The sequence below is a fragment of the Nostoc sp. C117 genome (assembly GCF_043099735.1).
Classification (GTDB): Bacteria; Cyanobacteriota; Cyanobacteriia; order Cyanobacteriales; family Nostocaceae; genus Nostoc.
Window position 1 is genome coordinate 1,075,241 of the sequence record NZ_CP170991.1, and the last position, 57,671, is coordinate 1,132,911.

The following is a 57,671-nucleotide window of genomic DNA, read 5'->3' on the forward strand; positions in this document are numbered from 1 at the left end:
TTTGCGCGAGGCAATCTTCAACGAATCTGCCGATGCCATCTTTCTGGTCGATCCAGAAACCCTCCTGACCCTGGATTGTAATCGGCAAGCGGTGGAACTATTTGAGGCGGCTGATAAAGCTGAATTGATTGGTATTAATGGGCAGACCCTCCAATACCGTCAATTCACTGCCAGCGAAACAGATGGGATTGTCGCAGAAATGCAGGTCAGAGGTGTCTGGAGTCGGGAAATTGAATATGTTACTCGTCAGGGAAAAATTTTCTGGGGAAACATTGCAGCCAAGCCGATTAATATAGCCAGACGCACCATACATCTAGTGCGGCTGACTGATATCAGCGATCGCAAACAGGCACAAGAGGCACTAGCTAAATATGCCTATGAAGTTGAAGATCTGTACAATAATGCCCCCTGTGGCTACCATTCCCTGGATAGCGAAAGCCGATTTATTAAGGTAAACGAAACGGAATTGCAATGGTTGGGCTATACCCGTGAAGAAATGATTGGCAAATCCGTGCTGAATTTTTTTACTGAAGCTAGTTGCTTGGCCTTCTTACTTAACCATACCCGCTTCCAAGAACAGGGCTGGATGAAAGATTTGGAGTGTGAAATGGTCTGTAAAGATGGCACGGTTTTGCCTGTACTGATCAATGCTACTGCCGTGAAAGATGCAGATGGAAAATATATATACAACCGCACTACCCTATTTGATATCCGCGATCGCAAACAGACCGAGCAAGAACTGGAAGAATCACGTAAAATGTTGCAAACGGTACTAGATACATTTCCCCAACGTGTCTTCTGGAAAGATCGCCAGTCGCGCTTTCTGGGCTGCAATCCGGCATTTCTCCGCGATTCTCAACTGACAACCGAGCAAGTCATCGGTAAAACTGACTTTGAATTACCTTGGGCAAAGTGGGCACACCTTTACTGTGCAGATGATGCCAAAGTCATGAATACCCGAACGCCTAAACTAGGCTACGAAGAGCCATTAGAAGGTGCCAACGGCGAAGAACTCTGGATACGAACAAATAAAGTTCCGTTAACCAATAGTGGAGGCGACGTGATTGGCGTACTAGTGTCTCACGAAGACATTACCGATCGCAAAAAAGCTGAAGCCCAGCTGCGGCAAACGAATGAGCAACTGGCCAACACCAACGTTGAACTAGCTCGCGCCACTCGTCTCAAAGACGAATTTCTCGCCAACATGAGCCACGAACTGCGAACGCCACTCAATGCCATTTTAGGCATGTCAGAAGGCTTATTAGAAAGCGTATTCGGTATGATTAACCAACGGCAAGCAAAAGCGATCGCCACAATTGAGCGTAGTGGCAAGCATTTACTAGAACTAATCAATGACATCCTAGACTTATCTAAAATCGAATCGGGCAAGCTGGAATTAGAACTAAGTGACGTTTCAGTTAGAAGCCTGTGTGATGCCAGCCTTGCCTTCGTGAGACACATAGCACTGAAAAAGAATATTCACTTGGGCACTCACATCGCTACCAACCTCAGTACCATTCAGGTGGACGATCGCCGCTTGCGTCAGGTACTGATCAACCTCCTCAGCAACGCCATTAAATTCACACCAGAAAAAGGATCTGTATCGTTAAAAGTCTGGCTGGAGGAAGGGCACGGGGGCAGAGGGGCAGAGGGAGCAGGGGGAGCAAATTCTTCCTCATCCCCCTCATCTCCCTCATCCCCCCTCCTCTGCTTCTCTGTCACTGATACTGGCATCGGCATTGCTCCTGAGAACATTGACAAGCTGTTTCAGCCTTTTATCCAGCTCGACAGCAGCCTCAACCGCCAATATGACGGTACTGGTTTAGGACTGGCACTAGTGCGGCGGATTGCTGTTCTGCATGGAGGAACAGTTTCCCTTACCAGTGAAGTTGGAGTGGGTAGTTGTTTTACTGTATGTATTCCCTACCGTACCAACGATGGTGTTTTAACAACTTTGGTCAAGGCTCCCTTACCTAGTCATCAGTTCCCGCCTGAGAATGCTCAGGTTTTGGTGATCGAAGATTCAGTTCCTGCGTCTGACCAAATTACTCGCTACCTCAGGGAAGTAAAAATGGAACCCGTTGTCTATTCCAAAGGTGAAGGAGCTGTAGATGAAGTCTTACGCCTTCAGCCATCTCTAATCGTGCTGGATCTGCAATTACCCGATCTATCGGGTTGGGATGTACTTGCTCAACTCAAGACAAACCCACAAACCCAAGAAATTCCCATTATCATCACTTCCGTGGTGGACGAACATAGTAACGGATTTGCCCAAGGAGCTGCTGAATATCTAGTTAAACCAATTACTCGTCCTCAGTTTCGGGCAACTTTAGACAAATTGCAACATCCTAACTCTGCTGATTCAGCTGCTTTGATTGTAGAACCGTCACCGACTCTGGAAGCTCCAGTAATTTTACTGGCAGAAGATAATCAGGCAAACATTGATACGATGTCTGGCTATCTTGAAAGTAGAGGATATGGTTTGATTTTAGCAAAAAATGGACAACAGGCCATTGAGTTTGCCGTAACTCAACACCCTAACTTGATTGTGATGGACATTCAAATGCCGGAAATGGACGGACTAGAAGCCATACGCTCTATTCGTAGCGATCGCCACTTAACTGATGTGCCAATTATTGCGCTGACAGCTCTGGCTATGCCTGGCGATCGCGAAATTTGTTTAGCCACAGGAGCTAACGAATATTTGACCAAACCCGTAAAACTGAAACAGCTTGCTGTAATAATCCAACAACTTTTAGGAAAATAGGGGAAATTTTTGATGGAAACTCAACCCTCTATTTTAGTTATTGACGATCAACCAGATAATTTCGATGTTGTTGAAACTTTACTCGATGGAGAAGGATATCAACTATACTATGCTCCCAGTGGCAAACAAGCCCTAGCTCGCCTCAATAGTTTTCAACCTGATGTGATTTTGCTAGATGTAATGATGCCCGATCTCGATGGGATCGAAGTATGTAGGTGTATCAAAGCCAATCCCCAATGGCAAACAGTTCCGATTATTATGGTCACGGCGTTAACAGATAAAGAAGATCTAGCTCGGTGTTTAGGAGCGGGTGCAGATGACTTCATTAGTAAGCCCATCAACAGTTTAGAGTTACGAGCTAGGGTGAATTCCATGTTGCGGATTAAGCAACAGTACGATAATCTGCAAGCTTTACTAAAACTGCGAGAGGATATGGTCAACATGATCGTCCATGACCTGCGAAATCCCCTTGCTAGTATTGTCCTATCAACTGAGATTCTTCGATTTACAAACTTGTCTTTGGAAAAACAGCAGCAAAAAGTCGAACAAATTGCGATCGCTAGTCACCACTTGCAATCGTTGATTAATAGTTTGCTGATTATGGCAAAATTAGAATCAGGTAAAATGGTTCTCAACTATACAGAAGTAGACCTTTCTACCCTCTGTATTTCCGCCTTAGCAGATATTGAAGCGATCGCTGCTCAAAAAAATCTGACTCTCATTAGTGAATTACCAGAACCTGGTGGCATTATCAAAGTAGATGCAGCGATCTTTCGCCGAGTCCTAGATAATTTGCTCTCCAATGCCATTAAGTTCTCACCATCTAACTCTCAAGTGATCTTGCGGGCAGAATATCTGGCAGCAGGAGGTGCTAAATTACAAATTGCTGATTCTGGTTTGGGAATTCCTGAAAACTTACGGCAAAGCATTTTTGAGAAATATGAGACTGGAACCCTTAACCCAGAAGTTTCCCAAATCGGATTAGGATTGGCTTTTTGCAAAATGGCGCTTGATGCACATCATGGAACTATCACTGCCGAAGATAATTATCCAAAGGGTACTACATTTACAGTCTTACTGAAAGTCGCATAAGAAGGCAAGGTAACAATTACTTTGGCTTTCCCAGCATTATAGTCTCAACTCAAGACCGCCACAAGCCATCGGGAAGAATAGCGTGGATGAGAAAAAACTCACCATAAGGAGAATAACGCAATCTTTCAGAGCGATCGTTTGCTAACCTATAAATTATCTGTCCAATACTAAACTTACTGGTCTAAAGCAGGAATCTAAAAACATTTGAATAAAGATTGCGATAGACGGAACACCCAAAACAATTACTCATTGCCCAGCAGATCCAAAACTAAACTCTGAGTTAATATTCCATCGCTTACCGTCATGAAGCAATAGAGTTAATTTATCAGCCGTAAATTCAAAATATAACTGACGCTTTGCAAATTCTGACCAAGCAACTCTAAAATTCTCCTTTGTTAAATCCCGAAATGCAACTGTCATGTGGGGCGCAAAAGGTCGGCTTTTAGAAACTGCGTCAACAATTCCCAACTTGCTTTCTACATCAGCCATTAAATCAGCTTGCAAGGTCAAAAGTTCTTGACTTCTTACCACATCAATATATATGACGCGGGGTGGAAAAGCAGCAAATTTGCTAAGTGTAATCGGTACTGACTTTTGCTCCCTAGCAAATTCCCTCAAAGATGCTTCTAGCAGTGATACGTTAGCATCTGGCCATTCAAAGGGCGGTTGCAAAGTAATATGAGGCGGAGACTTTTGTGCCGCACTACTGGCATAATTATCAGCAAAATACTGCTTAATCTGGTTGGCGTAGTCCTGAATGTCTTGTGGTGGTAAAAGGGCAATGAAAAAACGACTGATTTTTATCATTTGTCAATACGTAATTTCTGATAAAAATACTACAGCAATATTTACATACAGTTCTCTATGAATTATCGTTCACAACGGAGCATGAAAATCTTGTTTCAATGCCCCATCCCCAATCCCCAATAATTTAAAAGGCCGCAAAGATGCCAACATTTGTAAAAATTGAAGAAGGGAAAGTCGATAAACCTACCTTTGACCAATATATACCTGCCCATAAAGCCTACATTCAGGAGTTGATTGCTAAAGGACACAAAGCTCGAACAGGATATTGGGCAGAAGCACGAGGCGGTATGTTGCTATTTGAGGCAGCCTCAAGGGCGGAGGCAGAAGCCATTATAGCTAGAGATCCATTAGTGCAGCACGGTTGTGTCAACTATCAACTTTATGAATGGCGAATTGTTATGGAATAAGACACACTTACTGACTTTTGATGTTATGCTTTTATAAGACCTGGATCTATGCGACTTCAACACCCAAACCTTGTCAGAACCGGAAGGTGGCAGCAACACGGGAGGCTTGTGGTAGGCGTAGTCTCCGGGTCGCCCCATTTTTAGGAGCGTTCAGGAACAATGCCTGGTTTTGGAGATATTGTTCAAAAAGCTTTTTACCTTGGTGTAGGACTAGCTTCTTACGCAGGTGAAAAAGCAGGGGGAAAATTAGCCGAACTGCGATCGCAAGTCCAAAAATTGGCAGATGAAATGGTGGCTAAGGGCGAAATGAACACAGAAGAAGCCCGCCGCTTCGTTGAAGATATGATGAAGCAAGCCCAACAACCACAAGCATCTGGTGAAACACCTGAAAAAACGCCTTCTTCTGAACCTCGCCGCATCGAAATTTTAGAGGAAGATGAAGAGCTAACGGTGAAAGAACCATCAGGTGAGAATGTGGATAAATTACGCCAGCAAGTGCTAGATCTGCAAGATGAGTTAAAACGATTGCAACGCGATTAGTAATAAAGCATTATTTTAGCAATTCTTTTAGCAAAAAATCAGTCATAACTGGCATTTTGACATGGCGGTACATATACAAACTTGATATGATAAATTGCCCAGTGTGTACTTTAGTGCTTTAACTCGGACAGCACCAAACATCCTGTTTATAGCCTGTAAAGGCGTCAAGTTTATGGAACAGTGGCAAAAAGATTTAATAGAAATCGTAGAAACAGTAGCAGATGAAGTAGAGCGTTTCTTCCTGGGAATGACTGAAATGGTAGATACCTTTTTTGAGCTAACCGAAGAAATCACCGAGCAAGTACACAGTAATATTGCCACTGAAGTCGATCAGTATCTACAAGATTTAACTGAACCGATGATGGAAGCTTACTGGGAGTTGGAAGACATTGCGGCAGATGTAGATCCCGGTTTTCCTTATTCAGTTGAACCCACATCCGAAAAAAATCCAGCTTGTGTAGGTTGTACTCACTACCACGGTCAGGTTTATGGTGGTAATTTGTTAGTCTGTGCCATGCATCCCCACGGTTGTGAAGATGAGAATTGTCCAGACTGGGAAAAGGAGCAGGATTAAGTGGAGTGGGGAATGGGGAAACGCAAGGACGCGGGGAATAATAAATGACAAATGACAAAGACAAATGACAAATAACAATTTACCTGAAAATATATCTCAACAAAGCCAACAAATGAAGTATGGCGAACGCGATATTGCCGAAGGCAAACTAATTACCTTTCCGAATCCGCGTGTAGGAAGACGATATGACATTAACATTACTTTGCCGGAATTTACCTGTAAATGTCCGTTTTCTGGATATCCAGATTTTGCTACTATTCACATTACTTATGTGCCTGATGAACGAGTAGTTGAGTTAAAGGCACTCAAGCTTTACATTAATAGTTACCGCGATCGCTATATTTCTCACGAAGAATCTGCTAATCAAATTTTGGATGATTTTGTTGCAGCTTGTGACCCGTTAGAAGTTACTGTAAAAGCAGATTTCACGCCTCGCGGTAATGTTCATACCGTAGTTGAAGTCCGACACCAAAAGAGTCATTAGTCATTGGTCATTAGTCACTAAACCTCTTAACAAAAGTCGTTCTTTGGGCTTTTGGATGAAACAAAAAATTATACGATAGGTCTATCAGTCAAAGGACAAATGACAAATGACAGCTGACATTAGCAGCTAGGATGTGTAAAGTAGTTAGAAGATTAGTCACACAATTTAATCTTTGACGCATCCATCTATGGATAGAAAAACCCGACGCCTTTTGCTGCTAGTTATTTCCTGTAGTATAACTGGTGTAATTTTAGGAGGTACTGCCAGTTGGGCAGAAAGCAACCTGTGTTTGGAAGATAACAAAGTTACAAGTGATTGCTTAACCCAAGATCCAATACAAAAAACTATTGAAGGGATGAGTACAGGATTGTTAGCTGGAGTTGGGGCTGCTTGCGGTGCAGCGTGGCAGTTACGCCATGAAGATTAAGCTAATATCTGTTCAAGTTGGATGGAAGATCGTTAGTCATTAGTCTTTTGTCATTTATAAATACAAAGAACTAATGACTAATGAAAGTAGAAAGGACAAAGAGAGAAGTCCGATCGCCGATAGCCGACGCTCAGAACTTCGGAGACAAATCTTGCGAGTAGACATGCAAGTTGATTTACGTAAGAACTTAAAAGCGATAGTTGCGATCGCGTACCCACATACTAATCGGCACAGCTTTTCCTTGAGGATCGACTTTCGCCTTCACTACAATGGGAGGGACTTGTCCTCTTCTAGCGCGTTGAGCTTGTAAATCATTGGTAATTTGCTGCCGTTGGTTTTCTGGGATGTAATATGTTTCTAACCCATAATTGACGGAACCATCTTGATAGACGCCTCTTAAGGCTACCTGATTAGCTCTAAGAGTTGTGGGGCGATCGCTACTTACTCGTAATGGTCGCCAAGCTCTAGGAACGCCACGACCAGAGGATATTTGTTCTTGTAAAGTTACGTACACGTTGGTTCCATCAGGTAATCGTCTGCCACTTCCACGACCTTTACTGACTAACGTCTGCCAACCAGGTAGTCTACTCAAATTTGCGGTACGGGAGATGTTATAGTCTAACGCTAGGTTGTTTCCTTCTAGCATATCATTAGGATTTACAGGCACGGTTTGCAAAATCACCGTCTTACCTGTCATGTCTGTGTAAAGCGCTTGGGCTGGTACTGCCATGATTAACCCTGTTTGCACAGCCAATGGTGCTAGTAACCGCCAAAAAGGTAAAGGCTTATTCGATTTTTGTTCAGTAGCAATCAGGTAATCCCGAAAAGTCACCTTATTGGAGAATTCAGCTTCGGGAGACAAGGTTTTATTTTTAGACTCAGAAGAATTACTTGTCATGAGCGTAGTCCTAAAAAGCAGAGGGTATTGAGGAGGTCAAAAGTAACGAGATTAGGACTGACGCAGAGAAACTTTAAAAATGCTAACGCACAGAGATTTTGATCGTAGACAATTCAACAAAGTTAGGGGTCATTCAACTTTGGATTTTAGATTTTAGATTTTTCCTTCAATGCAAAATTCAAAATTCAAAATCTAAAATTGGCATGGCTTCTTTCATCTTTTAGACTACTTCTGGCTTGTAGACTTAGATGTACCAACTTGGCGGCGTTCAAACCAAAGTCCAGCGCTAATTAAACCAGAACCGCATAAGACAAAGACTAGGGACTTGAAAAGTAGGTCAGTGTCGTACTCCTGCACCCGACTAATAATTTGCAGTGTTAATAACAGCATACCGCCCCAAAAGGAATTTCTGTTGTTTAATTTCAATCCTTCTTGAATTAGTCCCCATGCTAATGTTGCTAGAAGTACATTGAAAATAAAAATTCCCAGTTCATCAATCCGGCTGATAGTTTGATGCCAAAAAGGTACTAAGGCGATAAAGACAAGAAAAGTAGTAATGACAGCAGTCGTAAAAATCACTTCGCGGCGGGGAGGATTATTTCTTTGACGCAGGAGAAACAACCATTGCAACACCGCTAAGCCACTGAGAATCCCCAAATCAATTATCGGCAGAGACTCGAACAAGTTTGTCAAAGTCGTTGGCTGATTATAGCTATAATCTGGAGAGTTCCAGACCCAACGAAAAGACAGGATGTAAAAGATAACACCAAAGCTTACCAATGCTAAATTACGAGCTAGAGATTGAAACAATCTGTAATTTATGGTTGGAAAGAGCAGGTCATCATAACTCCAGAATAATGCAGGTGGGAGTGCAAAAGCAAAAGATGCCACCCAAGGGGCTATGTCAGCATAATTTAGCAGTGGCAGAGGATTGAGGTTGGCTTGTAAAGAACTAGCAAAGACAAAGGCTGCTAGGGCAAAAATCCAACGCGATCGACAGAAGTAAGCAAGGGGTACAAATACTAGCCATGCCAACAAAGGCAGATGCTGCACTACTAGTCGTGACCAAGTTACTTCACTTGAAGAGTACCACAAATCTTCTAGTCCCGTCCAATAGCCAATTTCTACAAGGACAATTGACAGAATGCCTAAGGAATTTAAGAATAGACTATAGGCTAAGACTAGAACACCAAACCCCCAAGCGAGAAATAGTTGGGAAATTGAACCGCTAATATTAAACATCTGGGCCATTAGCAGTAAATTACCACCTAAAATAAAAGCACTTAAAATTAGCAAACCCTCTCCCAGTAAGCGTTTGCTTTGTTGTTGCTTGTTGCCTTTAGCTTGTCTCCAACTGTAAAAACCAGTGATAGCTGTGGCAAAAAACAAACTCATTAGCAGAATAAATTTGACTTCTCGCGATCCGGCCTGCCAGTTTGCTGCTACAAAGGTAATTATGCCTAAGCATAACAGGATGCTACCTATAGCAATGGCGATCGCTTTATTGCGATCGCGTGCAGCAACTTCCAGGTTTTTAAATTGGTAACGTTCTGCTATTTGTTCATACTGCGAAGAACTAATTAACCCTTCATCCCTCCATAGCTGTGCTTCTTTGCGTAATTTTTGCTGAAAACTATCTAAAATCATGACCTTCTCCGGTGCAGTGGGGTAGCTTGGCCATTGCGTTCTGAATGGCGGTCATTATATTTTGAGTATGAAGCTAAAAGTCTTAATTACACTGTTCTTGTGTAACAATTTCATTTTGATTTTGATACAACGCAGTAATTCGTAATTCGTAATTAAGAATATCAGGCTAAAAATGATTGAAAATTTGTATTATATATATTTACATGGAAAAGCATTCTAACTTATTACTTAAAGTTTCGCGGCGGTTGTTTACTAATCTAGATGAACAAGAAAAATTTATTGAGGCGTTAATAAATCCTCAGCCTTTTCCATCTACTATTCTTTGGTGTCAGGAAAAGCCAGAAATTTCGCCTTTTGCAGTGGAAAAACCAACCTATTGGCAACCACAATTTATTGACCGTTTACAATTGGGAGAAAAACCTGGTCAGCATTCCCTACATGAAAAAGGATATTTTTATTGTTTAGATTTTTCTTCAGTGTTTGCCGCTACTACCTTGTTAGTAATTCCTCAGTCAGTGGATTTAGTTTTTGATATGTGCGCTGCACCTGGAGGTAAAAGTATCTTCGCTTGGAAAGCTTTGCAACCTGATTTACTCATTAGTAATGAAGTGATTGGTAAACGTCTGGGAATGCTAATTTCTAATTTGAAGCGTTGCCATATTACCCCTAGCGCTGTAGTTAATAGAGATTCAAGTATATTTGCCGAAATAATCCCATCTTCTTGCAACCTCGTAATAGTAGATGCGCCTTGTACTGGACAATCACTACTTGCTAAAGGTGAAAAAGCACCCGGTTGTTTTCATCCAACAGCTATTAATAAAAGTGCAAATCGACAAAAACGTATTATAGCTAACTCTGCTAAAATCGTTTCACCACAAGGATATCTTTCTTATATGACTTGCACCTACTCATATGAAGAAAACGAACAGGTTTGTGAATGGTTTATAGAACGTTTTCCCAATTTTAAAGCGGTCGAAATTAGTAATTTAGAAAAATATCAATCCCATTTAACTACCATGCCTTGTTATCGAATGTTTCCTCAAGATAGATTAGGGGCTGGTGCATTTACAGCATTATTTAAAAATACTAATGAAGATGAGAGTAATGAAGTCAATTTACAGCCAATATCTTCAATGTACATCTACCAAAATCAGAAAAATTCAAGTTAACGTTATCAGCAAAAATTTATAGAAATCGTAATTTTTTTTGCAAAAATCTCAGCACCACAATCTTGTGATGGTGCGTTACACTATGACTAACACAGATTAGGTATATTGGAAAAATAAAGTAGTATTGTTATGTATGCAACAATATCAGTACAACATCAATTGTAGCAATAATTTAAATCACTGGTAAAACAAATTTTTGGAACACTCTATGCTTCCAAATAAAGTGCAACCTTGAATAATTAAAAAGTTTTAATCATTAACTATTATCAATAAAACAAGGTTTATTTAACCTTTATATAACTTTAAATTAATCAAAAATTATCCGGTATCAGTTACCGACTTTTTGAAATAAACATTGTACAAAAAATTGAAACGTTACAGGATGTAAGTTGCATGAGTCGAAAAGTCAGCAAAGTCCTTAAACAGTCTGGAGTAATTCCTTATAGAGTTAATAATGGTAAAGTTGAAATCTTGTTGATTACAACCCGTAACCATCAGCATTGGGTAATTCCCAAAGGAGATATTCCCAATGGAATGAGTTCGCCTGATTCAGCAGCTAAAGAAGCGTGGGAAGAAGCAGGGGTAATTGGGCAGGTAGACACGAATAAACTCGGTACATACAAATACAGGAAAGGAGGCAAAGCTTACCGAGTCAATATGTATTTATTATCAGTAGATATCCTGAGCGAAGATTATCCAGAAGCAACTAAAAGAAAACGGCAGTGGGTAGAAGTGAATCAAGCTATCAGGTGCGTTAAGTTTAGTTCACTAAAGCGAGTTCTTAAAGGTTTTTTCCAGGTAAAATCCCAATTTTGTCAATTGCGATGTTAGTTCAGATATCTCAATATTGCAAAGCCTTCTGAGCAAAATTAGGGCTTTTTTAGAAGTGGCTATATTCCAATACGGTTCATTTAAAGATAATACTAGGTTGGATGGAAGGAAGCGAAACCCAAAAATGCCAGAACATATTTTGTTAGTCAATAGAAACAATGCACTCTAGGGTTTTTAGGACTAACTGAACCGGATTGTGGTCTATTGATTTTTAATTCTGGCTTGAGAATTTAGAATCAATTTAAATCCACAGTAAGGTTACCCAAGTTTTTATACCAACAATTCCATCAGCTTGCAATCCTTTAGATGTTTGAAAACTAACAATTGCATTTTTAACTGACTCAGAAAAATGCCCATCAATAGCATTAGTATATAATCCAATATCTTTTAATTGCTGTTGTAATTGTTTGACTCTTAGTCCAGAATCTCCTAGCTGTAATGGATTAAATCTATTCAAATCGGCTCGACCACTAACACCAACTACACCAGAGATATCACCTGCATATTGATGGATTATGTATTGCCCCTGCCAAGCCCCAGGAATGCTTGGGGCGGGAGTGTTGTAGTGGGCAATCCATAAAGGATAATCAGCAAAATCAGATGGATTGCCAAGTTCTTGCCAGAAACCGGGGTAGGTATAAATAATCGGTTTGATTGCTTTTTTTGTTTGTTGTAAAAGACCTTTTTCCACCTCTGCTAACCACTGTTTGGCTGCATTAATTACACCTTGGCTATTTCCTTTGTCAGTTACCTCTACATCTAGAACTGGTGGTAGGTCTCCTGGTTGTAATTGCCCCACCGTTTTTAAGAATTCCTTTGCTTGCAGAACCGGGTCAGATGTATGGGGGTGAAAGAAATGATAAGCGCCCCGAATAATACCAACAGCTTTCATAGTCTGCCAGTGATGAGGAAAAGCAGAATCTTTGACAGTAGCTCCTTCCGTGGCTTTGACAAAAGCAAAAGTTTTACCAGAGTTTTTTACTGCTGTCCAATCTACTCTGCCATCTTGATCGGCAACATCAATTCCTTGCATATAATTTTTAACCTTTTTGAACAGTACAATACTGAACTTATCAGAGGCTTTGATTAAACTTATGCTTTTTTTGGGTTTTTGAGTAAATTACAGAAATTTACTAGGGTTGAGTACCAACAGCTCGCACTGGAGTCACTCTGACCTTGCCAGTGCAAGGCTTGATTTGTTCTGTCAGGGTAAAGTGCTGGTAAGTATTAGGAGGTGTAATTTCAATCTTACTAGATGTTGGGCAGTTTTTTTCTGGGGAACTAATGTGGTTGTATGCTATCTGAAATAAGGCTTGTTTTCCAGGAGCTAGAGTTACCTGTTGTCGAGGTTGATTACTCGAAAAGTAAGTGTTCTTGGAGCGAATAACTTTAATCCCTTGCAAAGGCTGGTCTTTTGCATCCAGCAGTGCCAATCCGGGATAACCGTAGAGGTTACAAGGGGATGAGGCATTATTTGTAAAGGCATAGGTGAGTGCAACATTCCCAACACCAGCATCTTCGGAGACTCGCCGCACTGACAATTGGCTAGTTTCACAGCCCGTCGGATTTGTGGCAGTAGTGGCTTCTGGGGTAGAATTCTCTGTAGCTTTTCCAGTTGGTGTAGGTGTTGAGGCCAATACAGTTTGCTTCGTCGGCTGCTCGGTGCTTGCTGGCAAGGTTTGCGACTGTTTGGTAACAGAGGAAGAACCGACACAGCCAGTTGTCACCGCAGTTAGGAGTAACAAAAGACTGCCTTCCATAATTAGAATTCGCATATCTTCTTTTGTAGTAGTGAGCTATTTACACTGATGCTTTACATATAGTGTAAGTTTCCAAATTCACAAGGGTTAGCATTGCGATGTAGCATCTTTAGTGTAAGAAGCTGTTTACGGACGCGATCGCTTCCGTTATGGATGGAAGAAATAAGTCAAATCCTCTTCCCTTGTGCCTTGTTTTTTAGGAGAGCGTTAGACAGTCAGGTTAAATAGTTTTAACTTTAACTGAACCGTATTGGTCTTTAGAGTCATTTTTTCGTTAAGGATTAGGGATTAGGAGACATACCTTGCCAGCCGATATTGGCACCACCAGAGTTCATCAACCATGCACCATTCTGGTTTGTGGAATTATTGTGCCAAAGAATGTCCCGATTTCCATCTTTGTTGAAATCGCCTGTGCCGTTGATGTTCCAACCTGCGGGGTTACCCGCCATGCCTTGCCAGCCGATATTTGCACCACCAGAGTTCATCAACCATGCACCATTCTGGTTTGTAGAATTATTGTGCCAAAGAATGTCCTGATTGCCATCTTTGTTGAAATCTCCCGTACCGTTGATGTTCCAACCTGCGGGGTTACCCGCCATGCCTTGCCAGCCGATATTTGCACCACCAGAGTTCATCAACCATGCACCATTCTGGTTTGTAGAATTATTGTGCCAAAGAATGTCTTGATTGCCATCTTTGTTGAAATCGCCTGTGCCGTTTATTTCCCAACCTGTGGGGTTACCCGCCATGCCTTGCCAGCCGATATTTGCACCACCAGAGTTCATTAACCATGCACCATTTTGGTTTGTGGAGGCATTGTGCCAAAGAATGTCCTGATTGCCATCTTTGTTGAAATCGCCTGTGCCGTTTATTTCCCAACCTGTGGGGTTACCCGCCATGCCTTGCCAGCCGATATTTGCACCACCAGAGTTCATTAACCATGCACCATTTTGGTTTGTGGAGGCATTGTGCCAAAGAATGTCCTGATTTCCATCTTTGTTGAAATCTCCTGTGCCGTTAATCTGCCAGCGACTAGTAGAACTATTACTATTACTATCAATAGATATAGAATAGTTACCTTGACTACCATTGGCCGCTCCTGTACCTGTGATGGGATTGTAACTTCTTGCTTGAGAACTCGCACCATTAACACCAATTAGATATTGAGTACCAGCGGTGACAGATAACTCAACAGCACTTCCCCTAGTTAAAGAATTTTCGTTATTGTTATAGGCTATTTCTGTGCCTTGAGCATTGAAGACTCGGAGGAAAGTATCAGCACTAAATTCTTCATTGGTATTGACTCGAATTGTAACTTTACCACTGACAGTTGAGGTAAAGCGATAGATATCAATATCACTAGCACCGATAACAAAGCCGTTGTCATCACCAATATTGCCAAAAACAGTTGTTCCTAAAGAGAGATTTTGTACAGATCCACCAGTGGATTTGTTATTAGATAAAGAATTGGCTTGAGATAGTGGTAAAAGTCTGCTGCTAAATTTATATTCTCCTGTATCGCCTGATGAACCACTACCAAGTTGAAAAGGATTAAAAGAGTCATTGCCATAGCCAGCTACAGCGACAAAGTAATCTGTATTGGCTGCAATTTGATAGCGTAAAAGTGGGTCTACAGATGAGTCGGTATCATCGTTAGAAGCTAAGAGTTTTCCTTGTTGGTTGTAGATAAAGACGACTGTATCAACGGGATCGGAAATGGAAGGATCGTCATAGGAATCTATATCGATTTCCAAAATACCTGCGGTGGGAGAATTTATTTTGATAAAATCCACATCCCGATCGCCAACCTCAATAAATTCCCCAGTATTAAAGTTACTATCGCCGCCAATAAATCCTGCTGCTTTAGTACTGGGAAGAGGTCTGACAGAGCTATCTAATGCTTGAGTGATACTGCCATTTTGGTCTTTATTAAAAAACTGTACGGTTAAGTCAAATTTTCCACCTGTACCACTTGCAGAACGTCCATTAAGGTTATTGGGATTGTAGGAGCTGTTTTCATAATCCGAAATACCAATATATAGTGTTTCTCCTCGTTCTACTTCTAGACCGATAAAGCTATCACTGGTATGTCCCTGATAGTAAGTACGATCGCTAGGATCTTCAAAAATCAGATTAGGATACCTAGAATCAGTAAACTCTGTATAATTTAAACTGCTATCAAAAGATTGGGCATCATCATTAACAAATAGCTGATTACCACTGGTATCAAAGACTCTCAGAAGTGAATCAACAAAGCCATTTTGATAGGGAGTATCAACATCAATTAGTAAAATGCCATTATCTGGTGCAACTACTTTGAAGATATCTACATCTGCTGCGCCAATGTTAATACGTTGATCGGAGTTCTCGATGGGGTCAGAGCCTAAAATACCATTGAAAAACAAAGGTTCTAAATCCGTCCCCAGATTAACTGGGACGGCACCACTGAGAATTCCATTGGGGTCAGAATTGCTCAGTTGGAATTGTAAGGAATAATTACCTGTTTGACCAGCGACACCGCTAGCGGCAACATTAGGATTATAGTTGCGATTGTTATTGCCACTTACTCCCACATAATAAACACCAGGATCGAGAGTGGCTGTAATTGTCGAGAATTTACTAGAGCCTGAGTCATTATTAAAAGCAAGCTCTTGACCGGAAGTATTAAAGAGGCGTAAAAGAGTATCAAAATCCGCAGGACTTGAAGAATTAGAACCTAGTTTAATGGTAATCGTGCCACGCGATCGCACTTCAAATTTGAAAATATCAACATCTTTATTCCCGACATTAGTCGTACCACCATCAATGCCAATACTACCCAAAATAGGATTAATCGCAGTAGTTCCATCCAAAATTGGACCAATATAAGCTCCCTGAATACTTCCATTCGGGTCTCCACTAGGAGCAGTTTGACCAAATCGCCTTTGAATTTCCTGTACTGCTTTATAAATATTTAGGCGCGGATAGGAAGTCTGTGTGTTATCAACATTATCATCTTCATTATCACCATCAAAAATAGTATCTGCGGTTGAGCGTATAATATCTACAATTTCTGATGGACTCAACAAACGTCCCCCAAATTTAGTGGCTGCTTCTTGCATCAAAGCTACAGCTCCGGCCACCACCGGAGATGCTTGACTTGTTCCGGCCATTTGCTGGAAACCACCACCAGGTGCTGTGCTGGTAATCAATGCACCAGGTGCAAATATGGTGTTTGGCGCAACTAAGCGTTGAGAAAAACTAGTTATGCGATCGGCACCGGTTGTATAATCAATCGATCCCGAAGCCCATGCTACGTCATCATTAACTCCATCTTGCCAGACAGCGCCCACGGATAACGTGCTAAAAATTGCTGGGCCACCAAAATTCTGATATTCGTGATCTTTATATGAGTTACCAGCAGCTGAGACAACAACAACGCCTAATTCTTCTAATCTTTTTACCTGATCGATCGTTATATCACCAGAAGCCTCAGAAGGGGATGTATAAAATCCACTTCCTAGTGACATATTTACGGCGACAATGTTGTAACGGTCTTTATTGTCAATTACCCACTGTAAAGCAGCTTCAATATCTGTATTAGTAGCACTACCTCCATTATCATCAAAGACCTTCAAGCCGATTAACTTAACATCAGGTGCAACTCCAATATTCGGATCTTCCGCCCCAATTATGCCTGCGACATGAGTACCATGTCCCTCTCCATCTTCTGGCTCATCATCCCCGTAAACAAAATCTTTGCCAGTAATATAGTTATCATCTAGCAGCGAATGAGTATGATCCAGTCCTGTGTCTATTACTGCGACTGTCATCCCACTACCGTCAATACCCGCAAATACTGAGTTATTACGTAGTTGAGTTAAGCCAATCAAATCAAAAGCTGGGCTGGTCATGGTTAAGCTCCGTGGTAGATTATACTTAGAAGGCTATACAAAATCCTAAATTTTTTGCCTACGGCTCCTTTAGGAAGACGTAAATAGGACTAGATAACCAAGGATAATAATGGCGAATTCGTCAGAAAACCAAACCAGGGAACCACTTTTTATGAAAGCAATATTATCTTTATACAACACTAAGTGATTTATTTTACGTGTTAATCTAAAAATAATTTTTAATAATTATGGCTTTTCCCAATTTATACGGACAACACAATACATACTTATAGCACGAACGCCTGACTCGTCAAAATTGCCAAAAGTATTGCAAATAAAAACTTTTTTAACTGTATTTAGAGCAAAATCATTACATAATTGCCAAAAACACACTCTTCTCTGAAAAGAGCGATCGCCACTACTGATTATCAAGATTCTCTCACGCAGCGATCGCTTCTAAGTTTAGAGGCTGAACTCTATTGACTGATTTAGCGTTCTAAATCAAATAATGAGCTTAAGTATGATTGTGAGAATTCTGCTCTTCTGGTAGCATACTAAGTAGTTCAACTAAAAAAATAAAATGTTTATATTAGCACTTTCGTGTAAATTACTACTGCGAACAAAAAAATAATTTTATGTTTAATTAGGTTGACTTATTTAGCAAGAATCCCTTCTAATTTTTTACCTAAATGGAACTCCTATTCAGATAACTTCAGATGCATATTTTGGTTATTTTCGGATAAAAAAATAAAAACTTGGGGAAATTTATTTTTGGATATGCTTCAAAATAAATTTTTCTTAGTTGCTCGTTGATTTTTCCTACTCGCCAGTACTTAAAATTAATATTTTTCGATAAAAAATACCATTTTTGAAAACTAGTTAGCAACTTTGATTAATGAATCAATTTCTATGAAATCGCCAGCGAAGAAAATTGGAGATATTCAACGACTTCGAGGTTTTGCAGTACTCCTGACAGTATTTGCCCATATGCCTTTAACTACAGGAATTTTTGCTTGGTTCAAGCTTCCTAGTCCTTTTTGGGTAGGAGTTCCTTTATTTTTTGTCATCAGCGGATATGTAATTACAATATCTACAGAAAAATACATCTTTAATCCATTATCTTTCTACATACGCAGATTGTGCAGAATTTTGCCAGTTCTTTTGATTTCTATTGGCATTACACTAATAATGGCATATTTTACTAAAGATGTTCAGTTTTATGGAACTTACCCCAACATCTTAGTTACAGTCACTTACATGATATTATTTATTTCTAATTTTTCTAGAATGTTTGATCGTTCAGTTAAGATGGTGCTATCTTTACTTGGACTTTGGTCAATATCAACAGAAGAACAGTTTTATTTATTTTTTCCTCTAACTTATTTACTCCCTTCCAAGAAAATTAGAATTTTACTGGTAGTAGGAATATGGTTTTTATGGGGGGTTATTCTGCGTTTGCTGACCTTCTGTTATTTAAATACCAATCAAAATAAAATAGTCTCAATTCTCAAGATCCTAATGCAGAATAATGGATTTAGATACGATCTAATATTGTTGGGAATGTTGATTTCATATTTAAGTTTGCGTATTCCGCCAAGAAGAAGTTTGTTTTATTTATGTCTTACATTTACGTTACTCTACCCAGAGTTTTCACACTACGAAAGTTACAATACAATCTTGTATTTTATATTTGCAGCCTCGTTAGTAAGCATTGTTGTTATTGCGAAGGAGGACAAAGATATTATATTCACTGAGATTCCTCTAATTAGGACATTTCTAGATTATCTAGGTAAAAGGAGTTATACAATATATGTTATGCATTTCCAAGTACTTGCCCTCATAGGCTATCTACTACAGCGAGTAGAGTTTAACTTTAAGCATCCCTACTTGTATAGTTGGGCTTTAATGCTTGGAAGTATACCCTTCTTACTCCTGATTGAATTAATACATCGCTATATAGAAATGCCTGTTATTGCTTGGGGTAAGGCTTACACATCACAAAACAGTATTTAGAGAAATATATTATAGCTATGAAATGCCGCGTTTGTGACTCTACCAATTTGGAACTTGCTATTGACCTTGGTTCTCAGCCTTGGTGCAATCATTTTCTCAAAAAAGAAGAAATTGGTCAAGAACCTTTCTATCCCCTCCGTGTTTTGTATTGTCAGGACTGTCGCACAGTACAGCTAGACTACACTGTTAAAAAAGAAATTATGTTTGGCGATCACACTTATTTATCGGGTGTGACTCGTTCTTTAAGCGAACATTTTAAAAATGTAGCCGAGAAAGTAGACAGCAAGTTTTTTCAAGAAACTTCAGGTAAATCTGTTCTTGACATTGGTTCTAATGATGGAACTCAACTTAAGCACTTTAAAGCTTTAGGTTACGATGTTCTTGGTGTTGAATCTTCAAAAACTACTGCAAAGATAGCCAACGACGCAGGAATAACAACTCTCAATGAGTTTTTCAATCTCGATATAGTTAAAAAACTCGATCGCCAATTCCACCTCATCAACGCTGCTGGTGTATTCTTTCACTTAGAAGAGCTACATTCAGTTACAGAAGGAATTCGTGAAGCTTTGCGGGATGATGGAGTTTTTGTTGTCCAGTTTCTCTACATGAAACGCATTGTCGAGAATTTAGCATTTGACCAGATTTACCACGAGCATTTACTCTACTATAATCTCAACACTATTGAGGTACTCTTAAACAGACATGGTTTATCCATGTTTGATGCCTACCTCTCACCGATTCACGGCGGTTCGATTATTGCTTACGTTACACATCAAGGCAAAAAAGAACCAACCGAGCATTTGCAAGCGATGCGTCAAGCAGAAGTAGATGACAAAAGTAACGAATTATCCACATACCTAGAATTTGCTCAACGAATTCAACAAATGAAGACTGAAAATCTTGCCTATTTGCAACAAGCTAAAGAACAGGGTAAGCAAATTTTTGGTTTTGGTGCGCCTGTTAAAGGCAATACAATGTTGAACTATTTTGGTGTGGGAACGGAGTATATTAATTGTCTGGTAGAAAAGAACGAACTGCGCCGTGGACTTTACTCGCCAGGAATGCATATTCCCATAGTCATCGAAAGTGAGCTACAGGAACTACCAGATATTTACTACGTGCTAGCCTGGAACTTTAAAAAAGAAATTTTGTCCAATAACCAACACTTAATTCAAAAAGGAGTAGAATTTTACTTTCCTGTCAATCCCAAGGACGCTTAACGATGAAAATCCTTGTCACTGGTGCTACAGGCTTTCTGGGCACAATTCTTTGTTCGCAGTTGGAATCTCAAGGCTATGAAGTAGTCCGCTTGAACTCCAAAAACTGCGATCTGACTCAGCAAGATTCACTGTTGCAATTTAAGCAGGAAGCCTACGATCGCATATATCATTTAGCGGCTTGGACTCAGGCTGGTGACTTCTGCTTGTATCATCCTGGCGAACAGTGGATTATCAATCAGCAAATTAATACAAACGTACTCACTTGGTGGCACAAGTATCAACCTCAAGCAAAGTTGATTAGTATGGGTACTAGTTGTGCTTACGCCCCCGATTTAGAACTAGTAGAAGAAAACTATCTGACAGGAATACCTATAGATAGCCTGTTTACCTACGCCATGACTAAGCGGATGCTGTATGCGGGACATCTAGCATTAAATAAACAATTTGGCTTGAAATACCTTTGCTTAGTTCCCTCAACCCTCTACGGACCGGGCTATCACACAGATGGGCGGCAGATGCATTTTATCTTTGACCTGATCCGCAAGATTATTCGCGCTAAACTTTATGGTGAGCCTGTAATCCTTTGGGGAGATGGGTATCAATCAAGAGAACTCGTTTTTGTTGATGATTTCGTCAACATCATGATTCAACTAGCAGCTAGCGTGGATAACCAATTAATAAACATCGGTGCGGGTGAAGAGTTTACTATTAGACACTTTGCCAAGCTGATTTGTGAGAAAGTAGATTATGACTTTAACGCAATTCAATTTGATACTGGGCGTTATGTTGGTGCTAAATCTAAATGTTTAGCTATTGGGAAACTTCAACAATATATCCCTGATTTAACTTTGACATCTCTAGAAGTTGGATTGACAAAAACTATTGAGTGGTTTGGGACGCAAAAAGAAAAACTGGTACCAGACAACAAGTGAGGAAAAACTTTGGATTATTGGGTTCAAGATAAACTGAAAGGTTTAAAAACTGCTTTTACACCAGAGTATTGCAAGGCTATAGACATAGTAGTTAATCTGATTGTAGAACGTTTTCAACAAGGGCAGACCTTGTTAATCTGTGGTAATGGAGGTTCGGCATCTGATGCCCAACATATAGCTGCTGAGTTTATTGGACGCTTTCTGATCGATCGTAAAGGTTTACCCGCGATCGCTCTTGGAAGCAACTCGGCTATTATCACAGCTTGGACAAACGATCATGATTTTGAAACCGTCTTCTCCCGACAAGTGGAATCTTTGGGGAAACCGGGAGATATTCTCTGGGGAATTTCCACTTCTGGTAAATCCAAAAATGTCATTCGCGCTTTAGAAGCAGCTCAAAAGCTGGGAATTAGCACTATAGGAATGGCGGGTAATGGTGGGGGAATAACAAAACCTCTGGTGGACTATCCTTTGTTTGTTGACGAACAACATACACCACTAATACAAGAAATCCATGTAATTACATACCATCGAATCTGCGAACAAGTAGAATTGCAGTTATTTGCAAAAACAGGTTGCTAAAATTTGTTTTATTTAACCAACCGATTTTAAAATAATTTTTTGTCTAAGTGGTAATTTGCAGTTGATGACAGGCAATAATTATTATCTCAGTCATAAACCGAATAAAGCTCTATTTCTAGACAGAGATGGTGTTTTAATCGAATATGTTCCATATCTAAGCCATCCCAATCAGGTAAAAATTCCTGTTGGTGCTGGGGAAACTTTAAAAAAGTGGCAGGATGCAGGATATTTACTGATTGTAATCACAAATCAGTCTGGTGTTGCTAGAGGCTATTTTTCTATGAGTGATGTTGAAGCAGTCCATACTCGGATGCGTCAAGAATATGAACGCTTCAATGTGGAGTTTCAAGATATTTTTATGTGTCCTCACCAACCAGCTCAGAACTGTAAATGTCGGAAGCCATCACCGCACATGATATTTAAAGCTTCAGAAAAACATTTAGTTGAAATATCCAATTCATTTTTTATTGGGGATGCATTTAGTGATATTGAGTGTGCTGTTAATGCTGGTTGCAATCCCATACTTTTATTAACAAGTAGAACAGAGGATAACACTCAAACCCTATCTCATCATCAAGCTGCAATTCATCTGGTTAAAGAATTAAAAGAAACAGTCCGGCTAATTCCAGTTTAATCGATTTTTGAGTAAGCATGAATGAAAATGACGCTAGTGAGTCAATACCAATTTTGATTTCAATCATTCCCAATTTGATGGGAGGAGAAGGTCATATAATTCCATATCATACTTCTATAACTAAAGCTGCCAATTTACTTGGTTGGAAGCATATAGCCGCTGTTGCACCAGAACCGAAAATTGTAGATTTACCTATTAATTGGCAGCCTTGTCTGAGTAGTGAAAATTTAGAATTAACAATCAATCCGATAATTAGGATATTTAAGTGTAACGATATCTATAAATTTGGATCTAGTATTGCTAAATACTTAAAAAAAGAAATATTACCTAATTCAAAACATAACATAATTTTTCTAGAAAGATTTATTCATGTGCAACTTTTAGGATTACTAATTGCTTTATGTCTAATCCCTAAAGAAAATTTGTCTGTTTGGCTACTTTACCGCAGAGACACTCATCAAGATAAAACTCGGAGTATTTACAAGTTATTAAACAAATTCATCAAACGAATTTTAGAACCAGGTAAATTTCACCTACTTACTGACAGTGAAAGTTTAAGCAAGTCACTATCTAATTACTTTAACGAATCAGTGACTGTAATGCCGATACCCCACACAGATTTTATCGATGTTGATACGATTCCTGATTTAATTAATGAAGTAATCTGTTGGTGGCCGGGAGCGCCACGAGCAGAGAAGGGATGGGATATCATAAAATCTTTGATAACTTCTATGTCGGAAGAAGCAAAAAAAATATGTGTGGTAGCTGCTGAAAGCTCTGAACTATCAACTGTTTTAAGTGGTATTAGAGTTGAGCTAATTCCCCAGAATTTATCAAAATTAGATTATTTGAAATGGCTAAAAACTAGCAATATAATATTGCTACCATACGATGCTGATGCATATCGTGAACGTACATCAGGTATCTTTACTGAATGCATTATGGCAGGTAAGATTCCTGTTGTTACCAAAGGGACTTGGATGGCTACAGAGCTTTCTAAATATGGACTAGAAGAATTAATTATAGAATGGAGTCAGCCAGACATTATTGTGAGTAAAATTATCAATCTATCAAAATCTTTAACGGTCAAAAATAAAATAAAAGAAATGCAAAAAGGCTATCAAAATTTTCATACTGTGGAAAGTTATGCTCGTGAAATGAAAATATTATTTAATTCTTCGTGTATTTAATAAATAAAAAATGTTAACTATAGCAATTGATGCTACATCTTTAACTAGCCAACCTAGTGGAATTGGATTATACGTTTATAATTTAATTTATGCACTAAATGCGCTGCAAAATTCAGAAAGTTTTCAGATGCGAATTGCATATCAACCTAGACTAAAAAATTGGTTGACGGGTAGATTAATAGTACCTAATATTCTAAATTTAGACACTCAAGTTTATACATTACCTCTTCCAGTTAGCGTTACTCAGATTTTATCTAAGTTTCCTAATCCAATTATTCCTTATTACGAAAAATATTTAGGCTTTCCAGATATCATTCATGGCACAGATCATATAGTATATCCCTGTGCTAAAAGCTTAAAGGTAATGACGATTCACGATCTGACTTATATAAAGTATCCTAATTTTGTTAACTGGATAGTTAGAAGTTACACAGATAGAATTAGACAATGCTTAAAATGGACGGATTTAGTGATAACTATTTCCGAAAGTTCTAAAAAAGACATTATCGAATATTTCCAAGTTAAGCCAGAAAAAATATATGTTACTCCTCTAGCTAGTCGCTACAATCCTAATTACTTATCTGGTGTAAATATTCTAAATATAGAAAAGCAAGTTAAGTATGATTTTTCCAAACCATATCTACTTTTTGTTAGTACTATAGAACCGAGAAAAAATATCAATGCTGTCATTTTAGCTTTTAATTTTCTCAAGCAAAAATATAAAATTGAGCATCAATTAGTATTGATTGGGAAGAAGGGATGGAAGTACGAACCAATATTCACAGCTATTGAAAATTCTCATTGGAAAAACCAAATTCATCATCTTGACTACTTATCTGATGAATTAGTAGGATTATTTTACTCAAAAGCCGATGTTTTCGTCTATCCTTCTTACTATGAAGGGTTTGGTTTGCCTGTATTGGAAGCAATGACGCTGGGTACACCTGTAGTCACCTCTAATAGTTCATCAATACCAGAGGTTACAGGAGATGCAGGTATATTAATCGATCCTAATGACTACATACAATTAGCTGAGACTATCTTCAAAGTAATTAGTGATTCCCAATTACGGCAAAATTTAATTGATAAAGGTAAAAAAAGAGCAAAATTATTTTCTTGGGAAAAAACAGCAAAGGAAACTTTAAAGGCTTATAGAAGCATTATTTAATCAAGATGATAGATAGTAATTTCTCTAATAAATTAATCATAAATTTATCGATTATTTTTTCTCGACCAACAGGCATAAGTAACTATGCCAAAAATATTTTCCCTTATTTAAAAACTCTTAACCCTACTTTATTAACTGCTGAAAGTTACTCCGAATTTAACTGTTACTCAGTTCCCGATAATCTGACTCCTGCTCAAGGTACAAAAGGTCATATTCGCCGGCTGTTTTGGACGCAATTTCAATTACCGCAAATCTATAAAAATCTTAAATCTAACCTTTTATTTTCCCCACTTCCAGAAGCACCACTCTATGGGAACTGTCGTTTTGTGGTGATGGTTCACGATTTTATTCCGTTGCGTTTTCCCAAACGCTTCTCTCCTTTGACACCATATCATCGCTACTACATTCCCCAAGTCATCACTCAAGCCGAACACGTTATCTGCAACTCCCTATCCACTGCTAAGGAAATTACGGATTTTTTCCACATTCCAGTTAGCAAAATTACTCCTATCCTGCTGGCTCACGATCGCCATCACTTCCGTTTTCTCAATCTACCCACCAGCAATTACTTTCTCTACATTGGACGCCAAGATCCCTACAAAAACTTACAGCGTCTCATTACCGCCTTTGCTGCACTACCAAACAATGGTGACTATGAACTGTGGCTAGCAGGACCAACTGATGAGCGTTACACCCCAGTTTTAAAAGCGCAAGTTGAGGAACTAGGTATAACTAATCAGGTGAAATTCCTCGACTATATTCCTTACAGCGAATTGCCAAAAATTATTAATGGGGCGATCGCTCTTGTTTTCCCAAGCCTCTGGGAAGGCTTTGGTTTTCCAGTGTTGGAAGCAATGGCTTGTGGTACTCCTGTCATTACTTCCAACCTTTCCTCTCTTCCAGAAGTCGCTGGTGAAGCAGCAATTCTAATCGATCCCTACAATAGAGGGGAAATTACAGAGGCGATGCAAGCTATTGCAACTGATGCGGAATTGCGATCGCGCCTTTCTAGCTTAGGTATCACTCACTCCCAACAATTCAGTTGGGAAAAAACAGGAAAAGCAACCGCAGAAGTCTTATCCCGCTACGTGTAGAATAATACCGTTGAGTAAGGCACGGAGATGAGGGAGACAAGGGGACAAGGAGATAAACAAAACTCCTAACTCAGCACGGGCTAAACGCCCCGCTATTCATGTACAACACTCCTAACGCCCCATACCCAATAACAAATCCTTATGAAAGCACTAATTCTTTCTGGTGGTAAAGGTACACGGCTACGTCCCCTGACTTATAGCGGAGCGAAACAACTTGTACCAGTTGCTAATAAACCTGTTTTATGGTATGGCATTGAAGAAATGGTTGCTGCTGGTATTACTGATATTGGTATCATTATCAGCCCGGAAACCGGAACAGAAGTCAGAGGGAAAACTGGAAATGGAGAATTATTTGGAGCGAACATCACCTACATTGTACAAGACCAACCACTTGGACTTGCTCACGCCGTCCAAATCGCCCATCCCTTTTTAGGTGATTCTGCTTTTGTCATGTACTTGGGCGATAACTTGATCCAACTAGGTGACTTAAGTTACTTTTTACAACAATTTAGCCAACAGCAGCCAGATGCTTTGATTCTCTTACGTTCGGTTACCAATCCTAGCGCCTTTGGTGTGGCTGAAGTTGATGAAACAGGACGGGTATTACAATTAATTGAAAAACCGAAAGTTCCTCCTTCAAATCTGGCATTGGTAGGGGTTTATTTCTTTTCTCACGTTATTTTTGATGCGATCGCCAATATCCAACTTTCCAATAGAGGCGAACTTGAAATCACTGATGCTATTCAATACCTAATTAATCAAAAAAAGAACGTTGTAGCTCACAAATTAGAAGGGTGGTGGTTAGATACTGGTAAAAAAGATGACTTATTAGAAGCTAATCGTTTAATTCTCGATACCTATCTAACAACATCAATTATCGGTGAAGTCGATGCCCAAAGTCAGATTATTGGGCGAGTTAAAATCGGTGCAAAATCTAAAGTCATTAACTGCACAATTCGGGGTCCAGTAATCATTGGTAGCAATTGTCATTTAGAAAACTGCTTTATTGGTCCTTATAGTAGCATTGCTAACAACGCCACACTCATTGATACTGATTTAGAACACAGCGTGATTTTAGAAAATGCTAAAATCGCCGGCATTCATCAGCGCATTATTGATAGTGTCATTGGACAAAGGGCACAATTAACTCTTGCACCCCGTCGCCCCAAAGCCTTGAGATTTCTGATTGGTGATGACTGTCAAATTGAACTCACCTAATTCACTTATTAAAAATCGGACAAACCATCATCAAAGTTTGACTATAGTGCCTGTAAAATATAAATGCAAAATTCATCTAACAATCAGAACACGCGACAGATCGTAATAAATAATATTAATGAAAATTGTACATACCAAAATTCCCGAAGTTTTACAACTTGAACCTCAAGTATTTGCAGACGATCGCGGTTTCTTTTTTGAAGTTTACAACCACCAAAAATTTGCACAAGAAACAGGGATTGTGACAAACTTTGTCCAAGATAATCACTCTTGCTCTAAACAAAACGTCTTGCGTGGATTGCACTACCAAATTCAACAACCCCAAGGAAAACTCATTCGTCCTATTGTCGGTACTATTTTTGACGTAGCCGTAGACATTAGAAAAAGCTCAGCTACTTTTGGTAAGTGGGTGGGTTATGAACTCAGTGCTGAGAACAAACCTCTGCTGTGGATACCACCAGGTTTTGCTCACGGATTTCTCGCGCTTTCAGAAATAGCAGAAGTTATGTATAAAACTACAGATTACTACTCACCCCAAGGCGATCGCACAATTTTATGGAACGACCCAGATTTATCTATCGATTGGCCGCTGAGTGCGCCACCTATCTTATCAGCCAAAGACCAAGCTGGTAAATCTTTTAAAACCGCTGAAATCTTTGATTAATGAGTAAATCAATTCTGCTGATTGGTAGTAATGGTCAAGTGGGTAAGGAACTGCAACAAATCCTCTCACCTTATGGTGATATTATCTCAGTGGCACGCCCAACAATAGACCTTACCCAGCCTGAGACTCTCCGCAGCATCATCAGAGAAAAAAAGCCACAAATCATCGTTAACGCTGCTGCTTATACTGCTGTGGATAAAGCAGAAAGCGAACCAGAACTTGCTACCGCTATTAATGCTACTGCACCTTTAATTCTCGCTGAAGAAAGCCAGAAATTAAAAGCTTTCTTAATTCATATTTCCACCGATTACGTTTTTGATGGCAATACATGTCATCCATATCAGGAAACCGATGTGACAAATCCCTTGAGTGTGTATGGCAAAACCAAACTCGCTGGAGAAGAAGCAATTCGGGAAACGTGCGCCCATCACCTCATCCTCCGCACTGCTTGGGTTTATGGAACCTTTGGCAAAAGTAACTTTGTCAAAACCATGCTGCGATTAGGTGCAGAACGCCCAGAACTGCGTATCGTCGCCGATCAAATTGGTAGCCCCACTTGGGCGCAAGATATAGCCACAGTCATAGCCCAGATGATTCCCCAGTTGAGCTTAGAAATTAGCGGCACTTATCACTACACTAATAGCGGTGTCGCTAGCTGGTATGACTTTGCTGTTGCCATTTTTGAAGAAGCCCAACAGCTGGGGTTTCCTCTAAAAGTTGCAAGTATTGTCCCCATTACAACCGCCGAATATCCCACACCCGCCCGTCGCCCTGCCTATTCCGTCCTTGCTTGTGGGAAAATTTCAGCAGTTCTCAAAAATTATCCCCCCCATTGGCGACAAAGACTACGGGAAATGCTCATAGATTTTAAAATTGGGCATGGGGCATAGGGCATTGGGCATGGAGAAGAGACAAGGTAGACAAGGAAGAGGGGGGAGACAAGGGAGAGAATTATTCAATAATTCCCCTTGTCCCCTTGTCCCCTTGTCCCCTTGTCCCCTTGTCCCCTTGTCCCCTTGTCCCCTTGTCCCCCTGTCTCCCCTGCCCCTCTGCCCCTCTGCCCCTCCGCCTCTTATCCCCTATCCCCTTTTTAAAACTCCTATTTCTTGTTGGATTGGCAAGACATCTAAAACATCAGTTTGGGAACAATATTTTAAATCTTCTTGACAGTCAAGACGCAACAACCGTTGGCCGTGACTGGCTTGATGGAATAATTCTAATAAGTTATCTTGCCACTGAGAGTAAAGAGCGATCGCACTAATTACTTCATCGTTACCAGCTAGTTCTTCTGGTGACAATTGAGTTTGCTGTAAAACACTATGAGCGATGGCACCTGCACAAACTGTATCCTCTAAAGAAAAACTGCCTTCCCAGCCTGAACCGACAATCCATACTGTATTGGGTTGCTTTTCTAAAAGAAATTGCACTACCGCTGCTCGGTTAATTAAGGCTGCTGCGATTACATTTGGGGAGTCTTCTACCCTTTGTAAAGCACGGGTGCCATTGGTGGTACTGATAAACAACCGACGCCCCTGGACTAATTCTGCTGTGCAGTCGAGAGGAGAATTACCCAACTCAAAGCCAGCGACTTTAGCGCCACCGCGTTCTCCAGCCCGGAGACGTTTTTCAGGAGGCCATTTTTCACTAACTGCGATTAGTCGATCTAAATCGCTGAATACTTGTACAGCTTCGCCTCCAGCTGCCAAGACAGTTGCTATTGTGCTAGTGGCTCGCAATACATCGACTGCGATCGCACATTCTGGCACTTTATCCGTTGGAGTCAATTCCGGAGTGTGGTATACGAATAGCTTCACGCGCTGGATACACCTGCTTTAATACTACTGCCGCAAATAATATTCTACCTAGTTGGTGTCAATAACTATAGTCACAATTTATCACACAGCATTTTTGAGCATCAAAATCCACAATCTATCCCATTCAATAGATAAATACTCAAAAAACCCATTTTTATGATTTTAGACTTTCAGACCTGCTCCACGATCTTGTAATGTAAAACAATAAGGGCATTGGGTGTTAGGAGTGCTGTTAGCGCTAGAGGAGCGTTCAGCCCGTGCTGAGTTAAGAGAGTTAGGAGTTAAGAGTTTTGTTTATCTCCTTGTCTCCCTTGCCCCCTTGTCTCCCTTGTCTCCCTTGTCCCCTTGTCTCCCTTGTCTCCCTTGCCCCCGATCTCCCTCATCCCCCTCATTCCATGCCCACTTCCCTTCAAAAATTACTATGGCACCTTTACCCGACTACCGTCCTAAACAACTATCTTTAGGTCCTTTGGAAGCGGAAATATTAAATATCATCTGGGAACTTGGTTCAGTCACAGTCAAAGATGTCCACGATCGCATTTTGGCCGATCCCAACCGCGAATTAGCTTATACTTCTGTAACCACTGTTCTGCGACGCCTCACTGATAAGGGTTGGCTGGCTTGCGACAAAAAAGAGCGGGCATTTTATTGGCGGCCAATGTTAAGTAAGCAGCAGTCAGAGGTAATCAAAGCTCACGAGCAGTTACAGCGATTTCTGGCGGTGGGAAACCCTGATGTTGTTGCAGCCTTCGCCGATAGTCTGGATGAAGCAGCTAGCGAGCAAATAGCAGCGATCGCCAAACGCATACAATCTGCGCGCCAAGCCAGGGAGGAACAATGATGCATCTAATGATGATTTTGATTGCTTTGGCAGTTGCCTGGTGGTTAAGATCCTCTTGGAGAGAACCCCAAGGTAGTTGGAATTTGCGGTGGCGGCGATCGCTATTTTTGTTTCTCTTCCCCCCTTTGCTAATTTTTATGACAGCGATCGCTGTGTTGTTCATGGGACCCCAAGGAAACATGGGCGGGATGTACACAGGCTCAATTAGTTATCTGCTGGCATTAATTTATTTAGCAATTTTTGCCATCTTATGCATTCAACTTGCTTTTCAGGGTTGGCAGTCTGTGGAATCTGCCCGGAATTGTCCCCTGGTGAATGTGGGAGATAGACGAGCCAGGTTACTGCAAACAGAGGCGATGTTTGCTGGGCAAATTGGTTTTTGGCAACCTGAATTAGTCGTTAGCCAAGGATTACTGCAAGCTCTCTCACCAAATCATTTAGAAAGCGTCTTAGCACACGAGCAAGGGCATTACCAGTACAGGGATACTTTCTGGTTTTTTTGGCTGGGTTGGGTGCGTTCCTGCACTGCATGGTTGCCAAATACAGAGCCTTTGTGGCAAGAACTGTTAGTTTTGCGCGAACTCCGCGCCGATAGTTATGCAGCATTGCAAGTAGATCCTCTAGTGCTAGCAGAATCACTGCTGTTGGTAGTTAGTAGTAGCCCTGTGTCATCAGAAATTTGCTGTGCTGCATTAGGTTCTTCTAGTGCAGATCGTTTAGAGCAAAGAGTAGAAGCTTTATTAGCACCACCAGAAATAACCTCAGAAGCTCAATTTCAGTCCTGGCATGGATTTCTTTTGGCATTTCTGCCTTTAGTAACTGTCATATTCCACTCTTAAAAATGTTGAGGGGTTAAGCTCATCCCACCCCGTAAAGGGGATGGGATTTCATATTGACAGTTGACGGTTGACGGTTAACAGTCATCAGTCATCAGTCAACAGTCAAGTGACATAACTTATTTAAATGAAAAGCACTGTAGTAATGTATAATCAATTCCAGAAGTTGAGAGTGCCTATGCAAGTATTAAACTGCTTGCTAGCGCTGCCAAAGCATATTTATGTCTAAATCTGCAATCACCGTTACGATTAAATTGTTCGCCGCTTATCAAGAAGCCTTTCAGGTTTCAGAACTGGTGCTGGAATTTCCTAATAGTACGCCTGTTAGGGCGGTATGCGATCGCCTCATAGCCGAACACCCAGAACTCTCCCAATGGCGCGACATCACCCGCTTTGGAATTAATCTCATATTTGTTGAACCAGATACCCTACTACAAGATGGCGATGAAGTTGTGTTAATTCCGCCAGTTAGCGGCGGCTAGCACAGAAGCTATAAGTTCAAACATCTACTCTTAACTTTTCAGCTAGAAATTATGGAAGTGCTATAACTAGCTGATGTTACATTCTGCTAGTTTCTCTGCCAGAGCAGCGATCTCCCAGTTAGATTCTATTTTCGCCTCGTCAACTTTAAATTCTTGGTACAGTAATTTACGCCTACTTCTCTCTAACTTTGCTCTTTCTTGCTCTAGTTTTAGTTGAAGCTTATTTGCTTGATAAATATAGCTTTGATGACGGTCAAGAGCCATCTGTGTAAGACTCTCATCACCTTTTTGTTGGGCAAGTTCAGAGTTTCTGTGCCACTTATTAGCTTCATTTTGTGCATCGTTATACTGCTTTTCAATACGGATTTGATGAGCAATTTGCACAGCAGTAGCTTGACGGAACTGCGCCAAATCTTCTTGGAGGTTTAACGATACCACCTTTGCCCCTCTACCTATGATTATTCCTGTATAAGGCTTGATCGTCTTTGGCAAGTATCCCTCTTTGGGCATTAAGGTCAACTTTAACCTTAATATAAGACCAGAAAGGTTCATGAATATCAGCAAAATCCAATCTGAAAAGTAAACAACTATATACAAAGGGAATAACACCAACCACTTTATCAAATTTACTAAATCCCACTCTGGCGTGTAAATTTCTTTAAACCATTCCAATTTTAAATGTTCAATATCAAGCCAGAAGTTAGTAGATTCAATCCAGAAAACTTTGACACGCCATCCGACCCTCTCTCCAAAACGCTCCCAAGTTTTATCGTTTGCGTCAGGATTACCACCAATTCTTTCCCAAATACGGTTTTGAACACTAAAACCAAAGCGTCCTTTGCTGTGTTCAACCCATAGTTTATCAATGGTGCGAAAATCATCACAGGGAATTTTTTTTATGTCTTCTAATTGTAACCAGCCTTCCTCTTGGCGATCGCATATCTTCAGCATAATCGCCGCAGTTTCTTTATCTGCTGCTTGCCATTTTTTGGCGACGAGGAGTTCTTCCAATTTCTGGTAATTTACCAGCACACGCCTTGAGTTTTGAAAAAGATCTAACCAGTCCTGAACCGACTGCGGTCGGTCTTTGACATATAAACTCATTCCCATCAAAATTGCTCGATTCACCGAATCGCTAATGTTAGGGTTCTCCTGTTGGGGTGGTTTAAGAGAATCTCTGCTAACTCTAGCCCAGGCTGAAGGGGGAACTTTTGTAGTTAGCAAATAATATAATGTTGCTGCTAAGGAATAGACATCAATATAATCTCCATGTCGTGCTTCTTCGTCATACTGCTCAAGGGGTGAAAATCCGTGTGTATAGGCTTCAGTATGGCGCTGAGTTTTATCGGGAATAAATTCTTTAGCAATGCCGAAATCAATCAGTATCACTTCCTCTTGATTGGAGCGCACCATAATATTTTGAGGCTTGACATCTCTGTGTAGTAAGCCTTTTTGGTGAACAGCAGTCAGAGCGCTAGCAATTTGCTGAATGTACAATAATGCTTCCGATTCTGATAGAGGTTTCTGGAGCTTTTCTACGCGCTGCCAGAGGTCTTCACCTTCAATATATTCCATAGCTATGCAAGGCAACTGTCCCTCTTGAAAGCTGCTCTCAATTTGCACGATGTGAGGATGTCTACAGTAACCTAACTTTCGGGCTTCTTCTTGGAAATCTTGTCGATATTTAGCAAATTTCGGGCTGCGCTGCGCTATTTCATTGAGTGTTTTAATTACAATCCGACGGCTTTGTTGGTCTGTGGCTAGGTAGGTGACGCCAAAACCACCCATACCTAGCACTCGTTCAATTGTATAGCGATCGCCAAATAACTTATCTCCTGGTTGCCAAACTATGACTCGGCTATCTTCTGGGGGTAGGCTAGACATAGAATCAATTTTTAGTCAAAATTCTGGGGTCTGTAGTCTATAGTTACAATCTACACGATGGATGCTTACCTTTGTTTAGTTCTTTTAAGGTCTGGTGTAGTAGTTGTCGTCGTCTGAGGAGAAGGCTGTGATGCAGGTTTGGATTTGTCTAGCCTTTCTAGCCACGGTGGAAGTGCAGCAAACAGTGCTATGGCTGCTCCTAGTAGTCCTACAAACAATGCTACCCAAAGTCCTTGTCGTGCAATTTGTATGCTGGGATCGGGTGGTGGGGAAGATGGAATTTCCAAACCCAATAAATTTAGCCATTTTTGCATCGTTTGCGGTCGATCGCTAGCATCTAAAGCCATCCCTGTAATAATTGCTTGATCGACTGTCTCGCTAATTTGAGGATTAATTTCTTTTGGTCGTCTTAATTGAGTTCTTCTACGGCTGCGGTCTTGCACACTAGGGGGTTCTTCTCCTGTCAAGAGATTGTACAGTGTTGCAGCCAGAGAATAAACATCCGTAAAAGCTCCCCGTTCAGCATCTCGCTCGTACAATTCCAAAGGTGCATAACCCTCAGTAATTGTTGGAGTATCAGTAGTCAAACGCAGGTCAAAGTCTCGTGCTAAATCAAAATCAATCAGAACAGCTTCCGATTTACCACTCCGAAGCATAATGTTTGCTGGTTTCACATCTCGATGTACCCAACCATTGCGATGAACTTCTATTAGCGCCTCACCAATTTGTTTGATGTAGTTTAGTGCATCCTTTTCTGGCAAAATTGGCTGGGCGCGTTGAGCCAAATTGCGTCCATCAATGTACTCGATGACTATGCACCACAATTCTCCTTCTTGGAACCTGTCTTTAAATCTAGCAATATAACGGTTTTTACAAAGACGTAACTTTGAACCCTCATCTCGAAATTTTAAATTCAGTCTTTGAAAATATTCTTTACTTAACGAATTAATTTGCGGAGAATCTTGATTTAGGCATTTGATGACAACACGTTCATCCTGCTGATTTCTAGCCAAATAGGTAATAGCAAAGCGACCCTTTCCGAGAACAGCTTCAGGTTCAATGGTATACTTACCACCGTTTAATTTATCAGATGCTTGCCATGCCATTGCTTATCACTTGAAAATACTTGCAACAATTTTGACACAATCTGAGAAAAATCAGGAAATGCGTAGGCGTAGCCCCTCGTAGACATCGCTGTTTTTTAGATTTGAGACACGACACATTGAATGGCTAATAATCTCAGGTATAGAGCCTAAATTTATCCAAAATTTAATTAGCTTATTTTACTTTGGCACGGAAGCGGATAAAGCCGTAAACATCTTTGGCTAGATTGGGTAAATCGGGACTGCGCGTGATATTAACCACTACAGCGCCATTGGTGTTACTACCACAAGATGATGGAGCTGACTCGTTAGCTGGATAAAAACGTCCGCGATCGCCATCTTCTACATTACTCAGGTAAACTGTAGGATTGCTAGAACTAACAGCAAGGGCAATGCCTTGATCTGCTGCTAAGCCACCATCACTAGGAGTACTACCAGTAAATGCAGTGGGAATAAAAGTAGTACTGCTAGGAACTAAGTCGCAGATTTTGACGTTAGTAGCATCATTTGGTCCTTTAGAAAGAAAGTAGATAGTGTATTCCAACTCATCTCCTGGCTTCACAGTTCCAGCATTAATCAATCCCCGCAGATAGCCAGCAGGCCATTTTGCATCGTTATCATCAGAAGCATAGGGTTCTGGTAAATAATTGGCAGCAGTAGTTGCAACGTCGCTGCGACCATCTACAATGTCGGTGATATCTTGATTATTGATGCGAGTAATCCGTTTAACCAACAAAAGTTTTGCATTCACAGCATTAATAATGTTGAATGGAGTTGGTTCAGTTTGACCAGGATAATAAGTCCATAAATCTAGCCCCTTGGTATCTCCAAAAGAGCCGTTGCATGATGTTCCAGCGTTACCAGCGTTACCAGACTGACCAAATTTCCGGTCATTGCTGGCGGTGTCAAAACCGTTAATTGGGTTGCTAAAGGCTGGGTTTGGTGGATTAATCCCACAGAGTACTTGACCCACAGTGCCAACGGTAGAACCACCGATGGTTTTATAACCGCGATCGTCGTAAAATCCTCTACTATTACCTATGGGGTTAGCGGCATTCAGCATTGTAATGGTAGGACCACCAGTAAAATTGTTTTCCGCATCCAGCAGGGGAAAGTGATATTCACCTCCATAAGTTCTGACACTAACTTTGTAATTACTGCCAACCGGGAAAAAATTGCCACTGTTATCTTTACCATCCCAATTAATTGCTTGCTGTCCCGTTGTAGCCATAATCCCTCGCAGAAGACGGTTTTGGGAGTTAGTGGGATCAAAATTGCTGCCGTCTCGGCTGATAACTAGTTCGTAAGTACCTGTAACGTTGCTGTCAAAGCTCAAAGTACCGCCTGTACCGTAAGAACTGTTATTTCCTGCAACTGTGCCGTTGAATTGTAAATTACTAACAACAGGAATAATTGGGCTAAGGGGAATACCAGTTCCCTCTAAGGTGCCATCGCGTTTGTAACGTTCAACGTATGAAAGCACGTTGGTGTCGATGGAGTTAAAAAAGGTAGCGTATTGGGGACGAGCCAAGCTAATACCGCCTTGGGGATTTGCCAGCTGACTATCCGCCCCTAGTATATCGTGGTAGAGAGGTGATATTCCGTCACTGTCAAAAAAGCCAGTTTGATTACCATAGAGAACAAATCCGTTAGGATCTGTACCTCTGAGTTCTACTTTATATCGGAAGCCATCTGTGGTTATTGGATAGACTGGGAAGTTGAGATATCGACCGTTATTACCAGTAAAAAGAGCGAGATAATAGCTGAATAACCGCCCGTTCAAGTCAGTTGTTGAAGTTTGATCGCTACTGCGTACCGTTACATCCCAAGCTGCTACACTAGTTTTTTGTTGATCGTTAAAGTTGTTGCCACTACTCAAATCAATTTCACCAGTAGGAGTGCTATTAACGGAAGAGTTACCCCCATCAGGCCCATAGAAAACAATGTCATAAACTCCAGTAGATGGAGCCTTGTAATAGCAGGGAATATAGCCGTTGGGATTACCTCCGCCAGAAATAGGACGGGGGCCATTTAACTCCTGTTGGCGAGTTGAGATAATTCCTCGTCCAGCTTGAGAAGTACACACAAAATCTGCTGTGCCAGGAACAGTTTCACTGCCAATACTTCCACTGACACGACCGGGGTTGTAAACGCTGACATTACCACTATTTACTCCAACTGCGCTGGAACCCAAAAGAATATACTCATCTTTATTAGCGTAGACTTTTAGTAAAGTTCGTCGCAGCACCAGACCGCCATAAGTATCAGTACGCCACTCTAGATTAGCTCTACTACTGCTGGCTGTGGCGGTACTGGGATACAGGGTGCGACTACCTTCAGCTTGAGCAGATTGGATGCCAAAATTCAGGTAGCACAGTAAGAGAGCAAGACTACTTAGTAGTTTTTTATAACGGTTGAGGTGGTTGTTGTTGACCGCTAAAAGACATTTTAACAGTAGACTCATTTATGCTTCACTAGCTCCTGATTTGAATTGAATGAATGCGATGTCTGCGACAAGCCACTTTCGGTCTAGGCAATACTGCATTCACCGAACAAGGTAAAAGAAACAAGATAGGACTTACAGACTGAAGACCAAACCTAGATCCCTTCTCCATACAGTTCGGTTAACGTTTTAATTTTTGGAAAATCTCCTCAACTCCGACCCAATGCACTTAGGCGATGCCTGTTTTTAGGTTACCCAAGTTGTACGAAAAACTACCATCTTAATTGACATTGACTGTGGCGATCGCTCTGTAACTTTCTAATGTTACAGAATAAGAGCGATCGCCACCATTCAAAACCAGAACCCCAACTTCTTCAACAAATTGGAGATTTTAGTCTTGGTTTAAGGAAAATGGGCGTTGCTGAATTAGGTATGTAAAGTTAATGTTTTAAAAATCTAGAATTTAAATTCTTTGCGTTTATCCTGCAAGAACGCCTAAAGGCGTATGCGCGAAACAAAATTCATCCTGCAATCAGCAACGCTAAAAACAGATGTGCGAGTTCCAACTTTATTCTCATTTAACAAAATTAAAGCTGATAAGAAGCCGTCAAAGCTACCGCCAAAGCATCCGCAGCATCATCTGGCTTAGGAATCCGATCTAAATCCAATTCCCGCGCCACCGCTTCTTGCACTTCGGACTTATCCGCATTGCCATATCCTGTTAAAGCTTGTTTAATTTGAGCAGGAGTAAACTCTACATAGGGAAGCCGCCGCTGTCCCAAAACTAACATGACTACACCCCGTGCTTGTGCAACCAAGATAGTGCTTGACATACGATAGAAGAATAGTTTCTCGATCGCAACCAAATCTGGTTGTAATTCCTCTATCACGGTGTGTAAATCATCAAACAAGGTACATAGGCGCTGTCCCATTTCTACATCTGCTGACGTTTTGATTACTCCAAAATCAAGCATATTTACTGTAGTCTCTGGTATCTTGTTGGGAATTTGTATACAGGTAATTGCCCCAAATCCTAAAATTGCCAGTCCTGGATCTAATCCTAAAATTCGTTTTTCCATTAAATTCACTTTTCCCAAGGCAAGGTATTGTTTAACTAGGAATACTGGCAATTTTGACGATTTGCTTTTAGTCTAATGGAATTGAAAAATATAATAGTTTCACCCCTCGTGTTTTAAAGCAACTGGTCTAGATTTTCTGTTAATTATTCTTGTAGCACTGCTGTGAATCAGGTATGTCAATTGGTTTTTTCAGGCAAGCCCTCAACGCCCTGCGAAAGCAGTCGCCTTCTCGTACTTCCTATCGAGTCAACCAGTGGTTCAAATGGTTATCCCCTGGATTAGCCGTAAAACGTTGGTTGTTAATCAGTGTTGGGGGTGTAATATTAACAATTTTGGGGTTAGCTATTTGGATTAAGCTGACCCCCATTTTTTGGATGATTAAGTTAGTTAGGCGTTTCCTGGGAGTAATCACCGACCTATTACCCAACTACGTCAGTGGACCTTTGGTGCTGCTTGGCGGCTTACTGTTGGTACTTTGGGGACAAACTCGCACCGTAGGTTCAATTACTAAAGTACTAAGAGGAGAAGGTGGAGAGGAACTCATTGATGTTTTGCTAGCCCATCGTCGATTGTACCGAGGACCGAAAATAGTAGTTATTGGTGGTGGTACAGGGCTTTCTACGTTATTGAGGGGATTAAAAACCTACAGTGCTAATATTACTGCCATTGTGACTGTAGCCGATGATGGTGGATCTTCGGGGCGATTGCGCCAGGAATTTGGTGTCCTACCACCAGGAGATATTCGCAATTGTTTAGCAGCCTTAGCAGATGAAGAAAAGTTATTAACAGAATTGTTTCAATACCGCTTTCGTGCTGGAGATGGATTGACAGGTCATAGTTTTGGGAATTTGTTTTTAACAGCAATGAGTGATATTACGGGAGATTTGGAACGCGCAGTTGCAGCCAGTTCTAAAGTACTAGCGGTGCGGGGACAAGTACTACCAGCAACTCTCAGTGATGTTCGTCTCTGGGCAGAATTAGCCGATGGTCGCCGTATTGAGGGAGAGTCTAGCATTCCCAAAGCTGGGGGAAAAATTGTGAAAATTGGCTGCATTCCAGCTAATCCCCCAGCTATACCAGCAGCTATTAAAGCACTTAAAGAAGCTGATTACATTATCATTGGTCCAGGTAGCCTTTATACTAGCCTGATTCCTAATTTACTGGTACCAGAAATTGCCGATGCGATCGCCAAAACAAATGTTCCCCGTATCTATATCTGCAATATAATGACTCAACCAGGCGAAACTGAAGGATACACTGTTGCCGATCACATCCAAGCAATTGATGCTGCTTGCGACCAAAGACAGCTATTTGATGCTGTGTTAGTACACAAAAAATCCCCATCTGCCCAATCACTCATCCGCTACGCTCAACAAAATTCCTATCCTGTTTTTCTAGATAGAGAAGTTGTAATTCAACTGGGACGGCGAATTGTTCCAGCTAATGTTTTATTTGAAGATGAAACAGGAATTATACGTCACAATCCGCAGAAACTAGCACGAGTATTATTGCGGTGGTACGGTAGAGCTAATCATGGAAAATAGTCATTTTGTTATTTGTTCTTGGTTAGATGATGAGTTATTTCTTAATGCCCAATACCCAAATTATGAAAATTTCTCTTGCAGATACAGAGGCGACGCTACGCTTAGGTATTACTCTTGGTGAATCCCTGACACCTGGTAGTGTCATTTTACTAGAAGGTGATTTAGGCACTGGTAAAACTACCCTAGTTCAAGGCATTGGTAAAGGTTTGGGAATTACTGAACCTATTGTCAGTCCCACTTTCACCCTAATTAATGAATACACCGAAGGACGCATCCCTCTTTACCATCTGGATTTATATCGCCTAGAACCACAAGAAGTTCCAACCCTAAATTTAGAAATTTACTGGGAAGGTGTTGAGGTTACACCAGGAATTGTGGCCATTGAATGGGCAGAACGAATGCCCTATAAGCCAGATAGTTTTCTCAGCATAAATTTAACATATGGAAATGAAGGCGATGTCTACGACGGGCTACGCCTACGCCAGGTAGAACTGATACCATTCCATTGTTCTATTGACAAAATTATTGCCGCTATTTATAGCAGAATTCAGAATTCAAGACATGAGCTATAGACGCTCCGCCTCAGCTCATAATTGGGAAGTAAAACAGGCTTTATATCGCCTTTAAGACTGAGTTTGCCTACTTCTTGTTCATTTAAATCTGCTTGAATTATTATGTCGTAATTCCTCTACTCAATTCGGACTTAGAGTATTCAGAATTTATAATTCTGATTCCTTGACTACAACACTAGAGAATTTCTGAAAACAGCCCAGGAAGAACTTTTTCACTCGTCCTATCTGCCACTACCACGATCGCCACTATAAATTATTAACATTTTTATCTCAACCGAAAATAAACGACAGAATTGTTGAACAACTGATATACGGTTCAGTGAAGACTAAAAAAGGGTAAAAATATTAGACACAAATAGGTTGCATTGCAATACGGTTCGGCTAGCCTTTCTAATCCGAATAGTGTATTGAACCTACAGCTAGTCTCAACTGGACAGTATTGACATCTTCAGAATTGCTACTAGCTTTATTGCTGCAAAAATCGGTTAAAAAAATAATTTTTGGGGCTGATTAGTTAAGCGACTGGAAACTGTTGTTGGGTTAAATGAGAGTTGTGAGATAATTTAGTCAGCTTGATTTAAGCAGATTAGTTATCTGCTGTTATTCTGAGAACTAATCTAAATTATTTAGCAGCTAAAGCTAGTACAGAAAAGTTAAATAACAATCAAGTGCTGTATAAGTCATCTAACTCGTCCTGAGACTTAGTATTCCCAAGTTAAGTCCACAATCTATACATAAAAATAAACCAATTTGTATTTTCTTAAGATTAATTTTAAGAATTTAAATTAGCAATAAATTTTTATAATTACATCTGTAAATAGCACTATTTAAAAAATAAATAAGTAATTATTATCGTATTTATACGCTATTTTATGTAGAAATACGATAGATTTTAGAATAATTGGCTTGAGATTAATACGCCTAAGTGGATGCACTAATTATCTTTAATGAAAGAGGCGATCGCCTTTTTTACCTGCGGTCCATTTCCGTCTCTGCTATAGTAGCTACAGCCTTTTTCAATGAATGCAGATGCGGTCTCTATTAACTGCTCAATAATCTCTTTACGAGCATCATCTATTTCTTCTGTGACATTTTCATGGGTAAACTGATTTTTTCGTTCGTCTCGCTGCAACAAAATCCGACTATCTTTATAAGTCTCATTTGGCTTGGGCTTAAATCTCTCGTTTAAGTCAAATTGAAGACGTAAGTAACGTTTAGAATCGTATCCACCCATAATTTGACGGCAAATTGTACTACCAATCTCAGATGTAGGCTCCATAAAAATATCAGTCAGATGTTCTGCCCAATCTAAACCGTTCCATTTTTTTACTTGTTCGTATTGATATGGTTCACCTGTTTGACCTGTACCAATAGAAAGCATAGAAATATCTTCCAATCGCAGATTATCAAGTTTATATTGCTGCTTGATTTCTTCAGAAACTAAAGTGGATTGACTTACTCTCAAAACTAGACTCACCGCTGCTAGAGAGGGGTTATTAGCACCAACTCCCCCATCAATATGTGGGAATACCCAATCCCCAAATTTATCTTTATCAACACATTCTAATTTATAGGGTGGAAAGAAAGTTGGAGCAGAAGCAGAAGCGGTACATATTTCCCATAAATAACAGTCATCGTACCATCTGTCTCCAATATCGGGATGACAATTTGTAAAAAAGGTTGTATTTCGATAAAGTGTATCGTAAGCAAGAATCAGAATAATAGGCTTTTGAATATCTTTAATTTTTTTACTTTGGTATACATCTTTGAGGACATTAATAATGCCATCATGAGAATATTTAGGTGGTGAAAATATATCTAAAATTGATTGGAAAATAGACGGCAAGTTTTTGTAGCGATTTTTTCTCTCCGGCGGAAATATATCTTTACCTCTGTCTCTATAAAGTTTAATTAGCTCATAACTATCTTTACCTACTGCAATTCCTCCTGTTAATATTGAGCCAGTAGAAGTACCTGCAATCATATCAAAGTATTGATGTAAAAAGTCTGCTTTACCCTGAATTCTCATTTCTTGTTCTACTTGTTGAAGTATCCGTGCTGCTACAACTCCACGAATACCACCACCATCTAAACTCAGAATTTTAAAAGACATAGTATTTCTCCTTGATTTGGGAATTCGTAATGGGCTAAGCTAATGTACTTCGTCATGAAATCGCTTTTAGAAGTTTTTGATTTTCAGCTAGAACTAATCAAGAGAGAAACAATTCAAAATGGAAAAAGTTATCTAACTAAGCTTTTTCCATTTTGAATTTTGCATACCAGTATTAGTACTTTGCCAAGCTAACTTTGAGGGTTTACAGCAAGCACTTTAGTGCTGAAAAAATACTACGAACCTGCTTATCCATCAACTTGAACTTGACAGATTATCTAGCCTTAGCTTTGGTAGATAAAAATCTTGCCAGTCCAAGTATGACTTTGATGTATAGTTAGCCGTCTATACGTAAGCTTAAATAAATATTTGCTATAAAAAAGTTAAAGCTTGACCCCGGACTTGCGTATTTAACTGGCCTTTGTGATAAACAATCTCACCACCAACAATGGTGGTTACAGCCCAGCCGGTGAGGTTCCAACCTTCAAAAGGACTCCAACCGCACTTAGTTAACAGTTCTTGCCGCTGCACTGGACGGTATGTGTTTAAATCTACTAGTACTAAATCAGCATCGTAACCAGGTGCGATCGCTCCTTTATTGGGAATACCATAAGCCATCGCTACAGCTTTAGACATCCAGTTAACAACTTGGGCAACAGTACACTTTCCCTCCATCGCCGCAGTTAACATTAAAGCTAGGGAAGTTTCTACCCCAGGCATTCCCGATGGACTATTGGGATATTCTTGAGCTTTTTCCTCTAAGGTGTGGGGTGCATGATCTGTGGCGATGAAATCAATTACCCCATCGCGTAAAGCTTGCCAGAGAACTTGGTTATCGTGGGGCGATCGCAAAGGTGGATTCATCTGTGCTAAAGTGCCAATCTGCTCATAGGCGCTGGTGTTTAACAATAAATGTTGTGGGGTTACTTCTGCTGTTACCCAACTCGGTTTATGCTGACGCAGCAACTCTGCTTCCTCGGCTGTTGACATATGCAGAATATGCAAACGACGGTGATATTTTTGAGAAAGTTTTAATGCCAGTTGAGTTGCCAACAAAGCTGCTTGATTATCTTGAATTTGCGAGTGAACAGCTGGATCGTGAATATTGGCAAATTCTTGGCGTCGTTGGTTGATTCTGCCTTGATCTTCAGCATGAACGGCAATTAAGCGATCGCCCTTAGCAAATATCGCCTCTAATGCGGTTTCACCATCAACCAGCAATTGACCATGCATCGACCCCATGAAAATCTTAATTCCTGGCGTCGGCTTTGCCAAAAGCAAATCTGGTAGATTCTCTGCTGTTGCCCCAATAAAAAAGCCATAATTAACCAAGCACTTATGGGAGGCACGGTCTAGCTTGTCATCTAAAGCTTGCTGTGTTGTTGTCAGGGGGCGCGTATTAGGCATTTCTAAAAAAGAAGTGACTCCCCCTTTTGCACAGGCACAACTAGCGGTGAACAAATCTTCCTTGTATTCTAGTCCTGGTTCTCGGAAATGCACCTGAGGATCGATAACTCCTGGCAACAAAGTTAACCCTTCTGCGTCAATTTCAGTGGCTAGTGCTGTTTGGGAGATTTCTGGGGCAACTTCGACTATTTGGCGATCGCGTGTCAATACATCCCCAATCATCAGTTCACCATTGGGTAGGATAATACGAGCGCGGCGAATCAGTAAAATTTGTGGAGATGGCATGGTAATTCAAAATTCAAAATTCAAAATGAGCAAATGCAATCTTGGCAAGCATCTTGCCGATCGACTCAATGTCAATTCAAGCAAGGGTAGTTTAGGTATTACCGAGAACTATGCTTTTAGGTTAAACTTAGTCGCGCTCTGAGTGACCAAATTTTTGCGGCGCGTTAAAAAAAAGTTTATTTTTAATTTATGAAGAACCTTGTGAAGATACGAACATAAGTAGGAAATTCAAATTTTTCCGCTAAGATTAACAGATCGAATCCCCTTAGTCTAGTTAATTACCTACATCTTCCGTCTAGTTAAGTAATTTCATGCAAAATCAAGTGTCTGATAACAACTCTAGTCAACAACCCGATAATTCCTGGATCGCAGAGCTAGGCAGAACAATTGTCTTGAGCATTGTTCTAGCTCTGGGAATTCGTACCTTTGTCGCTGAAGCACGCTGGATACCTTCTGGTTCGATGGAACCGACTCTGCACGGTGTCACTGACCAGTGGAAAGCAGATAAAATTATTGTCGATAAGTTAAAGTATAAATTTGCTAACCCCCAGCGGGGAGACATTGTAGTATTTTCACCGACAAAAGAACTACAAAGAGAAGAATTCAATGATGCTTTTATTAAACGTGTAATTGGCTTACCTGGAGAAAAAGTAGAACTTCGGGATGGCAAAGTCTATATCAACAATAAACTCCTTCCAGAAGGAAATTATCTAAGTTCTGGACAGACCACAGTCATTGATGTTTGCAAATCAGGACCAGAGCTACCTTTTTTGGAGAAACCCCAGACTATACCAGCCGATTCCTATTTAGTACTAGGTGACAATCGTAACAATAGTTATGATAGCCGTTGCTGGGGTCTTGTCCCTCGTCAGAATATCATCGGTCGTGCTGTATTTCGCTTCTGGCCACTCAATCACATTGGTGGAATTGATAAAACACCACTATATCCACAAACAACTCCATAGGGACTTCTAACTAAAAAATATCCCATCGTTTTGGTGAGTAGGAAAGCAGAGGAGGAAGAATGTAACGATCGTCTTCTCTCCCAAAATTGAATAATTTAATTTTTGGAAGTCCCATAACAATAACAATTCAAAATTCAAAATGACGCTCTCTATGAGACGCTTGGCGTAGCTTGCTTACCTGCAAGGGTAGGCTGACTCGCTTTAAGCGAATCTATGCCAAAGTTGCTTACTTCTGTCAACATTTGTGTTAAGAAATATGCTTATATATCGATAGCTTAATAAGGGGAGAACCGGAAAAACATCTATACAAAGTCCCCCAATTTATCGGGGGATTTAAAGGGATCGAGATATCTGCAACTTCACATTAAATTGGTATTACCCGTTGTTGAAGATTGCTGACAGTGCTTTGCAGAATCCTTGACTTAGCGCATAGCCTATCGACATTGCACACTCATTGAATCGTCGAACTCTTTCTCGATCTCCCTAAAAGTCTGGAACGATCGCCACACCATCGGTAAGATTAAGTAGTCCTGAAATAATAATTTGATCTTGTGGCTGTAATCCTTCCATAACTTGATAATTATTACCTTTAATTTCGCCTAGCTTTATTCGCCTTTGTCGAGCTACTTGCTCAGACACCCCTTGGGGAGATTTTTCAGTTTCAACTACATAAACAAAAGTTTGCCCACCGACACGAGTTACTGCTGCTGTTGGAATTAAAATTCCCGGACGCTCATTCCAAATCAGCCTAGCCCTTGCCAATTGATTTGCACGTACTTGACCATTAGAGTTGTTAAAGAGTGCTTTAATTAATATCCCTTGTGTTTCATTACTGGCATTAGGTGCAATGGAAAATATTCTAGTTCTACCTAACTTTTGACCTTGTGTGTTCATAATCTCTACAGGCATTCCCTGACGCAATAGAGGTCTTCGCTGTACAGGCACAGAGATTTTAACTTCTAAAGGTCGATTTTGCATAACAGTAACTAATTGTGTGGAAGTATTGACAAAATCACCTACTTTTACAGAAATTTCGCCAACAGTGCCACCAAAGGGAGCAGTAATTTTGTCGTATTGAATCTGGGGTTGTTGGCTAGTATTTATATTGGCTTGCTGTAAGGATTTTTCAGCCTGTAATATAGTTCCTTGTTGGGCTTGAATCCGAGAATCAATTGCATTTAGACTAGTCTTAGCAGCGGTGAGCCTGTTAGCGTATTGATTGCTAGCCTGTCGAGATACGGCTCCTTGCTGAGCTAAAGAGAAATACTTTTCGTATTCTGCCTGGCTGAGTTGGACATTACTAACGTAAGATGGTCGTTCAGCTTCCAAAGATTTGAGTGTAGCGCGGGCATTTTCCAATTGCATTAAAAATGCCTGAGGTGCAGCATTGATTCCATTGGGCGCTCCTTGTTGCCTTCTTGCGTCCACTTGGATAATTGCTGCTCCTTGTGCGACTGAATCTCCCAATTTGACAAATATCTGGGTGACTTGACCTTGAATCCTTGAGGTGAGGTTAACTGAGCGCTGGGACTCTAAGCTAGCAATAAAATCTGAGCTTTCCTCAATGATGCCGCTTTGGACTGTTGATATTTTGACTCTTACCCCTTGAGGTTGAACATTAGCAGTTGAAGGTGCGGAATTTTGTGGAGTCAGCAGACGCCAAACTATAGCTGCTCCGCCTCCTAACAATAGTAATGCAGCTAAAAATAACCAAAGCCACCGCCGTTTTTGTGGAGGTTGCTCAAATGAGGTTTCTGAAGAATTTTCTTCAAAATCAGTTTGAGGCTCAGGGGATGTCATGGCTGATGAGGAATTTAAGGAACAAATTAACTAGGGCGTGTCATCAAGATTTTATCTGTTGAGATTGAAATTCATGATTTTGCACGAGATATTGTGGCAAATTATATGTTTGCCCACTCAAATATACTGTTTTGAGAATTCCATCTAAATCTACCTAAAGGTCAATGATATCCTCCGAAAAATTGTTTAAAGCGTTGAGCGTTGACAAAAGACAAATGACTAATGACTAATGACTAATGACGATATCAACATTTGTTCAAAGACTTTGGCAAGAGCGGTTTGGAAACGCTGACGATGCTTGAGTTTGAAGAAAGGTCGCACTATTTCTGCGTAGGCGTAGCCAGCCGTAGGTATCCCACTATAGCCTTCTCTATTATCAATAACTCGAATTGCTCGTAGAGTCCCAAGCTGAATTTCATTTTTGACCATCAACTCAGAAATCCCAATTGCACCTAGACCATTTTCGATCGCTGCTTTTGTCATTTCCCCACTATTGAACACTAAAATTACATTGAGTTCACTGAGATTGATTCCCCAATTTTGTAAGGCTTCTTCAAAGCGTTGCTGGGTTCCAGAACCCGGTTCTCGCATCACCCACGGGGTTTGAGTCAATTGAGTTAAATCAATTTCTCCCCACTCAAACCAAGGGTGATTTTTACCCACCACAATTTGCAAGCGATCGCTCCCCACAATTTCGTACTCTAAAGTATGTTGAAGTGCTGGCTTTACGTCTCCTTCTACTAAACCTAAATCAAACTGTCCTGTAGCTGTTCCAACACAAATTTCTTCTGTATTGGCAAGGGTACAGTCAATTTGGATACCCGGATATCGGTTTTTAAAGTCACTAATCTTACTTGGTAGCCAGTAATTACCAATTGTCAGACTTGACCCTAATTTCAATTCACCCCGTTGCAGATTATTTAATTCGCGCAATCCCCTTTCAGTCAAAGAGACTTGATCGAGAATTTTCTGTGCCTCCACTTGGAGTAACTTACCAGCCTCAGCCATCTCGATATGGCGACCAATCCGATGAAATAGTTTGACACCGTATTCCTGCTCTAAGTTCTGGATCGCTGCACTGACGGCAGGTTGTGTAATATAAAGCTCTTCTGCTGCACGAGTAAAGTGTAAGTTGTGCGCTACAGCCAGAAAGATTTTTAGCTGCTCGAGCGTCATTCCTGCCATTTTTTATAGTATTCCTAAAACTCGCTGTCAAAATTTCAATCACTTCCATTTATCATTTTGACAAACAAAAGCATTTGATTCTATCGTTTAGTTTATCTAAAGTATAAATCAAGGCTTTCTACCTAGTCATTTGTCATTGCTCGTTGGTCATTAGTCATTTGTCCTTTGTAAATGCCTAATGACACCACTTGCCCAATGCCCCATTGCATCAAAATAAGGACTTTCACAAATGAGTGATTTAGTAACTGCAATTACCACAGGGATTACCGCATTCACTGCCACCAACATTGATGATATTGTGATTCTGACTTTGCTTTTTTCACAAATAGATAAAACGTTCCGCAGTCGTCACATCCTTGGTGGTCAGTATCTCGGTTTTGCTGCATTGATCGTTGCTAGCCTTCCCGGTTTCTTCGGTGGACTGATCATACCGCAGGACTGGATTAGACTACTTGGGTTGATGCCAATAATCATTGGTATGAGTAGTTTACTAAAACGTGAAGATGATTTGGTAGAGGAAGTCGAAGAAGAAACCGAAGTGTCTTGTCCCTCTAGAATTGCCAGTTTTATCTCTCCTCAGACTTTCAATGTAGCAGCGATCGCCTTTGCAAATGGCAGTGACAATATCAGTATCTATGTGCCTCTATTCGCTAATTCTGAATTAGATAGTCTACTGATAATATTAAGTGTATTTTTTGCGCTAGTAGGTGTCTGGTGTTATGCTGCTTACAAGTTAACCTACTTACCTGCGATCGCCAACTTTTTAACTGAGAATGGTAATACTTTTGTGCCTTGTATCTTAGTTGGCTTGGGTATATTTATTGTCACAGAAAATTTTACTTGGACTCTTTTATCTGTAGTTTCTAGTTATATATTCTCATTAATTTTAGGTTTCAATACTCAGCCATCGAGTGAAGAACAAGAAAAATTAAGTATTTAAAAAGAGGTGAATCATAAATTTTTTCACCACTAACTAAAAGACTTGCAAACTGCAAAACATCTTACCCATTAACAGGAATCAAAACATGAAAATCTGGAAATCTCTGCTAATTGTCTTAATGATTCTCGCTAATCTAGCTTTTGCTCAACCTTCTTTTGCTGATAGACCAAAGTTTAGCAAAAATCCTGATTACATCGAAGTCACTAAGACTCTTAATGAACTCTCTCAGACAAAAAATGCCGAAACTGGAGTTCAATATCTGACACCAGAACAAATTCAAAAGAGAACCGAGGAATTAACACTGCAAAAATATGCTTTAGAGACGGGAGTCAACTGGGGTCAATGTGACAACCAAACAGGTAATACTATAGCAGTATATGGCAAAACGCCAAATGGCGAAGAAAATGAAGATGCTGTATATGACAATGGACTGTATTTTCTAGCTGATGGTCAGTCCACTCAAAATAACTGGGATTGTGATGGCATATATCTAGCGAATGATACCAAAGTAGCAAATTTCACTTCTAGTCCTGATGGGAAAGGTCAAGAATTAGTCGGACCTGTTGCTCTCAAGATATTTGATGGAACTCACTTGGTGGTTAAGACAAATCCGGATACTGCTGCGATTGAATTGAATGTTCCGACTGTGAAAGTTCTTAACAGTAACAGTAATAAGGCTAAGTGGTTTATCCCAGATATATCCCAGGCGGTTATAAATACACGAGTTCCTAATGCACCTAGCAATCAGTCTTGAAATAGAACTGCATAGATACTCTATTTTTGAATGATTGTTCTCTATTTAAACAGGGTAACAGCCAATATCAGAGAAAAAACCTGAATTTTTCTGGTGAAAAATCTCTCTTGAATTGGCTGTTTTCTTTATGACTGAAAAATAAAAAGATACAAAGCAACTGAATTGATTTATCGGGGTCATGAATTTTGAATCTTGAATTTCGAGCAAAGCTATGTGACCCCTTCTTATTTACACTTGCTTTGAACAATCAATTATGAATTAGCAATTATTTCACCAGGCTTGTTTTATTTCGATATCTGCATTAAAATAAATTTTGAAAAAAAATGTACAATCACAACAAGCATATTTCAATAGCGCAACTATTGCGCTTGGTGCAAGTCATCTGGAAACAGATTTTCTATTACCTCCGTGTTTTTTTGAGAAGAGCCAGTTTGGGGATAAGGGTGTTATTGATGCAGTTAAAATTGAAACCTACAGAAGAAGATAAAGAGAGAAAAAAGGCAGGGCGACTGAATCCGTCCCGAATCCGAGATCATTTGGCAAATGAGCGTACCTACCTGGCTTGGATGCGAACAGGAATTGCTCTGTTGGGTTTTGGTGTTGTCATTGTGCGTCTGCGTGCTTTCCAAATACCTTTAGTACCTCGTCCTGGTACTGGCTGGAAGTTAGGTTTAGTCTTCTCCCTGGTGGGTTTGATTACGGTGTGGCTATCAACAGGACACTATTTTGCTGTCCGTCGTGATATCGAAGAAGATACTTATGAACCGACAGACCGATGGGTACTGCTGTTCAGTCTGGCTGTGATGATTCTCGGTGCTGGAGTGATATATTTTGTTTTTACAACTTCTTTAGATCCAACGAGTCCAATTATTGCTGAGTAATTGTATTTTTAACAGTTATCAGTTATTTTCTGTTAACTGTTAACTCAATTTAAAATCGCACTTTATACAACTCGAATAATTCTCCTGATTTGTGGGTTATGACTTTACCACCAGCAGCTTTAATCGTTTTTTCCCATTCAGTTAGAGGCTCTAAAAATACCTCAGCACCCAAATAAGTTTCCAGAACTGCCCAATCTTCTGCTAAAGGTTTTTCAGGGTTGAGGATATCGAAGACAAAATGTCCACCTGGTTTTAAGACTCGTTTGACTTCTGCGAGTACAGCATTCCAGTATTCAAGGGGAAAATAGCAGCTGAATCCTGTGGCGATCGCCAAGTCAAACTTTTCTGATGAGTAGTTTAACTGATGAGCGGCTCCTAACTCAACACCTTTAAACAATTTGGAATTCAACTGCGGTCCGCGGGAATTGAGGGTATCCCGTGCCACATTACTGATTTCTTGACCATGAAAAAATGCTTGCCAATCCCGCCAAGGATAAATTAAAAAGCTGATCCCACAGCCAATATCTATACAATGTTGGTTTTTTTGAGGTTGAGCGACTTCCCAGAAAGGAGAAGCAATTTTTCCTGCTAAGATGCCACTAGTCCACTCGCGGAATATCGGCATCGCCTGTACTTCTGTGGGGAGTTCAAAGGTTTCACGTTGATACTCTCGGTTAAACCGATAGGCTACTTGGCCTAATTTTTCGTCCCAATTGGTTGATTTCTGTGAAGCAAAGAGATTTTGAAACTGCGAATCGGACTTTTTAGACATTAGGTTTTTGCTACTATTTCTAAGGATTGTAATCAAATTCTCTTGGGGATGGCACAGTAGTTTGTCCTATTAGTATTGGGTTGAAGTTTTCGAGACGCGATAAATCGCTGTCTCTACAAGTGTTTTGGTTATATGTGGGGTTTAGCTGACTGTGGAGAGTTCGATCGCTCAAATACTTGAAGTCTTGTAGAAAATAAAAAAGAGTAGGATAGGAAATGCCTATCATACTCTTCAAGCTTGCTTGTCTAGAGCGGTTGGTTTTTTAACCTATCTTAGTAACATAAGGACTTGTCAACTTATCCAACTGCTGAATTAAGAGACTGAGGAACAATCCCACATCTGTAACCACACCAACTGATTCTACAGAACCGCGATCGCTTAATTTGGTCACGACAGCTGGATTAATATCCACACATACCATTTTCACCCCTGCTGGAGTCATATTTCCCACACCAATGGAGTGCAGCATTGATGAGAGCATCAAAATCATCTCTGCACCTTCTAGATGTTTGGCATATTCTTCCTGTGCTGTAATCAAATCCATTTCGGTATCAGGCAAAGGCCCGTCATCCCGAATCGAACCCGCCAGCACAAAAGGTACATCGTTGTGGACACATTCATACATCACGCCACTCTTAATTGCTCCCGCCTCCACAGCTTTGTGAATGCTGCCATAACGGCGGATGCTATTAATTACCTTTAGGTGATGGCGGTGTCCACCACGGACGGCGACACCCCGCTTCATGTCTACACCCAAGGAAGTGCCCATGATATTTTGCTCGATGTCATGAACCGCGATCGCATTACCACCGAGTAGCGCTTGTACGTATCCTTCCCGAATCAGTTGCGCCAAATGTTCGCCGCCGCCAGTGTGAATTACCACTGGGCCAGCTGTGACAACTACTTTACCACCAGCATCACGTATTTTACGTAATTCCCAAGCCACTTGTTCGACGACTAATTCCACGCGCCGTTCGCTGGAAACACCCGCCGACATAAAGCTAAATTCTTGGGTGCTGCGTAGTTCGCGGGATTCGGTTTTGCGGATGGTGCGGATACCTAACACATCTACAATTACTCGTTCGCCAACTTTTAAATCGCGGAGGATCTTACACCGAGCAACTAAGCCATTGGGAGTTTCGGTAATGGCGATCGCCCCATCCATCCGCTGATTTTCTACTTTCACCCACTGACCATTAATTCGCACTTCTGTGGGATAAATTGTACTGACGTAGAAATCATCAGGTGCAACGCCATCTTGGATTACAGGCTCAAGTTTGGCATCTCGCTCATCTTGGGGTAAGTCTACAGCACCCAAATCAATCAACATGGAGATGATTTCTTCCATCACCTCATGAGATGGTGCTGATACCTTCACCTCGGCGGCTGAGGTACTTTGACGCTGTTCTCCCAAGTTAAAATTCAGAACTTGGAAACTGCCCCCAGCGTCTACAATCAAATCCAGAGCGCGGTTAATCAAACCAGCGTCTAGTAAGTGTCCTTCCATGCGAACGATCCGGCTTTCTACCGAGACATTGGCATGAATTTCATCTCTGACTGGTTCTGTCACCCGCAAGGTTAGGCATTTCGCCGCACCACCAGCTTTGAGAAATTCCGTTAGTGGCGTTTCGATCACTTGGAAACCGACATCTGCAAGGCGTGTCTTTAAAGCATCACTCACCTTGTTCATGATGACGATGGTTTCCACATTCACCGCATTACAGGCGAAATTAACAGCATCAGCTTCAGCAATGGCGATCCGCTTTTCTGGTGCAACTCGTATTTCGATTAAGCGGTTGGAGTAAGAATCAAAAGCGCCTGGATAATATAGCAAATAGCCATTTGCTAGGGGACAAAAGCAGGTATCTAAATGATAGAAACGCTCATCTATTAGTCGCAGGGAGAGTACCTCAATATCCAGCCATTTAGCTAGGTAAGGGTGAGAATCTAATTCCGAACGAAAACCGTATCCCGCCCATAACCAACGTCCTTCCCGATCCAGCAGTGCATCTCCTGCTCCTTCAAAAGGCAAATCTTTGGGAAGTTCATTAACTGTATAACCATTTGCCTCAAACCATTGTTTGAAGAAAGGCTCTTCTCCTTGACGTTCTTTGTGTAAAAAGCGACTGAGGACAACATTATTCCCCAGTACTAAGCCAGCATTGGCAGTAAAAACTAGATCCGGCCAACCTTTCTCTGGTGGTACTAAATCTACAATGGCGTGTTGTTTGAGGATTTGGTGTAGTCCCTGCCACTGTTCTACGGCGCGATCGCGCGATGATTTGTGAATATTCCCTTCCATCCAGGGATTGATCACATAATCGACATCGTAGTGATCGGGAGGACACATCAAAAAGCGAATCCGGGAAGTCATAAAAATTTTACAAGTGTATTATTTTGGATACAGATTTTCGTTTTTCCGATTTTCTCTCTGCTATTGGAGCTTGTACCTTTATCTCCGTGATTGCTCTGTTCAGTTGTCGTGTATATAACGCGGCAGATAATTATAATATTTTAGGTATTCAAAAGTCTAGAGTCTAGGAAAAAACTAATTTGGACGGTCTGTTAGCTTTTACTTGCTATTGAATGATTCGCAAAGAGAGCGATCGCTATCCTCTAATACGGTGTTAGTTTTCAAATAATCCCGCACGAGACCGCAACCATAAGTGAGTGCATCTACCTTAAGAATTCGTTGCAAGTTCCACAAAATGAGTGTGTTGTCATCACCCCCTGAGGCCAGCAAAGTCCCATCAGGACTGATGGCGATTTTCCTAATGGCTGCGGTATGTCCTTTTAGGGTAGTTAGTTCTGTACCATCAATTTTCCAAAGTTTGACAGTAGTATCCACACTACCAGAAGCAACTATTTTTCCGTCGGGACTAAAGGCAACTCCCCAAATTGCAGCTGTGTGACCTTTGAGTGTTTTCAGCAATTTGCCGTCAAGATTCCACAACTTAACCGTATTATCGCCGCTTCCAGTAGCCACCATTTTACTGTCTTGGCTAAAGCCGACTCTCCAAACTGCTGCTGAGTGTCCTACAAGGGTTTTGAACAACTTGCCATCGAGTGTCCACAGCTTGGCAGTTCCATCGCCACTAGCCGAAGCAACAAGTTGACCGTTGGGACTAAATGCAACTTGCCAAATTTCTGCTTCATGTCCTTTGAGAATTTGGCTAGAACGGCCATGCACATTCCATATTTGAGCGATTTTGTCAACATTGGCGATCGCAATTTTTTCGCCGTCAGGACTCAATACCGCTCCTGTGATTTTGCCGCGAGGATCTTTATAAGTAACAACATCAGTACCATCTCGCAGCTTGAGTTTAACTCTATCGTTGTCGGCAGGAACAGCAATTAACTTGCCATCTTGACTGAATGAAACCTCGAAGACTGTACCCCCAGGTTCAGCCAAAGTTTTCAGTAATTTACCTTGGCGATTCCAAAATTTCACGCTGTTTTCGTGGCTAGCTGTGGCAATGGTGGAACTGTCAGAGGCGATCGCTATTGACCAAATCCCGGCTTGATGGGCAATAATAGATTTTTGGAATGGATTTTCTTTCTGCCAAAGTCTCACAACATTTTCTGCCCCTGCGGTCGCAATAAAGGTGTTGTCTTTGCTAAAAGCCACTCCCCAAACCGAGGCGTTGTGTCCTCTAAGCGTCCTTAGTTCTGTACCATCAATGTTCCAGAGTTTAATCGTTTTGTCGAGACTGGCGGAAGCAATCGTTTGACCATCTGCACTAAAAGCTACTCCCCAAATTCCAGCAGTATGACCTTGAAGAGTTTTATTCAGGTGGTAGCTGCCATCTGTACTGTTTCGCTGCCAAAGTTTGATAGTTTTATCTTCACCTGCTGAAGCAATAGTTTGGCCGTCTGGACTGAAAGTTACTCCCACAACCCAAGCGCTGTGACCTTGAAGAGATTGTAAAGGCTTGGCATTTTGCCACCCGGAAACGTCTCGTTTCCAGAGTTTGACTGTTTTTTCTAAATTTGCAGCAGCAACAATTTGACCATCAGGACTCCAGGCGATTCCCCAAAACCCCATTTTGTAACCTTGAAACGTGTTGAGTAATGTGCCATCTCGCTTCCAGATTCTCACCGTTCTGTCCCAACCGGCGGACGCCAGATACTGACCATCAGGACTAAATGCTACTCCCCAAACTGAAGCAGTGTGACCTTTAAAAGTCTTCAGCAAAGTGCCGTCTAGTTTCCAGAGTTTAATAGTGCCATCTTCACCCCCTGAAGCAATTGTCTGACCGTCAGGGCTAAAATTGACTGCCCTAACTCCTCCTTTATGACCTTTGAGAGTGGCAACTTCTCTACCATCACGTCGCCAAAGCTTGACTGTTTGATCTATGCTGGCTGAGGCAATGATCGAACTATCAGGACTGACATCTACTGCCAAAACCGCTGCGGTATGACCCCAAAAACGGTTATATTCATCAGCTCCATAAACTGCTTGCTCTAATACATTATTTACCTGACGTTCAATCTTTGTGTTTCGTTTACCTAGTTTTTGTAGTTTATTTTTGGCTTTGATTGCTTGTATGAGCGCATCTAATTTGCGATTTGAGGCAAACATTCCCTCAGAAGAAGATATCAGCGCTCGAATTTCACTGTTTCTGGCTTGAGTTTCGCTGATCTTGGCTTGGCGATATAGCATAAAAGTTCCTAGACCCAAGCTGCTAGAGACAAGCAAGCCAATCCCTACTGCAATTAGAAGAAATCTCTGCAATTTGGCAGTTTTTCTCTCTTGTGCTAATCGTGCTTCTACTTCTTGAGCTTTTGCTGCTTCCAAAGTCATTTGCACTGCTTTCTGTTCGTATTCTTGACTAGCAGCTAAAAATTGATAATCTAAATCGCTGAGACTTTTGCCCTGAAACCACTTTTGAGTATCTTTGAGAGCTTTTCCTCTTAACAAACGCGATTCATCTTTATAAGAGGATGCTACCCAAGCATTGAATGTTTGCGAATAAGGGCGGAGATTGTCTAAATTCCTGAGTACCCATTCTGCATTAAAAACATGGCGATAGATGGGATTTTTGATTTTGAGATAGCCGTTGTGTTTCTCGACTAAACCAGATAACAACAGTTCCGTCTGTTCTAAACTATCATCCGTGGGGACTGGGGATAAGGGGTAATGGGGATTGGGGATTGGATGTAGGGCATTAATTATTTCCCCTTTGCCCCTGTGTCCCCCTTCATCCTCTGCTTGCAAAACTCGTTGATAAAGTCCGAGTAATCTTCCGGCTCGGTGTTCGTGGAAAAGTAGGCGATCGCGAATAGTTCGCAAGTGTTCTGGTTCATCTTTGCCTTCCCAATGTTGGATAACTTGCGATCGCACCAATTGCTCTACCCAAAATTCTTCAGTTCCTCGCAGTAATGAGATTGTTCCAGTAGATGTTCTTGAGGCAGTCTGGGCAACTATTTGACAGATTTTTTGCGTCAGAAACGGCTGTCCTCCTGTCCAATAAATAATCTCTCGTAGTACTGCTTGTGGTTGGCTGACTATTCTTTCTAGTCCTTTGAGTAATGGCTTGGCTTCATGCAATTGAAAACCCTGTAAATCAATTGCTGTACCAATATTAAAAGGTGTTCGGCGCTTGTCTGCTATTAAATCAGATGGGCTAGCTACTCCAAATAGTGCAAATCCCAACTGTTGAAATTTTGGGTCGTGTGCTTGCTGATTGTAACAATGACGAATCCAAGCAAAAAAATCGTTGACAGGAAAATTTAAACTCAGCAGACTATCAATCTCATCAATAAAAATGAAAATACGTTCACTTTCGCCGTTTTTCTGAGATTTCCTGGAAAAATTTGGTAGTAATAATTCTTCTACGAATTGGTGTAGTTTCTGCACTAAGGAAATACCTCCTTGCATTTTCCACCATTCTTTAAAGTTGACTTTTTCCGCCAAATTTAAGCTGTAAAACAAGCTGAGAATCACACCTTTGTACCATTGTTCTGGTGTCGTATCTTCACTA

Annotated in this window: 47 protein-coding genes and 1 other RNA gene (2 of these 48 running past the window's edge); 30 read left to right on the forward strand and 18 right to left on the reverse strand. The window is 40.7% G+C overall.

Annotated elements, in window-relative coordinates:
* Positions 1–2,767, forward strand: partial view of a PAS domain S-box protein gene (locus tag ACFG4S_RS05970; RefSeq protein WP_392533921.1) — the 3' portion only. It extends 2,981 nt beyond the left edge of the window; the window shows 2,767 of its 5,748 coding nt (coding positions 2,982–5,748); the start codon falls outside the window, past its left edge; the stop codon is at positions 2,765–2,767.
* Between the two features lie 12 nt (positions 2,768–2,779).
* Positions 2,780–3,859, forward strand: coding sequence for a response regulator (locus ACFG4S_RS05975; protein ID WP_392533922.1), 1,080 nt, complete (start codon positions 2,780–2,782; stop codon positions 3,857–3,859).
* 246 nt (positions 3,860–4,105) lie between these two features.
* Here ACFG4S_RS05975 and ACFG4S_RS05980 read toward each other — a convergent pair whose 3' ends face one another.
* On the reverse strand, positions 4,106–4,657 hold the full coding sequence (locus tag ACFG4S_RS05980; protein ID WP_392535920.1) for a 2'-5' RNA ligase family protein: 552 nt from the start codon (positions 4,655–4,657) through the stop codon (positions 4,106–4,108).
* Positions 4,658–4,806: 149 nt separating this feature from the next.
* Here ACFG4S_RS05980 and ACFG4S_RS05985 point away from each other — a divergent pair, with 149 nt between their 5' ends.
* From ACFG4S_RS05985 to ACFG4S_RS06010, 6 genes are all read left to right on the forward strand, one after another.
* Positions 4,807–5,073 carry a YciI family protein gene (locus ACFG4S_RS05985; protein WP_392533923.1) on the forward strand — a complete coding sequence of 89 codons (267 nt, stop codon included), beginning with the start codon at positions 4,807–4,809 and terminating at the stop codon, positions 5,071–5,073.
* A 37-nt stretch (positions 5,074–5,110) separates the two neighbouring features.
* An RNA gene (ffs, locus tag ACFG4S_RS05990) (signal recognition particle sRNA small type) lies at positions 5,111–5,207 on the forward strand.
* A 25-nt stretch (positions 5,208–5,232) separates the two neighbouring features.
* Complete coding sequence (locus ACFG4S_RS05995; RefSeq protein ID WP_392533924.1) at positions 5,233–5,613, forward strand: phasin family protein; 381 nt, start codon at positions 5,233–5,235, stop codon at positions 5,611–5,613.
* A gap of 172 nt (positions 5,614–5,785) precedes the next feature.
* On the forward strand, positions 5,786–6,187 hold the full coding sequence (locus tag ACFG4S_RS06000) for a hypothetical protein (protein ID WP_392533925.1): 402 nt from the start codon (positions 5,786–5,788) through the stop codon (positions 6,185–6,187).
* 64 nt (positions 6,188–6,251) lie between these two features.
* The gene (queF, locus tag ACFG4S_RS06005) at positions 6,252–6,671 is read left to right on the forward strand and encodes a preQ(1) synthase (protein WP_392533926.1); all 420 of its coding nucleotides are present in this window, start codon (positions 6,252–6,254) and stop codon (positions 6,669–6,671) included.
* Between the two features lie 187 nt (positions 6,672–6,858).
* Positions 6,859–7,098, forward strand: coding sequence for a hypothetical protein (locus ACFG4S_RS06010; RefSeq protein ID WP_392533927.1), 240 nt, complete (start codon positions 6,859–6,861; stop codon positions 7,096–7,098).
* Between the two features lie 187 nt (positions 7,099–7,285).
* Here the strand turns inward: ACFG4S_RS06010 and ACFG4S_RS06015 are convergent, their stop codons facing one another.
* Together ACFG4S_RS06015 and ACFG4S_RS06020 are read right to left on the reverse strand one after the other, a co-directional pair.
* Positions 7,286–7,996: a GDYXXLXY domain-containing protein gene (locus tag ACFG4S_RS06015; protein ID WP_392533928.1), complete on the reverse strand. Its 711-nt coding sequence runs from the start codon at positions 7,994–7,996 to the stop codon at positions 7,286–7,288.
* Between the two features lie 225 nt (positions 7,997–8,221).
* Positions 8,222–9,643, reverse strand: coding sequence for a DUF2157 domain-containing protein (locus tag ACFG4S_RS06020; protein WP_392533929.1), 1,422 nt, complete (start codon positions 9,641–9,643; stop codon positions 8,222–8,224).
* Between the two features lie 203 nt (positions 9,644–9,846).
* Between ACFG4S_RS06020 and ACFG4S_RS06025 the strand changes: the two genes are divergently transcribed.
* The gene (locus ACFG4S_RS06025) at positions 9,847–10,812 is read left to right on the forward strand and encodes an RsmB/NOP family class I SAM-dependent RNA methyltransferase (protein ID WP_392533930.1); all 966 of its coding nucleotides are present in this window, start codon (positions 9,847–9,849) and stop codon (positions 10,810–10,812) included.
* A gap of 393 nt (positions 10,813–11,205) precedes the next feature.
* Complete coding sequence (locus ACFG4S_RS06030; RefSeq protein ID WP_392533931.1) at positions 11,206–11,643, forward strand: NUDIX hydrolase; 438 nt, start codon at positions 11,206–11,208, stop codon at positions 11,641–11,643.
* Between the two features lie 241 nt (positions 11,644–11,884).
* On the opposite strand, the gene ACFG4S_RS06035 is transcribed toward ACFG4S_RS06030, so the two are convergent.
* From ACFG4S_RS06035 to ACFG4S_RS06045, 3 genes are all read right to left on the reverse strand, one after another.
* A complete protein-coding gene (locus tag ACFG4S_RS06035; protein WP_392533932.1) occupies positions 11,885–12,676 on the reverse strand; it encodes a GH25 family lysozyme in 792 nt (263 codons plus the stop codon).
* 100 nt (positions 12,677–12,776) lie between these two features.
* Positions 12,777–13,418, reverse strand: coding sequence for a DUF4232 domain-containing protein (locus ACFG4S_RS06040; RefSeq protein WP_392533933.1), 642 nt, complete (start codon positions 13,416–13,418; stop codon positions 12,777–12,779).
* Between the two features lie 266 nt (positions 13,419–13,684).
* Positions 13,685–17,296 carry a S8 family serine peptidase gene (locus ACFG4S_RS06045; protein ID WP_392533934.1) on the reverse strand — a complete coding sequence of 1,204 codons (3,612 nt, stop codon included), beginning with the start codon at positions 17,294–17,296 and terminating at the stop codon, positions 13,685–13,687.
* Between the two features lie 888 nt (positions 17,297–18,184).
* Between ACFG4S_RS06045 and ACFG4S_RS06050 the strand changes: the two genes are divergently transcribed.
* From ACFG4S_RS06050 to rfbD, 11 genes are all read left to right on the forward strand, one after another.
* The gene (locus tag ACFG4S_RS06050) at positions 18,185–19,288 is read left to right on the forward strand and encodes an acyltransferase family protein (RefSeq protein ID WP_392533935.1); all 1,104 of its coding nucleotides are present in this window, start codon (positions 18,185–18,187) and stop codon (positions 19,286–19,288) included.
* Between the two features lie 17 nt (positions 19,289–19,305).
* Positions 19,306–20,508, forward strand: coding sequence for a methyltransferase domain-containing protein (locus ACFG4S_RS06055; protein WP_392533936.1), 1,203 nt, complete (start codon positions 19,306–19,308; stop codon positions 20,506–20,508).
* A gap of 2 nt (positions 20,509–20,510) precedes the next feature.
* A complete protein-coding gene (locus ACFG4S_RS06060) occupies positions 20,511–21,440 on the forward strand; it encodes an NAD-dependent epimerase/dehydratase family protein (RefSeq protein WP_392533937.1) in 930 nt (309 codons plus the stop codon).
* Between the two features lie 9 nt (positions 21,441–21,449).
* Positions 21,450–22,022 carry a D-sedoheptulose 7-phosphate isomerase gene (gene gmhA, locus ACFG4S_RS06065; protein WP_392533938.1) on the forward strand — a complete coding sequence of 191 codons (573 nt, stop codon included), beginning with the start codon at positions 21,450–21,452 and terminating at the stop codon, positions 22,020–22,022.
* A 64-nt stretch (positions 22,023–22,086) separates the two neighbouring features.
* The gene (locus tag ACFG4S_RS06070) at positions 22,087–22,656 is read left to right on the forward strand and encodes a D-glycero-alpha-D-manno-heptose-1,7-bisphosphate 7-phosphatase (RefSeq protein WP_392533939.1); all 570 of its coding nucleotides are present in this window, start codon (positions 22,087–22,089) and stop codon (positions 22,654–22,656) included.
* A 17-nt stretch (positions 22,657–22,673) separates the two neighbouring features.
* Entirely contained in the window at positions 22,674–23,846 is a 1,173-nt protein-coding gene (locus ACFG4S_RS06075) for a hypothetical protein (RefSeq protein WP_392533940.1), read from the forward strand.
* Positions 23,847–23,856: 10 nt separating this feature from the next.
* Positions 23,857–25,014, forward strand: a complete 1,158-nt coding sequence (locus tag ACFG4S_RS06080) for a glycosyltransferase family 4 protein (protein ID WP_392533941.1) — start codon at positions 23,857–23,859, stop codon at positions 25,012–25,014.
* Positions 25,015–25,019: 5 nt separating this feature from the next.
* A complete protein-coding gene (locus ACFG4S_RS06085; RefSeq protein WP_392533942.1) occupies positions 25,020–26,108 on the forward strand; it encodes a glycosyltransferase family 4 protein in 1,089 nt (362 codons plus the stop codon).
* A 141-nt stretch (positions 26,109–26,249) separates the two neighbouring features.
* A complete protein-coding gene (locus ACFG4S_RS06090; RefSeq protein WP_392533943.1) occupies positions 26,250–27,326 on the forward strand; it encodes a glucose-1-phosphate thymidylyltransferase in 1,077 nt (358 codons plus the stop codon).
* A gap of 118 nt (positions 27,327–27,444) precedes the next feature.
* Positions 27,445–27,990, forward strand: a complete 546-nt coding sequence (gene rfbC, locus ACFG4S_RS06095; RefSeq protein ID WP_392533944.1) for a dTDP-4-dehydrorhamnose 3,5-epimerase — start codon at positions 27,445–27,447, stop codon at positions 27,988–27,990.
* Positions 27,990–28,880 (forward strand): dTDP-4-dehydrorhamnose reductase, encoded by an 891-nt coding sequence (gene rfbD, locus ACFG4S_RS06100; protein WP_392533945.1) that lies wholly within the window; start codon positions 27,990–27,992, stop codon positions 28,878–28,880. The genes rfbC and rfbD overlap by 1 nt, the downstream gene beginning before the upstream one ends.
* Positions 28,881–29,069: 189 nt before the next feature.
* Here the strand turns inward: rfbD and ACFG4S_RS06105 are convergent, their stop codons facing one another.
* Positions 29,070–29,804 carry a 2-phosphosulfolactate phosphatase family protein gene (locus ACFG4S_RS06105; RefSeq protein ID WP_392533946.1) on the reverse strand — a complete coding sequence of 245 codons (735 nt, stop codon included), beginning with the start codon at positions 29,802–29,804 and terminating at the stop codon, positions 29,070–29,072.
* 421 nt (positions 29,805–30,225) lie between these two features.
* Here ACFG4S_RS06105 and ACFG4S_RS06110 point away from each other — a divergent pair, with 421 nt between their 5' ends.
* From ACFG4S_RS06110 to ACFG4S_RS06120, 3 genes are all read left to right on the forward strand, one after another.
* On the forward strand, positions 30,226–30,645 hold the full coding sequence (locus ACFG4S_RS06110; protein ID WP_292857766.1) for a BlaI/MecI/CopY family transcriptional regulator: 420 nt from the start codon (positions 30,226–30,228) through the stop codon (positions 30,643–30,645).
* A complete protein-coding gene (locus tag ACFG4S_RS06115; protein WP_392535921.1) occupies positions 30,645–31,484 on the forward strand; it encodes a M56 family metallopeptidase in 840 nt (279 codons plus the stop codon). The genes ACFG4S_RS06110 and ACFG4S_RS06115 overlap by 1 nt, the downstream gene beginning before the upstream one ends.
* A gap of 218 nt (positions 31,485–31,702) precedes the next feature.
* Positions 31,703–31,963: a MoaD/ThiS family protein gene (locus tag ACFG4S_RS06120; RefSeq protein ID WP_392533947.1), complete on the forward strand. Its 261-nt coding sequence runs from the start codon at positions 31,703–31,705 to the stop codon at positions 31,961–31,963.
* A gap of 66 nt (positions 31,964–32,029) precedes the next feature.
* Here the strand turns inward: ACFG4S_RS06120 and ACFG4S_RS06125 are convergent, their stop codons facing one another.
* The 4 genes from ACFG4S_RS06125 to ruvC all read right to left on the reverse strand — a co-directional run bounded on the left by ACFG4S_RS06125 (position 32,030) and on the right by ruvC (position 38,472).
* Positions 32,030–33,847 (reverse strand): GUN4 domain-containing protein, encoded by a 1,818-nt coding sequence (locus tag ACFG4S_RS06125; protein ID WP_392533948.1) that lies wholly within the window; start codon positions 33,845–33,847, stop codon positions 32,030–32,032.
* A gap of 65 nt (positions 33,848–33,912) precedes the next feature.
* Complete coding sequence (locus tag ACFG4S_RS06130; RefSeq protein WP_392533949.1) at positions 33,913–34,953, reverse strand: serine/threonine protein kinase; 1,041 nt, start codon at positions 34,951–34,953, stop codon at positions 33,913–33,915.
* 172 nt (positions 34,954–35,125) lie between these two features.
* Entirely contained in the window at positions 35,126–37,414 is a 2,289-nt protein-coding gene (locus ACFG4S_RS06135) for a hypothetical protein (RefSeq protein WP_392533950.1), read from the reverse strand.
* A gap of 566 nt (positions 37,415–37,980) precedes the next feature.
* Entirely contained in the window at positions 37,981–38,472 is a 492-nt protein-coding gene (ruvC, locus tag ACFG4S_RS06140; protein WP_392533951.1) for a crossover junction endodeoxyribonuclease RuvC, read from the reverse strand.
* Positions 38,473–38,645: 173 nt separating this feature from the next.
* On the opposite strand from ruvC, the gene yvcK reads away from it, so the two are divergent.
* Positions 38,646–40,016, forward strand: a complete 1,371-nt coding sequence (yvcK, locus tag ACFG4S_RS06145; RefSeq protein WP_392533952.1) for a uridine diphosphate-N-acetylglucosamine-binding protein YvcK — start codon at positions 38,646–38,648, stop codon at positions 40,014–40,016.
* A 62-nt stretch (positions 40,017–40,078) separates the two neighbouring features.
* A complete protein-coding gene (gene tsaE, locus ACFG4S_RS06150) occupies positions 40,079–40,588 on the forward strand; it encodes a tRNA (adenosine(37)-N6)-threonylcarbamoyltransferase complex ATPase subunit type 1 TsaE (RefSeq protein ID WP_392535922.1) in 510 nt (169 codons plus the stop codon).
* Between the two features lie 934 nt (positions 40,589–41,522).
* On the opposite strand, the gene ACFG4S_RS06155 is transcribed toward tsaE, so the two are convergent.
* Both ACFG4S_RS06155 and ACFG4S_RS06160 read right to left on the reverse strand, forming a co-directional pair.
* Positions 41,523–42,701, reverse strand: a complete 1,179-nt coding sequence (locus tag ACFG4S_RS06155; RefSeq protein ID WP_392533953.1) for a patatin-like phospholipase family protein — start codon at positions 42,699–42,701, stop codon at positions 41,523–41,525.
* 369 nt (positions 42,702–43,070) lie between these two features.
* On the reverse strand, positions 43,071–44,390 hold the full coding sequence (locus tag ACFG4S_RS06160; protein ID WP_392533954.1) for a dihydroorotase: 1,320 nt from the start codon (positions 44,388–44,390) through the stop codon (positions 43,071–43,073).
* Between the two features lie 311 nt (positions 44,391–44,701).
* On the opposite strand from ACFG4S_RS06160, the gene lepB reads away from it, so the two are divergent.
* Positions 44,702–45,355 (forward strand): signal peptidase I, encoded by a 654-nt coding sequence (gene lepB, locus ACFG4S_RS06165; RefSeq protein WP_392533955.1) that lies wholly within the window; start codon positions 44,702–44,704, stop codon positions 45,353–45,355.
* Positions 45,356–45,838: 483 nt separating this feature from the next.
* Here lepB and ACFG4S_RS06170 read toward each other — a convergent pair whose 3' ends face one another.
* Positions 45,839–47,155, reverse strand: a complete 1,317-nt coding sequence (locus tag ACFG4S_RS06170) for an efflux RND transporter periplasmic adaptor subunit (RefSeq protein ID WP_392533956.1) — start codon at positions 47,153–47,155, stop codon at positions 45,839–45,841.
* Between the two features lie 219 nt (positions 47,156–47,374).
* A complete protein-coding gene (locus ACFG4S_RS06175) occupies positions 47,375–48,340 on the reverse strand; it encodes a LysR substrate-binding domain-containing protein (protein WP_392533957.1) in 966 nt (321 codons plus the stop codon).
* 229 nt (positions 48,341–48,569) lie between these two features.
* On the opposite strand from ACFG4S_RS06175, the gene ACFG4S_RS06180 reads away from it, so the two are divergent.
* The 3 genes from ACFG4S_RS06180 (at position 48,570) to ACFG4S_RS06190 (ending at position 50,915) form a co-directional block, all read left to right on the forward strand.
* Positions 48,570–49,280, forward strand: a complete 711-nt coding sequence (locus ACFG4S_RS06180; RefSeq protein ID WP_392533958.1) for a cadmium resistance transporter — start codon at positions 48,570–48,572, stop codon at positions 49,278–49,280.
* An 85-nt stretch (positions 49,281–49,365) separates the two neighbouring features.
* On the forward strand, positions 49,366–50,034 hold the full coding sequence (locus ACFG4S_RS06185; protein WP_392533959.1) for a hypothetical protein: 669 nt from the start codon (positions 49,366–49,368) through the stop codon (positions 50,032–50,034).
* 452 nt (positions 50,035–50,486) lie between these two features.
* The gene (locus tag ACFG4S_RS06190; protein WP_392533960.1) at positions 50,487–50,915 is read left to right on the forward strand and encodes a YidH family protein; all 429 of its coding nucleotides are present in this window, start codon (positions 50,487–50,489) and stop codon (positions 50,913–50,915) included.
* 49 nt (positions 50,916–50,964) lie between these two features.
* On the opposite strand, the gene ACFG4S_RS06195 is transcribed toward ACFG4S_RS06190, so the two are convergent.
* The 3 genes from ACFG4S_RS06195 to ACFG4S_RS06205 form a co-directional block, all read right to left on the reverse strand.
* A complete protein-coding gene (locus ACFG4S_RS06195) occupies positions 50,965–51,687 on the reverse strand; it encodes a class I SAM-dependent methyltransferase (protein WP_392533961.1) in 723 nt (240 codons plus the stop codon).
* Positions 51,688–51,949: 262 nt separating this feature from the next.
* Positions 51,950–54,061, reverse strand: coding sequence for a TIGR00300 family protein (locus tag ACFG4S_RS06200; protein WP_392533962.1), 2,112 nt, complete (start codon positions 54,059–54,061; stop codon positions 51,950–51,952).
* A gap of 198 nt (positions 54,062–54,259) precedes the next feature.
* Positions 54,260–57,671, reverse strand: the 3' portion of a protein-coding gene (locus ACFG4S_RS06205; RefSeq protein ID WP_392533963.1) for an AAA-like domain-containing protein. It continues 215 nt past the right edge of the window; the window shows 3,412 of its 3,627 coding nt (coding positions 216–3,627); its start codon lies off the right edge, out of view; the stop codon is at positions 54,260–54,262.

Excerpts from the sequence above, each read along its gene's own strand:
- ACFG4S_RS05975 (WP_392533922.1), top strand. The coding sequence starts at position 2,780 with ATGGAAACTCAACCCTCTATTTTAGTTATTGACGATCAACCAGATAAT.
- ACFG4S_RS05985 (WP_392533923.1), top strand. The coding sequence starts at position 4,807 with ATGCCAACATTTGTAAAAATTGAAGAAGGGAAAGTCGATAAACCTACC.
- ACFG4S_RS05995 (WP_392533924.1), top strand. The coding sequence starts at position 5,233 with ATGCCTGGTTTTGGAGATATTGTTCAAAAAGCTTTTTACCTTGGTGTA.
- ACFG4S_RS06000 (WP_392533925.1), top strand. The coding sequence starts at position 5,786 with ATGGAACAGTGGCAAAAAGATTTAATAGAAATCGTAGAAACAGTAGCA.
- queF (WP_392533926.1), top strand. The coding sequence starts at position 6,252 with ATGACAAATAACAATTTACCTGAAAATATATCTCAACAAAGCCAACAA.
- ACFG4S_RS06010 (WP_392533927.1), top strand. The coding sequence starts at position 6,859 with ATGGATAGAAAAACCCGACGCCTTTTGCTGCTAGTTATTTCCTGTAGT.
- ACFG4S_RS06015 (WP_392533928.1), bottom strand. The coding sequence starts at position 7,996 with ATGACAAGTAATTCTTCTGAGTCTAAAAATAAAACCTTGTCTCCCGAA.
- ACFG4S_RS06020 (WP_392533929.1), bottom strand. The coding sequence starts at position 9,643 with ATGATTTTAGATAGTTTTCAGCAAAAATTACGCAAAGAAGCACAGCTA.
- ACFG4S_RS06025 (WP_392533930.1), top strand. The coding sequence starts at position 9,847 with ATGGAAAAGCATTCTAACTTATTACTTAAAGTTTCGCGGCGGTTGTTT.
- ACFG4S_RS06030 (WP_392533931.1), top strand. The coding sequence starts at position 11,206 with ATGAGTCGAAAAGTCAGCAAAGTCCTTAAACAGTCTGGAGTAATTCCT.
- ACFG4S_RS06035 (WP_392533932.1), bottom strand. The coding sequence starts at position 12,676 with ATGCAAGGAATTGATGTTGCCGATCAAGATGGCAGAGTAGATTGGACA.
- ACFG4S_RS06040 (WP_392533933.1), bottom strand. The coding sequence starts at position 13,418 with ATGCGAATTCTAATTATGGAAGGCAGTCTTTTGTTACTCCTAACTGCG.
- ACFG4S_RS06045 (WP_392533934.1), bottom strand. The coding sequence starts at position 17,296 with ATGACCAGCCCAGCTTTTGATTTGATTGGCTTAACTCAACTACGTAAT.
- ACFG4S_RS06050 (WP_392533935.1), top strand. The coding sequence starts at position 18,185 with ATGAAATCGCCAGCGAAGAAAATTGGAGATATTCAACGACTTCGAGGT.
- ACFG4S_RS06055 (WP_392533936.1), top strand. The coding sequence starts at position 19,306 with ATGAAATGCCGCGTTTGTGACTCTACCAATTTGGAACTTGCTATTGAC.
- ACFG4S_RS06060 (WP_392533937.1), top strand. The coding sequence starts at position 20,511 with ATGAAAATCCTTGTCACTGGTGCTACAGGCTTTCTGGGCACAATTCTT.
- ACFG4S_RS06070 (WP_392533939.1), top strand. The coding sequence starts at position 22,087 with ATGACAGGCAATAATTATTATCTCAGTCATAAACCGAATAAAGCTCTA.
- ACFG4S_RS06075 (WP_392533940.1), top strand. The coding sequence starts at position 22,674 with ATGAATGAAAATGACGCTAGTGAGTCAATACCAATTTTGATTTCAATC.
- ACFG4S_RS06080 (WP_392533941.1), top strand. The coding sequence starts at position 23,857 with ATGTTAACTATAGCAATTGATGCTACATCTTTAACTAGCCAACCTAGT.
- ACFG4S_RS06085 (WP_392533942.1), top strand. The coding sequence starts at position 25,020 with ATGATAGATAGTAATTTCTCTAATAAATTAATCATAAATTTATCGATT.
- ACFG4S_RS06090 (WP_392533943.1), top strand. The coding sequence starts at position 26,250 with ATGAAAGCACTAATTCTTTCTGGTGGTAAAGGTACACGGCTACGTCCC.
- rfbC (WP_392533944.1), top strand. The coding sequence starts at position 27,445 with ATGAAAATTGTACATACCAAAATTCCCGAAGTTTTACAACTTGAACCT.
- rfbD (WP_392533945.1), top strand. The coding sequence starts at position 27,990 with ATGAGTAAATCAATTCTGCTGATTGGTAGTAATGGTCAAGTGGGTAAG.
- ACFG4S_RS06110 (WP_292857766.1), top strand. The coding sequence starts at position 30,226 with ATGGCACCTTTACCCGACTACCGTCCTAAACAACTATCTTTAGGTCCT.
- ACFG4S_RS06115 (WP_392535921.1), top strand. The coding sequence starts at position 30,645 with ATGCATCTAATGATGATTTTGATTGCTTTGGCAGTTGCCTGGTGGTTA.
- ACFG4S_RS06120 (WP_392533947.1), top strand. The coding sequence starts at position 31,703 with ATGTCTAAATCTGCAATCACCGTTACGATTAAATTGTTCGCCGCTTAT.
- ACFG4S_RS06125 (WP_392533948.1), bottom strand. The coding sequence starts at position 33,847 with ATGTCTAGCCTACCCCCAGAAGATAGCCGAGTCATAGTTTGGCAACCA.
- ACFG4S_RS06130 (WP_392533949.1), bottom strand. The coding sequence starts at position 34,953 with ATGGCATGGCAAGCATCTGATAAATTAAACGGTGGTAAGTATACCATT.
- ACFG4S_RS06135 (WP_392533950.1), bottom strand. The coding sequence starts at position 37,414 with ATGAGTCTACTGTTAAAATGTCTTTTAGCGGTCAACAACAACCACCTC.
- ruvC (WP_392533951.1), bottom strand. The coding sequence starts at position 38,472 with ATGGAAAAACGAATTTTAGGATTAGATCCAGGACTGGCAATTTTAGGA.
- yvcK (WP_392533952.1), top strand. The coding sequence starts at position 38,646 with ATGTCAATTGGTTTTTTCAGGCAAGCCCTCAACGCCCTGCGAAAGCAG.
- tsaE (WP_392535922.1), top strand. The coding sequence starts at position 40,079 with ATGAAAATTTCTCTTGCAGATACAGAGGCGACGCTACGCTTAGGTATT.
- ACFG4S_RS06155 (WP_392533953.1), bottom strand. The coding sequence starts at position 42,701 with ATGTCTTTTAAAATTCTGAGTTTAGATGGTGGTGGTATTCGTGGAGTT.
- ACFG4S_RS06160 (WP_392533954.1), bottom strand. The coding sequence starts at position 44,390 with ATGCCATCTCCACAAATTTTACTGATTCGCCGCGCTCGTATTATCCTA.
- lepB (WP_392533955.1), top strand. The coding sequence starts at position 44,702 with ATGCAAAATCAAGTGTCTGATAACAACTCTAGTCAACAACCCGATAAT.
- ACFG4S_RS06170 (WP_392533956.1), bottom strand. The coding sequence starts at position 47,155 with ATGACATCCCCTGAGCCTCAAACTGATTTTGAAGAAAATTCTTCAGAA.
- ACFG4S_RS06175 (WP_392533957.1), bottom strand. The coding sequence starts at position 48,340 with ATGGCAGGAATGACGCTCGAGCAGCTAAAAATCTTTCTGGCTGTAGCG.
- ACFG4S_RS06180 (WP_392533958.1), top strand. The coding sequence starts at position 48,570 with ATGAGTGATTTAGTAACTGCAATTACCACAGGGATTACCGCATTCACT.
- ACFG4S_RS06185 (WP_392533959.1), top strand. The coding sequence starts at position 49,366 with ATGAAAATCTGGAAATCTCTGCTAATTGTCTTAATGATTCTCGCTAAT.
- ACFG4S_RS06190 (WP_392533960.1), top strand. The coding sequence starts at position 50,487 with ATGCAGTTAAAATTGAAACCTACAGAAGAAGATAAAGAGAGAAAAAAG.
- ACFG4S_RS06195 (WP_392533961.1), bottom strand. The coding sequence starts at position 51,687 with ATGTCTAAAAAGTCCGATTCGCAGTTTCAAAATCTCTTTGCTTCACAG.
- ACFG4S_RS06200 (WP_392533962.1), bottom strand. The coding sequence starts at position 54,061 with ATGACTTCCCGGATTCGCTTTTTGATGTGTCCTCCCGATCACTACGAT.